Genomic DNA, 54,020 nt, shown 5'->3' with positions numbered 1-54,020 from the left:
GGTTGATAGGCCGGATATGGAAGCCCAGTAATGGGTGGAGTTGACCGGTACTAATAGGCCGAGGGCTTGTCCTCAGTTGCTCGCGTCCACTGTGTTAGTTCTGAAGTAACGAACTCCCGCTCCGGCTGGTTGTAGTTCGATATCTTCATAGTGTTTCGGTGGTCATAGCGTTAGGGAAACGCCCGGTTACATTCCGAACCCGGAAGCTAAGCCTTTCAGCGCCGATGGTACTGCAGGGGGGACCCTGTGGGAGAGTAGGACGCCGCCGAACAATTATTGTGGGGAAGCCCCGCACCGTTATGGTGCGGGGCTTTTCCGCGTTCCGGGCCCGGCTGCAAACCCGTTGCCGGGACGCGGCCGGCGCCGTCAGGATCAGGGGATGGAGCACCTGATACGTCCCCTGCGGTCCGACGAGTGGCGCAAGGCCCGCGACATCCGGCTCGCCGCCCTGCGGGACCCCATCGCACACTTGGCCTTCCTCGACACCTACGAAGCGGCTGCCGCCCGGCCCGACGAACACTGGCAGGAGCGGACCGCCGGAGCGGCGGAGGGCAACGACAGCATCCGGCAGTTCGTCGCCGAGGCCCCGGACGGGACATGGGACGGCACAGCCACCGTGCTCGTGGAACACCGCGGTGTGGAGAGCCTGTTCGGCGATGTGCCGGCGGTCCAGCAGACACAGGTGGTCGGGGTGTACGTACGGCCTGCGGCGCGGGGCGCCGGTCTGGCGGACGCGTTGTTCCGGGCGGCCCTGGAGTGGTCGTGGTCGCTGGAGGGCGAACCCGTCCAGCGCGTACGGCTCCATGTGCACGAGGAGAACACGCGGGCACGGGCCTTCTACCGGAAGCTCGGCTTCGTGCCGACGGGGGCGCACATGCCCGAGAAGGACGGCCACGGCGGGGCGCTGGAGCTGGAGTACGAGGTGCGTCGGCCCGTCACCCGGTGAGCGGGGTGAGGGGTCGGTCCGGCCAGCGGGCGCGGCCCTGCTCGGCGGAGCGGAGCAGGGCGAGCGTCGGCATGCCGGCGTCCTGACCGGACGCCAGCAGCTCGGGCAGCAGCGGCAGGGGCGCCACGGCCGCGACGTCGTCGAGGACGAGCGTCATTGGTGGGTCGAGCCGACCGTCGGATGACCGTGCGGCCATGCGGCGGCCGTGCTCGACCACGTACGAGGCGAGCGCGGTGAGCAGCGGCATCGCGCCCGGGCGGGTGCGGGGGTCCTCGATGGCTTCCCCCACTACGTAAAGCGTGCCCCCTTCATGGATGAATGATTCCAAGGTCAGCGAATCAGTTCGATTCGGTGTGCAGGCCTCGCGGATGTGGACGGACGAGAGGGACGACAGCGCCCGGACGGTCAACTCCTGGGCGATCTCCCGGCGTTCCGGGTAGGCGGTGAGTGCCGATTCCAGGAGACCGGCGTGGCTGTTGGTCGCCTTGGGGTGGGTGCGGAGGATGCGTACGGGTTCGTGGCTGCCCTGGTTCTGCGCCCAGCGGTGGACCTGTTTGAAGGGGCGCCCGTCCACGGCCGCGGCGTGCAGCCAGCACCGCATGAGCGTGTCGGCGGTGTCCGCGACCGCCGCGTCGATGCGGGCCGGGGGCCGTACGGGTGCCAGGAGCGCGGCGGCGCGGGTGGCGGCGGTGCCGGTGTCCTCGCACCCGGCGGTGGGCGACCAGTGGAGGCGCGCGGGGGTGTCGCACAGGTGGCCCGGATCGTAGACCAGAACGGGTCCCAGCTTGGCCCGGGCGTCCTTGGTGTCGGCCCACACGGTGGGGTCGGAGGTGAGGACGAGAGCCGGGCCGGCGGCGTCCAGGACGGCCTGGAGGGCGGTGGGCCGGCGGGCGGCGGGGTCGGCGCCGTAGAGGACGACGCCGGCGGTCCGGGGAGCGGGGACGCGGGCGGCCGCTCCAACGGCCGCCATGGCCTTTGCGGTCTCCACGGCTTTCGCGGTCTGCGCGGTCGCCATGGGCTCCGCGGTCTCCGCGGGCGGGGCGTCCGCGCCGGTGCCGGTGCCGTCCGCGAGGGCGGTGGCCGGGCCCTGGGCGGCCGCGGGCGCGGTGGGCGGCGTGTGGGGGCGTGAGGAGCGCGGAGGTGGACCAGCGGGCGTGCGGCGGGGCGCGTCGGTGCGACCGGAGTCGTACGCGGACGGCCGCGGCGGCACCGGTTCCTCCGCCGGACCCGTACCGCGGTCCTCGTACCCGTACGTCCTGCCGTGCCGTCGGGCCGTGCGCACGGCGCGCCAGCGGGCGAGGGTGCCGAGGACGAACACCGCGAGGACCACCAGCACCATCAGTTCGCCGATGAACAGGCCCCAGAACAGGCCGTAGCCGGAGAGCTGTGCCGGCGGGGTCGCGGGCCAGGCGGCCACGAGGTCGTGCGGCTGGGAGACGAGGCCGCGCATCGCGGACGGCGTGCCGCCGAACGTCACGCCGTCCGGCCACGCGCCGTGCGCGAGCAGGCCCGCGAGGCCGGTGGCCGTCCACACGAGGATGGTCACACCGAGCAGGAACCCCAGCAGTCCCACCAGCAGGCCGTCGGGGATGCCCCCCCGTTCCGCTCCGCGTTCCCGTTCCATGTCACGCCACCGTGGACTGCGAGGACTCGTTCATCTGCCGCTCGATGAGGGCCGCGCGCTGCTCCGCCTCCCATTCGGCGGCCTGGATGTCGTCCGGCACCGAGGATTCGGTCATCGCGCGGTCCGTGTAGACCAGGGGGCGCTCGGCCTCGGTGACGAGGTGTTTGACGACCTGCACATTGCCGTTGACGTCCCACACGGCGATGCCGGGGGTGAGGGTCGGGATGATCTCCACCGCCCAGCGGGGCAGGCCGAGGACCCGGCCGGTGGCCCGGGCCTCGTCGGCCTTCTGGGCGTAGATGGTGCGGGTGGACGCCATCTTGAGGATCGCGGCCGCCTCGCGTGCCGCCGCCCCGTCGACGACGTCGCTCAAGTGGTGCACGACGGCGACGAAGGACAGGCCGAGGCGTCGGCCGAACTTCAGCAGCCGCTGGAACAGCTGGGCCACGAACGGGCTGTTGATGATGTGCCACGCCTCCTCCACCAGGAAGATGCGCTTCTTGCGGTCCGGCCGGATCCAGGTGTGCTCCAGCCACACGCCGACGATCGCCATCAGGATGGGCATCGCGATGGAGTTGCGGTCGATGTGGGAGAGGTCGAAGACGATCAGGGGTGCGTCGAGGTCGATCCCGACGGTGGTCGGTCCGTCGAACATGCCGCGCAGGTCACCGTCGACCAGCCGGTCCAGGACGAGGGCGACGTCCAGACCCCAGGCGCGTACGTCGTCGGTGGCGACGTTCATCGCCGCTGCCGACTCGGGCTCGGGGTGACGCAGCTGCTCGACGATGTCGGACAGCACGGGCTGCCGGTCGGTGATGGTCTCGTTGACGTACGCGTGGGCGACCTTCAGCGCGAAGCCGGACCGCTCGTCCAGTCCGTGCCCCATCGCGACCTCGATGATCGTGCGGAGCAGGGCGAGCTGTCCCGTGGTGGTGATCGAGGGGTCGAGGGGGTTGAGGCGGATGCCGTCGTCCAGGGCGGCCATCGGGTCGAGCCGGATGGGGGTTATTCCCAGCTCCTGCGCGATCAGGTTCCACTCGCCGACGCCGTCCTCGCCCTGGGCGTCGAGGACGACGACCTGCCGGTCGCGGAAGCGGAGCTGGCGCAGCACGTACGTCTTCTCCAGCGCCGACTTGCCGTTGCCGGATTCGCCCAGGACGAGCCAGTGGGGGGCCGGGAGCTGCTGGCCGTACAGCTGGAAGGGGTCGTAGATGTAGCCCTTGCCGCTGTACACCTCGCGGCCGATGATCACGCCGGAGTCACCGAGGCCGGGGGCGGCGGTCGGCAGGTAGACGGCCTGGGCCTGGCCCGTCGAGGTGCGGACGGGGAGGCGGGTCGTCTCCACCTTCCCGAAGAGGAAGGAGGTGAAGGCCTCGGTGAGGGCTGACAGCGGATCACGCATCTGGATCAGGGCCCCTATCGGCGGATGCCGGTCGCGAACGGCAAGGTGTTCACAAAGGCCCGGTGGTGTTCGCGGTCGCACCACTCCAGCTTCAGATACGACTTGCCGGCCGAGGCCCTGATCGTCCGCTTGTCCCTGGCCAGGGCTTCGGGCGTACGAGACGACACAGTGATGTACCCGACGAGGTTCACCCCTGCCGCCCCGCTGGCGAGATCTTCACCCCGCTGGTCGAGCCGGCCGTGGGCGGCGATGTCGCGCGGGTCGATGGTGCGGTTCATCTTGGCGGCGCGGCTGGCCTCGGCCTCGTCGTTCGTCTTCTCCGTGAGCATGCGCTCGATGGCGACCTCGGTCGGTTCCAGGTCCATGCAGACGGCGACGGTGCGGATCACGTCGGGGGTGTGGACCAGGAGCGGGGCGAGGAAGTTCACGCCGACGGGGGTCATCGGCCACTCCTTGACCCAGGCGGTGGCGTGGCACCAGGGCGCGCGGGTGGCCGACTCGCGGGTCTTGGCCTGGAGGTACGTCGGTTCGACGGCGTCGAGCTCGGCGGGCCAGGCGTTGCGCTTCGTCATCGCCTGGATGTGGTCGATGGGGTGGTCCGGGTCGTACATGGAGTGCACGAGGGAGGCGAGGCGGGACTGGCCGAGGGGCTGGCGGACGCGGATGTCGGCCTCGGCGAGGCGGGCGCAGATGTCGGTGAGCTCGCGGGCCATGACGACGGCGAGGCCGGCGTCCTTGTCGAGCTTGCCGCGGGTGCCGGACGCCTGGCGGGCGGCGCGGGCCATGGTGTGGGCCTCGGCGGCCAGTTCGCGGGTGTAGTGCATGCAGGCGACGAGGTACGCGCGGTGCTGCTCGCTGGAGGTGGAGACCATGGACTGGAGCTGGTCGTACGAGTCCTGGAGCCAGCGGGGCGCGGTGGGGTCGCCGCGCTGGGCGACGTCCTTGGCGTGGGCGTCGGGGTCCGCGGGGAGCGTACGGGCCAGCATTTGCAGGCGGGTGACGAAGCCGTCGCCGTTGGCGACGTGCTTGAGCAGCGTGCCGAAACGGTCCACCAGTGCTTCCTGGTCCTCGCTGTCGCGCAGGCCGACGCCGGGGCCCTCGATCTCGATGGCGGCGGTGACGGTGCGGCGGTCGGCGTGGAGGAGGACGGCGATCTCGTCGGGGCCGAAGGGGGCGGAGAGCCAGTTGATGCGGCCGATGCCGGGCGGCGGGCCGACCTCGACCTCGCGTCCGTCGAGCCGCGTGCCGGCTTCCATGGCGCGGGAGCGGTACGTGGTGCCCTGGCGGAGGATGCGCTTGTAGCTGCGGTTGATCTCGAACCACTTGTAGAAGGTGCGGTTCTTGTACGGGACGTACACCGCGGCGAGCGCGAGCATCGGGAAGCCCATGAGCAGCACGATCCGCAGGGACAGGACGGGGACGAGGAGTCCGCTCATCATGCCGAGGAACGCACCGGCGATGATCAGCGCGATCTCGCCGGTCTCGCGGTTCTTGCCGATGATGGCGTTGGGCCGGGCCCTGCCGATGAGGTACGTGCGGCGGGGCGCGATCGCTGGGGACTGGGTCGTCAACGCCCTCCACCTCCTGAACTTCCTGTGCCTGTGCCTGAGGTGTTGCGGTGGCTGTGCGGGGTGTTCGTGGTCGGACTGCTGCTACCGGGGCTGCGGGGCGCGGGGGGTGGGGGCGCGGCGGTGGGGACGGCTCCGCCGCCGCCGGGCGCGGCGGACGCGGTACGGGAGCTGTGGGCGGCCATGCCCCCGCTGACGGCCGCGGGCTGGGGCTGCTCGCCGCCGCCGCGCTGGTGGCTGCGGCTGCTGTGCGTCTTGATGCCCTGGGATACGAGGGCGGCGGGGGAGGAGATGACCGCGGCGGCCTGGGCGCCGTCGGTGGCCTGCTTGCGGTTCGAACGGGCGGAGGCGATCTCGTCGCCGAAGCCGGGCACGAAGCGGTAGATCATCGCGGAGGCGAAGATGGCGAGCAGGATGATGGCGAGGCCGGAGACGACCGCGGAGAAGGCGTTGGGGCCGTCGTCGGAGGAGAGGGCGCCGGCGAGGCCGAGGACGATCACGATGACCGGCTTGACCAGGATCACGGCGATCATGATTCCGGCCCAGCGGCGTACGTGCCCCCACATGTTCTTGTCGACGAGCCCGGCGTACACGACCGTGCCGAGGAGGGCTCCGACGTACAGGAGGGCGGCGCGGAGGACGAGCTCGAGCCAGAGGATGCCGGCGGCGAGGATCGACACCAGGGACACGACGATCAGCATGATCGGGCCGCCGCCGATGTCGTCGCCCTTCTTGAGGGCCTCGGAGAAGGACCCGAAGAACACGTCGGTCTGGCCGCCGGTGCCGCCGGCGATGACCTCGGTGACGCCGTCGGTCGCGGAGACGACCGTGTAGAGGATGAGCGGCGTGAAGGCGGAGGCGAGGACCGTCAGCCAGAGGAACCCGATCGCCTCGGAGAGCGCGGTGGCGAGGGGGACGCCGCGGATGGCGCGCTTGGCGACGGCCAGCAGCCACAGGACGAGGGTGAGGACGGTGGAGGCGGCGAAGACGACGGCGTACTGCTTGAGGAAGGTGGGGTTGGTGAAGTCCACCTCGGCGGTGTTCTTCACGGCCTCGCTGAGTTTGGTGACGATCCAGGAGGCGGCGTCGGCGCAGCCGCGGGCGAGGGAGGCGAGGGGGTCGAGGGCGGAGGCGGGGTCGGTGGGCGCGGAGCGGCCACCGGCGCCCGGCTTGCCGTTGTCGCAGTACTCGCGGGCGGGGCCTCGGATGAGGTCGCACGGGTCGTTGCTGGTGCTGGGTGTCGGTGTGGGCGTCGGTGCCGCAGCGGCGCGGGCCGCCAGGAATACGGCGGTCGTTTGCAGGGCTGCGACCGCCGCAGCGATCGAGAGGGCACGACGCGGGCGCTTACCGGGCATACGTGAACCCTCCGAACTGTCGGACAGCACCGGACATCTCCTCGGCGCTGGATGCTGTCTGATCACGGCCGACGGGAACGGGGCCGTCCTTCTGCGTGAAGTCGGTGACCTTCCAGTCCTCGTTGACCCACTTGAGTTCGAAGGTGTTCGTGAACCAGCTCTCCGACACCGGGTTCTTGGACCCTTCGCCGGCCAGCCCGAAGAGCGCCGAGTACCAGACGGAGATGGTGGCGGTGTCACCGCTGAACTTCTCCACCTTCGACCCCACGGGGGTGAAGCGGGAGACGAACGTCATCCCTGCCGGAGCTGTGCCGTCCTCGTTCAGGCCGATGCCGGTGAGGAACTTCGCGTCCGAGTGCACCTTGTCGAGGTCGTCCTGGCGTTCCGCTGCCACGTCGGGTGCGAAGACGGCCTGGACGATGGCGTGACGCTGCTCGGTGCTGTACATGCCATCCGAGCCCAGGGCCACGACATAGTTCGCCGCCGCGCTCTGTGCCCCCTGTTCGTCGTGGGCGTACCCCGTCGGGACCGTGCCGTTGCGGCCCGACACCGGGCGGACGCCCGTCGCGGCCGTGGGGGCCGCGGCGCCCGGGCCCTTCGTGGTGTCCCCGGTGTCCCCGTCGCCGTCACCGCTCCGGTTCGCGAACGCGATGGCGGCGATCAGCAGCACCACCACACCCACCACGGTGATCAGCGAACGCGAGTTGCGCGCCGGGCGGCGGGCGCCGCCGTAGACGTCGCCGGTGCCGCCCTCGGGCAGGCGGGTGCGGGTCTGGCCGCCGTCGTTCTCGTCGCCGAGGCTCATGACGGGTACGCCCCCTCAACCTTTCGCTGTGCTGTGTGGTGACTTGACATCAGGTGACGCAACCTCGGGGAAGCCGGGTTCCCGGGCGGGCCCGGGCGGGCAGCTGGCGGAGGGTCAGACGGCCATTCCGTACACGATGGTGAACAGCGTGCCCAGTGATCCGATGATGAAGACCCCGGTCAGGCCCGCCACGATCAAGCCCTTGCCCTGTTCGGCGCTGAACGTGTCGCGGAGGGCCGTCGCGCCGATGCGCTGCTTCGCCGCGCCCCAGATCGCGATGCCCAGGCACAGCAGGATGGCCACGGCCATCACCACTTCGATCATCACGCGGGCCTCGTTCCCGAGGCTGCCGAAAGGCCCCCAGTTCGGGGCGATTCCGCCGATGATGGTGGTGATGTCGCCTTTTTCAGCCGCCAGGTACATGTAACTCACCGCCCCTGTTGGGTAGTTCGACGCCCCTGCCCCTCGGCACGGGTCATCGCACTATCTTCGCTGATGAAACCGTCCACGTATGCCGACTTGGCTGGTCTCTTTACCCGATCCCCGCACGTTTGACCGACCCGGCCGCCGTGACCTGCGCCGAGCGGTGGACCAGGTCCGTACGAGTACGCGTACGGTGACTCTGTGTATCACGGAGGGTGACTCCGGGCAATGACTGTCGTTGTTGCACTCTTGGGGCAGTCGTGGCGGTGCGCGGGTGCGCCGGGGGCCCGGGTGCGCGCGGAAGTGGCGGGGGCGGGGGCGGTCGTCAGCCGGCGTACGCCGCGACGAGGCGCGCCAGGTGACGGCCCGCTACCAGCAGAGGTTCGGTGTCGCGGTTGATCTGGGCGGTGACCTCGGCGCCTTCGAGGGTGTTGATGACCGTCACGGCGAGCTCCCGGGCGTCGGCGGCCGGAAGGCCGGCCGCGAGCAGCTTGTCGGCGACGATGTCCTGCCAGCCGCGCAGGACGGCGGCACAGGTCCGCTGGATTCCGGAGTCGGCGTCGCCGATGGTCTCCAGGGCGGCGGCGGTGACCGGGCAGCCGTCCACCCAGCCGGATGCGCGCAGGGCGTCGGCCAGCAGGCGGGCGCAGGCGTCGACCGCCGCGGCGGGGTCGTCCTCGGCGGCCAGGGCGTCGCGCAGCAGTGCGGCGAACTCCTCGCCGCTGTGGGTGAGGGCGGCGACGGCGACGGCTTCCTTGCCGCCGGGGAAGAAGTGGTAAACGGAGCCGAGGGTGGCCTGTGCCTCCTGGGCGATCTGTTTGATGCCGGTCCCGACGTATCCCTGGCGCTGGATGAGGCGGGCCGCTGCGACGACGATCCGTTCGCGGGTGCCGGCCGGGCCGGCGGCGGGGGTGCCGGAGCGGGGGAGGTCGGCGGGGGTCGGGGTCTGCATGGGGCGATCGTACCCAGGAAGTGAGTAGAGCGTTCGTTCCAGTGCGTGTTACGGTCCTGCCCGTGCTCTTGATAGAGCGTTCGTTCTAGCGCTTCGCGAGGGGATACCTGTGAGCAACGTGAGCAACACGAGCAGCCTGAGCAAGACCTCCGTCACCGTCATCGGACTCGGCCCGATGGGCCGGGCCATGGCCGCCGCCTTCCTCGACCACGGCCACGACGTCACCGTGTGGAACCGGACCGCCTCCCGCGCCGACGACCTCGTCGCGCGCGGGGCCGTTCGCGCCGCGTCCGTGGCCGAGGCCCTCGCCGCCAACGAGCTGGTGGTGCTGAGCCTGACCGACTACGACGCCCTGTACGCGGTCCTCGGTGCCGCCGACCCCGGTGTCCTGGCCGGCCGCGTCCTGGTCAACCTCACCTCCGACACGCCCGCCAAGGCACGGGACGCGGCCGCCTGGGCCGCCGAGCGCGGTGCCACGCAGCTCACCGGCGGCGTGCTGACGCCCCCGTCGGGGATCGGCAGCCCCGCGTCGACCACCCTCTACAGCGGCCCGCGGGAGGTCTTCGACGCCCACCGCGCCACCCTGGAGGTCCTGACCGGCGCGGACCACCGGGGCGAGGACCCCGGCCTGGCCGCGCTGCTGTACCAGCTGAACATGGTCATGTTCTGGACCGCCCTGACCGGTTACTGGCAGGCGGTCGCCATGGCCGGCGCCCACGGCCTGACGGCCGCCGACATCCTGCCGCTCGCCACCGGGGCCCTGGACCTCACCCAGTTCCTCGAGTTCTACTCGCCCCGCATCGACGCCGGTGACCACGCCGGTGACGTCGACCGGCTCGCCATGGGGGCGGCGAGCGCCGAGCACGTCCTGCACACCGCCCTGGACGCGGGCGTCGACGGGGCCCTCCCGGCCGCCGTCCTCGACATCTTCCGGCGCGGCGAGGCGGCCGGGCACGGCGCGGACAGCGCGTCGAGCCTCGTCGAGGTCCTGAAGCGGCCGGCCGCGTAGGGGTCCGGCCGGTGGTGGCGGGGCCGGCCAGGGTGCAGGGGGCGGCCGGCCGGTCCCCCGACATCCGGCCCGTCCTCGCCGTCAACCTCCTGAAGGCGTGGTCCGCCACCTACACTGGCGCACGGTGGACGGCCATGTCGTGAGGGGTGGTTGACGGTGCGTAAGGGGTGGCTCGTCGCCGGGGGAGCCGTCGGGCTGTGCATGGGCTTCATCGCGCTGCTCGTCGTCGGGACGTACTCCGCCGCGGCCGGGCTCCTCGGCGGTGCGGGGGCCGGGGTCAACGGTGCCGTCGGGCTCGCCAAGGGGGCCGTGCCGGCGGCGTACCAGGGGCTCGTGCAGAAGTGGGGCAACCTGTGCCCCGCCATCAACCCCGCGCTGCTCGCCGCGCAGCTGTACCAGGAGAGCGGCTGGAACCCGAAGGTGACCAGCCACGCCAAGGCCATGGGCATCGCGCAGTTCATCCCCGGCACCTGGGCCACGCACGGCATCGACGGGGACAAGGACGGCGACCGCGACGTGTGGGACCCGGCGGATGCCATTCCGTCAGCCGCCTCGTACGACTGCGAGTTGGCCGGTTACGTGAGGAACGTGCCGGGCGACCGGACGAACAACATGCTCGCCGCCTACAACGCGGGCGCGTACCGGGTGATAAAGGCCGGCGGCGTGCCCCGCATCAGCGAGACGCAGAACTACGTCCGGATCATCCGGTCCCTGGAGAAGAGCTTCGCCCGGCCCGTCGGGCGGGTGGAGCCGTCGCGGCAGGCGGCCGGGGCGATCTACTTCGCGCAGAAGAAGCTGGGGACGCCCTATCTGTGGGGTGGCAACGGCACGCCCGAGCAGCAGGGACGGTTCGACTGCTCCGGGCTGACCCAGGCCGCGTACCGGACGGTGGGGATCGACCTGCCGCGCGTGGCGAACGACCAGTACAACGCCGGGCCGCACCCCTCGCGGGACGAACTGCTGCCCGGTGATCTGGTGTTCTTCTCGGACGACCTGACCAACTCGCGGGCCATCCGGCACGTGGGTCTCTACGTCGGCGGCGGGTACATGATCAACGCGCCGTACACCGGGGCCGTGATCCGCTTCGACAAGATCGACACCCCTGACTACTTCGGCGCCACCCGCGTCACCGAGGATGGCGCGAAAGCGCTGCCCAACAGGGCGGCCGGAGGGGCCTGAGCTGCGGCGACGTATCTCTCTTCGGTAACGTCATCGTGATCGTTCGGTGGAGAGTGGAACGTACGCTTCCCTCGTGTCGTTCCCTGGACTGACACAGTGACAAGGCAAGGGGCCGCAGCAGATGGCTGGACTCGCATCGGACGGTTCGAACCCCGATGTCAGCCTGCTCTACGACATCAACGGGCTGGCCAAGGACGCCCCGACGTGGCTCGACCGGGTCATGGAGTTCGTGGGCGAGTACGGAATCATGCTCGCGATGGTCCTTGTCGTGCTCTGGTGCTGGTGGAGCGTCCGCCGGCGCGGCACCCTGGAGGACTCCGTCGCGGCGGTCGCCGGGCTGGTCTGGGCGCCACTCGCCGCCGGGATCGCCCTGCTCGTCAACATCCCCATCCGGGGGTTCGTGGAGAGACCCCGGCCCTTCCTCGACCACCAGGGCCTGGAGGTCCTGGTCGACGGCAAGACGGACTTCTCGTTCGTGAGCGACCACGCCACCATGGCCATGGGCATCGGCGTGGCGCTCTTCCTCGCCCACCGCTGGTTCGGTCTCGCGGCCATCGGACTCGCGCTGGCCGAGGGCTTCTGCCGTGTCTACATGGGCGTGCACTACCCCACGGACGTGGTCGGCGGGTTCGCCCTCGGCACGGCCGTCGCCCTGCTCCTCGCCCCCGTCGCCCTCGCGCTGCTGACGCCGGTCGTCTCCGCGGTGGCCCGCTCCCGGCGCGCCGGCCGGCTCGTACGGTCGCGCAGGGCGCCCGCGTGGGCCGACCGGCACGAGCCACTGGACCTGCCCGAGCAGCGCCTCGAAGGCGACGACAACGACCTCGCGGCCTAGAACCCCTTCCGGTCCTGCCGTGACCGCGGCTCCGCGGCTCCTGCCGCGCCGTCAGGTGGGCCGCGACGCACCGGGATACGCCGGGGCGCGGCGGGTCAGGAGCGGTTTCCGGCCACGCGGCGGGGCCTGAGCCCGACCTGAGAAACCCGAGCCGGACCTGGCCTGAGCAACCCGAAGCCCAGGCCTGCGCCTGCGGCCGCCCGTCTTGCGCCGGTCGAGGCCGGTGCTCAGCCGGCGCCGGGGTGCGGTGCGGTCAGGTGGGCCGCCGCGTCCGTACGGGCCCGGTCCCGTGAGCGTCTCGCGGGGCCCGACCATCCGCAGCTGCAGCGGGCCAGGCAGAAGGAACCGCGTTCGACCGTGGTGGCTTCGTGGCCGCCGGTGACGGTGGGCGGCGAGTCGGGCGCAAGCACCCCTCCACGGTACCGGCGTGACGAGGAGCCGGGGTGGTCGTTATGCGGATGGGGTACCCCCGGGCTCCCGAAACCCGGGTCGAGGGCGGGGATCTCGTGCCGGCGCAGGCGAAGAGCAGGCAAGCAGGCAACAGGTAAGCAGGCAGGCAGCAGCGTCTAGGCGTTGGGGGTTGCAGGCGATGGTGGTGCAGCAACGACAGCGGCGCCGCGGGAGCGGGAGCGGCGCGGCCGCCCTCGTCGCGGTCGGCGTGGTGGCCGCGACGGTCAGCGGGTGCTCCGGCCCCGCCGACGCGAGCCCCGGTGTGGACGCGGCCGCGGCCGCCGCCGCCGTGCGGGAGGCTCCCGACGCGCTGGCGCGGGCGGGCACGTCCAAGGCGCGTACGTCGATGGAGATGGCGACCGGCGGGACGCGCGTGACGATCCGCGGCGAGGGGGCGTACGACTTCGCCCGGTGGCAGGGCCGGCTGAAGGTGGTGCTGCCGAAGGACGCCGCCGGGACCAGCGGGCACCGTCCGATCACCGAGCTCCTCGCGCCCGGCGCGCTGTACATGAAGAACCGGGGAGCCGGTGTCCCCGCCGACAAGTGGGTGCGGGTCGACACGACGGCCCTCGCCGACGGCAACCTCGTCACGGGCGGGGCGACCGACCCGGCCGCCGCGGCCGAGCTGCTGCGGGGCGCCCGGCGGGTGAGCTACGTCGGCGAGGAGGAGCTGGCCGGGGTGCCGGTCACGCACTTCCGCGGCGTCACCGACCTGGCACGGGCGGCGCGGGAGGCGTCCCCGCAGGTCAGAGGTGCGCTCGCGGCGGCGGCGAAAGGGTTCGCCCAGGACGCTGTGCCGTTCGACGTGTACCTCGACCGCGAGGGGCGGCTGCGCAAGGTGCGGCACCAGTTCAGCTTCACCAACCAGGGGCGGACGGTCGCGGTCGCCTCGACGACGCTGCTGTACGGGTTCGGCGTGCCCGTCGTCGTACAGCTGCCGCCCCACCGGGACATCTACGCGGGCAAGGTCAGGGCGTAGGCCTCGCGGTGGGCGGCATGGTCCGGGCGGCATGGTGTGCATGGGCCGGAAGAATGGTCCGGACGTGCCATGCGCGGTGTGTGGTCCGCTCCCTACGCTAAGAGACGCCGGACGGCCGACCCCCGGCGGAACCGGCAGGACCGGCAGGAAGAGGTGATGCGCGTGGCCCCGCCCCCTTCTACGACAGTCCAGGACCACGTGGCCCTCGCCGAGATCGAGCTCTGCGGGGAGTTGATGATCGCGGCGTCCGCCACGGACGGGGAGCGGCTCAGCGCCGACCTGATCGACGAGGTGCTGAAGGTCACGCCCGCCGCGCCCCGCTCCCCCTGAGGCCCCTCAGGTGCGCATCATGCGCGCGATGGCCTTCGTGGCCTCCTCGACCTTCGCGTCGATCTCGTCGCCCCCCTTGACCGCCGCGTCGGCGACGCAGTGGCGCAGGTGCTCCTCCAGCAGCTGGAGCGCGAAGGACTGGAGGGCCTTGGTGGACGCGGAGACCTGGGTGAGTATGTCGATGCAGTAGACGTCCTCGTCGACCATGCGCTGCAGGCCACGGATCTGGCCCTCGATGCGGCGCAGCCGCTTGAGGTGCTCGTCCTTCTGCTTGTGGTAGCCGTGCACGCCGTGGCCGGCGCCGTGGACCGTGCCGTGCTGCTCGTCCTGCCCGTCCTGCTCGTACTGCTCCCCGACCGGAAGGCCGGCCGCCTCGGTGGTCGTCATCGCGTCCTCCCGTTGTCCGCAAAGGGTGCCCATACCCCACGTGGGTATAGGGTACCGATCCTCGCGCGAAGGTGGCGGGGGCCGGTTCTGTTCACTGTGCCTGATGGGCGACACTGAATGACGCCGGTTAGCCGTGGCCGGATGATGCGCCTAGCATCAGCCTGACCGAAACCCATGCACCCCGAGGACCCCACGTGCGCTTTCGTCTGACCCCCAGGGAGACGAGCTTCTACGACATGTTCTCCGCGTCCGCGGACAACATCGTCACGGGCTCCAAGCTCCTGATGGAACTGCTCGGAGCGGAATCCTCCGCCCGGGCCGAGATCGCGGAGCGGATGCGGGCAGCGGAACACGCGGGGGACGACGCGACCCACGCGATCTTCCACCAGCTCAACTCCTCCTTCATCACGCCGTTCGACCGCGAGGACATCTACTCCCTCGCCTCGTCGCTCGACGACATCATGGACTTCATGGAGGAGGCCGTCGACCTGGTCGTCCTCTACAACGTCGAGGAGCTGCCGAAGGGTGTCGAGCAGCAGATCGAGGTGCTGGCGCGGGCGGCCGAGCTGACCGCCGAGGCGATGCCGCACCTGCGCACGATGGAGAACCTCACCGAGTACTGGATCGAGGTCAACCGGCTGGAGAACCAGGCCGACCAGATCCACCGCAAGCTGCTCGCCCACCTCTTCAACGGCAAGTACGACGCCATCGAGGTGCTGAAGCTGAAGCAGATCGTGGATGTGCTGGAGGAGGCGGCCGACGCCTTCGAGCACGTGGCCAACACGGTGGAGACCATCGCGGTCAAGGAGTCCTGAGGCTTCGTGGACACCTTCGCTCTGGTCGTGACCATCGCGGTCGCGCTCGGCTTCACCTATACGAACGGCTTCCACGATTCGGCGAACGCCATCGCCACCTCCGTCTCCACCCGGGCGCTGACGCCGCGCGCGGCGCTGGCGATGGCGGCGGTGATGAACCTCGCCGGTGCCTTCCTGGGCAGCGGGGTCGCCAAGACCGTGAGTGAGGGCCTGATCGCGACGCCCGAGGGCTCGCGGGGCATGGGCATCCTCTTCGCGGCGCTGGTCGGCGCGATCGTCTGGAATTTGGTCACCTGGTACTTCGGTCTGCCCTCGTCCTCCTCCCACGCGCTGTTCGGCGGCATGGTGGGCGCGGCGCTGGCCGGCGGTACGGACGTGATCTGGTCGGGCGTCGTCGACAAGATCGTCATCCCGATGTTCGTGTCGCCGGTGGTCGGCCTGGTGGTCGGTTACCTGGTGATGTGCGGGATCATGTGGATCTTCCGCAAGGCCAATCCGCACAAGGCCAAGCGCGGCTTCCGTATCGCCCAGACCGTCTCGGCGGCGGGCATGGCGCTCGGCCACGGTCTGCAGGACGCCCAGAAGACGATGGGCATCGTCGTCATGGCGCTCGTGATCGCGGACGTCGGGCAGGCGGGCGACCCGATCCCGGTGTGGGTCAAGATCGCATGTGCCGTGATGCTGTCGCTCGGTACGTACGCGGGCGGCTGGCGCATCATGCGGACGCTGGGCCGCAAGATCATCGAGCTGGACCCGCCGCAGGGGTTCGCCGCGGAGACGACCGGCGCGTCGATCATGTTCGGGTCGGCGTTCCTGTTCCACGCGCCGATCTCGACGACGCACGTCATCACGTCGGCGATCATGGGCGTCGGCGCGACGAAGCGGGTCAACGCGGTGCGCTGGGGCGTCGCGAAGAACATCATCCTGGGCTGGTTCATCACGATGCCCGCGGCGGCGCTGGTGGCGGCGGCGAGTTTCTTCGTGGTGCAGCTGGCGTTCGGCTGAGGCGTGTGAGCCGGCGGGGCGCCGGTGTGCGGGTGCTCCCCGGGGGCGAGTGAGGCGAAGGGGCGCGTAACAGGCCACCGAAGCCAAGGCGAGCCCACGTGAAGAACGGACGGGCCCGCCCCCTGGGACAGGGGGCGGGCCCTTTGCCTTGCGGTGGCACCGCCATGCAGCACCGCAAGGTGTTCCGGGGTCACGCGGCGGTGCCGCGTGGGGGGATCAGCCGAAGCGGCCGGAGATGTAGTCCTCGGTGGCCTGGACGGACGGGTTGGAGAAGATCCGCTCCGTGTCGTCGATCTCGACCAGCTTGCCGGGCTGACCGACGGCTGCCAGGTTGAAGAAGGCGGTGCGGTCCGAGACACGGGCCGCCTGCTGCATGTTGTGGGTCACGATGACGATCGTGAACCGCTCCTTCAGCTCGCAGATCAGGTCCTCGATCGCGAGCGTGGAGATCGGGTCGAGCGCCGAGCACGGCTCGTCCATCAGCAGCACGTCCGGCTCGACCGCGATCGCGCGGGCGATGCACAAGCGCTGCTGCTGGCCGCCGGAGAGTCCGGAGCCGGGCTTGTTGAGGCGGTCCTTGACCTCGTTCCAGAGGTTCGCGCCCTTCAGCGAGCGCTCCACGATGTCGGCGAGTTCGCTCTTCTTGTACGAGCCGTTCAGCCGCAGGCCCGCGGCCACGTTGTCGAAGATCGACATCGTGGGGAAGGGGTTCGGGCGCTGGAAGACCATGCCGACCGTGCGGCGCACGGCGACCGGGTCGACGTCCTTGCCGTACAGGTTCTCGTCGTCCAGCAGCACCTTGCCCTCGACGCGGCCGCCGGGGGTGACCTCGTGCATGCGGTTCAGGGTGCGCAGGAAGGTGGACTTGCCGCATCCGGACGGGCCGATGAAGGCCGTCACGGAGCGGGGCTCGACGGTCATGGAGATGTCGTCGATCGCCTTGTGGGAGCCGTAGTAGGCGGTGAGGCCGCCGACGTCGATGCGCTTGGCCATTTCAATCACTTCCAGAGGCCTTAGCGGCCGGTCTTCGGGGCCTTCCAGCGGGCGATGCCGCGGGCCACCAGGTTGAGGATCATGACGAAGACGATCAGGACGAGGGCGGCGGCCCAGGCGCGGTCGTACGACGCCTCGCTGCCGACCTTGTACTGCTCCCAGATGTAGAAGGGGAGCGCGGACTGGGCGCCTTCGAAGGGGTTGGTGTTGATCAGCTGCGTACCGAAGACGAGCAGCATGATCGGCGCGGTCTCACCGGCGATGCGGGCGATGGCGAGCATGACACCGGTCGTGATGCCACCGATCGCGGTGGGGATGACAACCTTGAGGATGACCCGCCACTTCGGTACGCCGAGGGCGAGGGCCGCCTCCCGCAGCTCGTTCGGGACGAGCTTGAGCATCTCCTCGGTGGAGCGGACGACGACCGGGATCATCAGGATCGCCAGGGCCAGCGCGCCCATCAGGCCGGACGGCTGCAGGTCCGCCATCAGCATGATCGAGAGGATGAACAGGCCGGCGACGATGGAGGGGATGCCGGTCATGACGTCGACGAAGAACGTCACGGCCTTGGCCAGCGCGCCCTTGCCGTACTCGACGAGGTAGACGGCGGTCAGCAGGCCGATCGGCGCGGAGATCACGGTGGCGAGGCCGACCTGCTCCAGCGTGCCGAGCAGCGCGTGGTAGACGCCGCCGCCGACCTCGAAGCCGGGGATGCCGGCCATGGAGTGGGTGAGGAAGTAGCCGTCGAGGACCTTGATGCCCCGGCTGACCGTGACCCAGATGAGGGAGAGCAGCGGGATCACGGCGAGGGTGAAGCAGACCCACACCACGCTCGTGGCGAGACGGTCCTTGGCCTGGCGCCGGTTCTCCACGACGGAGGTCACGGTGTACGAGATGACCACGAAGATCAGCGCGGAGATCAGGCCCCACTGCACACGGCTCTCCAGGCCGGCGGCGGCGCCGGTGCCGACGCCCAGCGTGACGGCGGCGACGGCGAAGGCGGCCGTGGCCCAGCGCGGCAGGCTGCGGTGGCTGAGGCTGTCCTTGCGGGGGCGGCGCGCGGTGCGGACGGGCGCGTCCTGGATTGCGTTGCTCATCAGGCGTTCGCCCCCGAGTACTCCTTGCGGCGCGCGATGATCAGGCGGGCCGCGCCGTTGACCAGCAGGGTGAGGACGAAGAGGACCAGACCGGACGCGATCAGGGCGTCGCGGCCGAGCTGGTCGGCCTCGTCGAACTTCGCGGCGATGTTCTGCGCGAAGGTGCCGCCGCCCGGGTCGAGCAGGTGCAGCGAGATGACGAAGCTCGGGGAGAGGACGGTGGCCACGGCCATCGTCTCGCCGAGCGCGCGGCCGAGGCCGAGCATCGAGGCCGAGATGACGCCGGAGCGGCCGAAGGGCAGGACGGAGAGGCGGATGACCTCCCAGCGGGTGGCGCCGAGGGCCAGGGCGGCCTCCTCGTTCATGCGCGGCACCTGGAGGAAGACCTCGCGGCTGACGCTGGTCACGATCGGCAGGATCATGATCGCGAGGAGGATGCCCACGGTGAACAGCGAGCGGGCGACGCCGACCTCGGTCTTGTCGAACAGGTACGTCCAGCCGAAGAACTCGTCCAGCCAGGAGTTCAGGCCCTCCAGGTACGGGACGAGGAAGAGGGCGCCCCAGATGCCGTAGATGATCGACGGCACGGCGGCCAGGAGGTCGACGACGTACGCGAGGGGCGCGGCGAGCCTGCGGGGCGCGTAGTGCGAGATGAACAGCGCGATGCCGACGGCGATGGGGACCGCGATCACCATGGCGATGATCGAGCTCACGACCGTGCCGAAGAGGAGGACCGCGATGCCGAAGACCGGCCGGTCGCCGACCGGGTTCCAGTCGAAGGTGGTGAAGAAGTTGCCTTCGTTGTCGGCGAGCGCGAGCGAGGCCCGGTAGCTGAGGAACACGGCGATCGACGCCATGATCACCAGGAGCAGGATGCCCGAGCCGCGGGACAGGCCGAGGAAGACCTTGTCGCCCGCACGGCCGGTGGACGTCGTCTGCCTCCTGGCGTCCGGCGGAGCCGGTGCGTGGTTGTCAGTGGTTATAGCCATGATCTTTCCGGTCTGTGTGGGGGAGGCCGGGGTGCGGCTCCCCTGGCGGCGGTGCACCGGATGGGGGGTCGGTCCGGAGTCGCTCCGGACCGGGGGCCGGCCCGGAGGGGTGTCCCCGGTTGTTGCCGGGGGGTTCCCTCCGGGGCCGGCCGCGGCGCGGTGTCGCGCGTCCGTCCTGCCCGTACGGACTGCTCCGTACGGTCCTCCCCCGGGTCAGGAGAGGCCGTTGACGGTCTCGCGGACCTTGGCGTTGATCTCGGCGGGGATGGGGGCGTAACCGGCTTCGGCCAGGACCTTCTGGCCCTCGTCGGAGGCGGTGTAGGTCAGGAAGGACTTGACGGTGCCGAGGGTCTCGGCCTTGTTGCCGGTGTCGCAGACGACCTCGTACGTCACGAGGACGATCGGGTACGCGCCCTCGGCCTTGGTCTGGTAGTCCAGGTCGAGGGCCAGGTCCTTGCCGGTGCCCTTGATCTTGGCGGCGGCGATGGCCTTGGAGGCGTTCTCGGAGGTGGCCGCGACCGGGGCGGCGGCGCCCGTGTCGATCTGGACGGCCGGGATGCTCTGGGAGGCGGCGTAGCTCAGCTCGAAGTAGCCGATCGCGCCCTCGACCTGCTTGACCTGGGCGGCGACGCCGGAGGAGCCGGACGCGGCCTGGCCGCCGGGGGCGGGCCACTTCTTCTCGGCCTCGTACGGCCAGTCGGCCTTGGCGGCCTTGCCGAGGTACTTGCCGAGGTTCTGGGTGGTGCCGGAGTCCTCGGAGCGGTGGAAGGCCTGGATCGGCGTGCTCGGGAGCTTGGCCTCCGGGTTGAGCTTGGCGATCGCCGGGTCGTCCCACTTCTTGATCTTCGTGTTGAAGATCTTCGCGATGGTGGGGGCGTCCAGGACGAGGTCCTTCACGCCGGGGAGGTTGTAACCGATGGCGATCGGGCCGCCGACCATCGGGAGGTTGATGCCCTGGCCGGACTTGCAGATCTTCTTGGACTCGGCGACCTCCTCCGGCTTCAGCGCGGAGTCGGAGCCGGCGAAACCGACACGGCCCTGGTTGAAGCCGATGATGCCCTCACCGGAGGAGGAGGACTTGTAGTTGATCTCCACGCCCGGGCAGGCGGCCATGTAGTTCTTGACCCACAGGTCCATCGCGTTCTTCTGCGCGGAGGAGCCGGAGGCCAGCAGCTGGCCCTTGGCGCCGTCGCACTTGATGTTCGACGCGGCGCCGGTCTTCTTGCCACCGTCCGGGGTGCCCGTGTTGTCGTCCGAACCACACGCCGTGAGTACCAGGGCGCCGGAGACGGCGAGGGCGCCGAGCGCGGTGGCGCGAAGCCCGGTCTTGCGCTGAAGCTTCACTGTTGGGTGTTCCTTCCAGGAGCCGCCGCGAGCGTGTTCCGTACGGTTCTCGGCGGGCGGCGTGTGTCGGTTGGATAGTGGGCGCGCGGCGCGGAGCCGGTCACCGTGTACGGCCGAAATTAGGCAGGACAGGTGACGTGGCTGGCGGGGGAGAGTGAACGGCGGGTGAACCGTGACGGAAGCCGCGGTGAGGGGGTGTGGCGGTCATTGTCCGGGGGCGCTGGCCCCCGCCGTGGTGCCTCTTGTGCGGGGCGCGGGGGTGTGCTGCGGGGCCGCGGGGGCGGCGGTCCGGCCGTCCTTCCCGGGTGTGTCGTCCGCCCGGGCGGCGTGGGGGAGCCCGGGCCGCCGCCGGCGCCGGGTGGTGCGCCGGTGCGCGGGCGGGACGGGGGCGCACCCGGGCCACTCGCGCGGGTGGCGGGTGCGGGCGGGAGGCGTCGCCCGCAGGTGTGAGGCGGGGGCGCGGGCGGCGCGGCCCGCGCGGCCGTGGGGTCGCCGGGCGGGTCGGGCGAGGGGGTCTTCCGGGCCGGTCGGGGCGAGCAGGTCGGGCGGTGGTGTTTACGGGCCGGCCGGGCGAGCGGGTCTTCCGGGCCGGTCGGGTGCCTGCGTCGGGCGAGCCCGTCAGGCGAGCGGGTGGGTGGCGAGGAGCGCGCCCAGGAGGGACTGGTCCTTCTCGTACGTCAGGCGGGCCCGCGCCGCCGCCGGGGGCAGCCAGAGCAGCTCGTCGACCTCCCGGTTGCGGGTGAACGTGCCGCCGGTCGCCTCGGCCGACCAGTAGCGGACCTCCTTGGGGCGGCCGTCGACCTCGTACCGGGCGGTGGGCAGTTCGGGGCCCGGGGCGCACGTCATGCCGGTCTCCTCCAGGACCTCGCGCACCGCTGCCTCCCGGGCCTCCTCGCCGGGCTCCAGCTTCCCCTTGGGCAGCGACCAGTCCCCGTGCTTACGGCGGTGGATCACGGCCAGTTCCAGCCCGCCGCCGGCCGGGGAGCGCCGCCACAGGACGCATCCCGCCGCGCGGATCACCGGCCCGCGCGGCGTCATGTCGTCACCGTCGTCCGCTGCCAGGCCCGCTGGAAGGCGCGGCGCGCCGCCTCGACCTCGTGGCGCTGGTCCGCGTGGAGGACGCCGAGGACGTACGCGGTCGCGGGCGCGATGCGCGGCGTGCCGGCGGCGCTCGCCGCGGCGGACGCGGCCTCCGCGGCGTCGCGGTGCCGGTCGAGCGCGCGGCCCGCCTCGTACAGCGGTGCCTCGGTGCCGATGACCTCCTGGGCGTAGCGGTGCAGCCGCAGCAGCAGCCGTACGTGGTGCCAGGAGGTGTCGTGCTGCTCGCCGCCCACGACGGGGGCGGTCGGCAGCGCGGTCACCGCGTCGAAAAGGCGCCGTTCCACGGCCTCCGCGGGCGCGCCGAGCACCTCGCGGGCCGGGGAGCCCGCGGCCGGTCCCAGCGGCACCTCCGAGGCGAGGAGCGCCACGCCGTCGGCGACCGCGTGGAAGCGGGACGAGCCGAGGGCCTGCAGGGCGGCGGAGTGGGCGCGGGTCCTGGCCAGCGTCAGGCGCCGCTCCAGCAGCGCGCCGGCCCGCGCCCCGCCGACCGCGAGCGCCTCGGCGCCGCTCGTCAGGCGGGACAGCGCGTCCACCAGCCGGACGAGCCGCGAGGTGCAGGCGTGTTCCTGGGCCAGGATCCCGGAGAGCCAGGCCAGCTCCGTGCGCAGCTGGTCCGCCCACGCCGCGTCCAGCAGCGGCCGGAAGGTGTGCAGCGTGCCGCTGATGCGCCGGGCGGCGGCCCGCAGCCCCCGTGCCGCCTCCTCCGCGCCCGCCGTGTCGGCCCCGCTCTGCGTATGGAGGCGCAGGTTCCGCAGGAAGTCCCCCGCGCGGGCGTGCAGGTAGGGGGCGAGGACCTCGCCCGCGGTGAACTGGTCAGGGTTGTGCACGCCGGCGCCTCCGCGCGTCTATGAGCATCTCCTGGACGTGTCGCAGCGGCTGCCCGTCCCCGTCCGTCGCGTGCCGCGTCCACTCGCCGTCGGGGCCGAGGTGCCACGACGAGGTGGTGTCGGCCATGCCCGTCTCCATGAGACGGGTCAGTGCGGCGCGGTGGGCCGGGTCGGAGACCCGTACCAGCGCCTCTATCCGCCGGTCGAGGTTACGGTGCATCATGTCGGCGCTGCCCAGCCACACTTCCGGCTCACCGCCGTTGCCGAAGGCGAAGACGCGGGAGTGCTCCAGGAACCGTCCGAGGACGGAGCGGACCCGGATGTTCTCCGACAGGCCCGGGACGCCGGGCCGCAGGGCGCAGATGCCGCGCACCCACACGTCGACCGGGACGCCCGCCCGCGAGGCCCGGTAGCAGGCGTCGATGACGGCCTCGTCGACCATCGAGTTGGCCTTGATGCGGACGTAGGCGGGGCGCCCGGCGCGGTGGTGGACGATCTCCTTGTTGATGCGGGAGACCAGGCCGTCGCGCAGCGACTTGGGGGCGACCAGCAGCCGCCGGTAGGTCTCGCGGCGCGAGTAGCCGGAGAGCCGGTTGAACAGGTCGGACAGGTCCGCGCCGACCTGCGGGTCGGCGGTCAGCAGGCCGAGGTCCTCGTACAGCCGGGCCGTCTTGGGGTGGTAGTTGCCGGTGCCGACGTGCGAGTACCGGCGCAGCGTGTCGCCCTCCTGGCGGACGACGAGCGACAGCTTGCAGTGGGTCTTCAGGCCGACGAGGCCGTAGACGACGTGGCAGCCGGCCTCCTCCAGCTTGCGCGCCCACTTGATGTTGGCCTGTTCGTCGAACCGGGCCTTGATCTCCACGAGGACGAGGACCTGCTTGCCGGACTCGGCGGCGTCGATGAGGGCGTCGACTATGGGGGAGTCGCCGGAGGTCCGGTACAGCGTCTGCTTGATGGCGAGGACGTCGGGGTCGGCGGCGGCCTGCTCCAGGAACGCCTGCACGGAGGTGGAGAACGAGTCGTACGGGTGGTGCAGCAGGACGTCGCGCTCGCGCAGGGCGGCGAAGATGTCGGGCGCGGACGCCGACTCGACCTCGGCGAGGTCGCGGTGGGTGCCGGCGACGAACTTGGGGTACTTCAGCTCGGGCCGGTCCAGGGCGGCGATGCCGAACAGGCCGGTCAGGTCCAGCGGCCCGGGGAGCGGGTACACCTCGGCGTCGGAGACCTTCAGCTCGCGTACGAGCAGGTCGAGGACGTACGGGTTTATCGACTCCTCGACCTCCAGGCGCACCGGCGGCCCGAAGCGGCGGCGCATGAGCTCCTTCTCCAGGGCCTTGAGCAGGTTCTCCGCGTCGTCCTCCTCGACCTCGAGGTCTTCGTTGCGGGTGACGCGGAACATGTGGTGCGCGAGCACCTCCATGCCCGGGAACAGCTCCTCCAGGTGCGCGGCGATGACGTCCTCGATCGGTACGTAGCGCTGCGGGGACGCTTCGAGGAAGCGGGAGAGCAGCGGCGGCACCTTGACTCGGGCGAAGTGGCGGTGGCCGCTGACGGGGTTGCGCACGACGACGGCCAGGTTGAGGGAGAGGCCGGAGATGTACGGGAAGGGGTGCGCGGGGTCGACCGCCAGCGGGGTCAGCACGGGGAAGATCTGCTGGCGGAAGAGGGTGAAGAGACGGGCCTGTTCCTTCTCGGTCAGGTCGGGCCAGCGGATGAGGTGGACGCCCTCGTCGGCCAGCGCCGGGGAGATGTCCTGCTGGAAGCAGGCGGCGTGCCGGGCCATGAGCTCGCGCGACCGGGTCCAGATCAGGTCGAGGACCTCGCGGGGCTGGAGGCCGGACGCGGAGCGGGTGGCCACGCCGGTGGCGATGCGGCGCTTGAGGCCGGCCACCCGGACCATGAAGAACTCGTCCAGGTTCGAGGCGAAGATCGCGAGGAAGTTCGCTCGTTCGAGGAGGGGGGTGGCGGGATCCTCGGCGAGTTCCAGCACCCGTTCGTTGAACGCCAGCCAGCTGCGCTCGCGGTCCAGGAAGCGGCCCGCGGGCAGCTCGGCGGTGCCGCTGCCGTCCTCGTACGCGTCGAGGTCGCTGTCGATGTCCGGATCCAGGTCGGGGACCGGGGCGCCCGCGACGGTGTGGGGCCGGTGGGCGGCTATGGAACCGACGGACGGCTGGACGTGCTGCACGGGCGGGACCGACGGGACCTGGACATCGGCGGGCTGCTGGCTCATGGCTCCATTCTTCCGCGCGGAGGGGTGGTCAAGCGCGTCGGAGCGGGCCGCTGACACGGCGGGCTTCATTCGGTGAGCTTCGCAAGCATGTCTGAATCACCGGTAACGGTTACGTGACGTGCCGGGGGCGGACGGCCAGACCCCCGTCCGGGCCGTCCGCCCCGTCCCCTCCCCGCCCGGTTACGGGCAGTGGCGGCGCAGCACGCGGAACGCGGCGTACGCGGCCAGGCCCGCGAGGGCGAGGACGATTCCGGTCTCCAGGAGCTGGACGGGCCAGAAGTGCGTGGCGGGGTGGTATTCGGCGTACCAGCCGGTGACGTCCGGGGGGCACGGGGTCGTGGTGTCGGGCTGCAGGCACGCGTCGTAGGGGAGGCGGCGCCCGTCGGTGGTGGTGAAGCCCGAGCCGACCAGGTAGGCGTCGAAGGGCAGGCCCGCCAGGCCGTGCGACAGGTCCGTGCCGGGACCGCTCACGTGCACCGGCGGCCTGAGCTCCCAGCGCAGGGTCCCGATGCCCAGGAGCAGGGTGCCGGTGACGCCCGCCGCCGTGGTCATGGCGGCGACGGTACGGCGGACCAGCAGTCCGGCGAGGGCGCCGACGGCGACCCCGAGCAGGCAGTAGGCGCCCAGGGCCGGGCCCATCGCCTCGTACGCGCCCCGGTCCGCCCAGCCGAGGTGCTCGTGGGAGAAGACCGGCTTCCGGCCCAGGCGGAACACGGCGGTGAGGACGGCGGCCGTGCCGGCCGCCAGGGCGGCGGCGAGGAGGAGCTTGGCGGCGAGCCAGCGGGCGGGGGTGACCGACTGCGTCCAGGCGACCTGGTGGGTGCCGCTCTCCAGCTCCCGCGCCAGCATCGGGCCCGCGACGAAGGCGCCGATCAGGGGCGGCACCGCCATCAGCGCGAACAGGGACCACTGGAGTGCCAGCGCCAGGAAGCCCTGCGGGGTGACCCAGTCGCCGAAGAGCTGTGCGCCGCACGCCTCGGGTTCGCCCGCGAAGCAGCGGGCCTCGTCCATGGAACCGGCCACCCACAGGCGCAGGCCGGCCGTGGCCGCCGCGGCCAGGGCGAGGAGGGCCAGGGTGACCCGCAGGGCCCGCCGGTGCTGGCGGACCACCACGCGGCCGGCGCGGGCCGTCGTCGGCGCGCTCATGCCGCGCTCCCGTCCGCGCCGGGGGCGAGCAGGGGCGGGGCTTCGGGGGAGCGGAGGTGGCCGAGGAGCAGTTCCTCCAGCGTGGGTTCCATGGTCCGCCAGGAGGGGGTCTCGACCGGGCCCTCGCGGCGTATGAGCGCGGTGAGCTGGCGGCCGGTGGTGCGGGCCTCGATGACCGTGTGCGGGGAGAGGTCGGCGACGGGGCCGGTGACCAGGGTGTGGGCGCCCAGGATGTCGTCGATGCCGCCGCCGAGGCGGATCCGGCCGCCGTCGAGGAGGAACAGGTAGTCGCAGGCACCCTCCAGTTCGCCGAGGATGTGGGACGACATCACGACGGTCGTGCCACGCTCGGCGGCGTCCGCCATGAGCGTGCCCATCAGCTGGTGGCGGGCGTGGGGGTCGAGGTCGGCCATCGGCTCGTCGAGCAGGAGGAGTTCGGCGCGCTTGCCGAGCGCGAGGGCGAGTGCGACGCGGGTGCGCTGGCCGCCCGAGAGGCCGCGGACGCGGGCCGCCGGGTCGAGCTTCCCGGCCGCGACGACGCGCTCGGCCGCGCCGGCGTCCCAGCGGCCCGGGTTGAGCTCCCCGCCCATGCGGAGGGTGTCGGCCACCGTGAGCTGCGGGTACAGCGGCTTGTTCTGGGCGACGTACGCCACCCGGTGGCGGGCGGAGGCGGGATCGGTGCCGAGGACGCGCAGGGTGCCTTCGTCGGGGTGCAGCAGCCCGGCCGCCAGGGCGAGCAGCGTCGACTTCCCGGCACCGTTCGGGCCCGTGAGCGCGCAGACGCGGCCGGCGGGTAAGCGGAAGGTGCAGTCGGCCAGGGCGGGCGGGCGCCGCCGTCCGTACCGTTTGCCGAGACCGCGGGCCTCCAGTGCGGCGCTGGTCATGAGTCGTCCCCCTCGTAGGTCCGGTCCAGTACGGAGGTGAAGAGCGCCGTCACGTCGTCCCGTTCGAGTCCGGCCGCGCGGGCGCGAGCGGCCCAGGCGGCCAGTTCGCCGCGCAGCGGGGAGTCGGCGGGGGCGCTGCCGAGCGTCCTCCGTACGAAGGTGCCGAGGCCGCGGCGGGCCTCGACCAGGCCCTCGCGCTCCAGTTCGCGGTAGGCCTTGAGCACCGTGTTCGGGTTGATGGCGGTGGCCTCGACGACCTCGCGCGCCGTGGGCAGCCTGTCTCCGGGCTCCAGCAGGCCCAGGCGCAGGGCCTGTTTGGTCTGCTGGACGATCTGGAGGTAGGTGGCGACGCCGCTGCGCCGGTCGATGCGGTACTCGACCACGTCCTTCCACCACCCTTTCACTAATCAAGTAGTGAAAGGGTGTGGGCAGAGAGGGCGAGGTGTCAACACCCCGCCCTCTCCCCGGTGGCCGGCTGCGCCCGCCTCACGTCTCCGAGCGGTACATCAGGTCCACCTCGTGGGTGGTGAAGCCCATCCGCTCGTACACCCGGACCGCCGCCGTGTTGTCGGCGTCCACGTACAGCATCGCCGTCGGCAGGCCCTGGGCCGCCAGGTGCCGCAGGCCGATCGCGGTCAGCGCCTTGCCGAGGCCGCCGCCCTGGGCCTGCGGGCTGATGCCGAGCACGTACACCTCACCGAGCTGCTCCTCGGCGTGCACCTTCGTCCAGTGGAAGCCCACGACCTCGCCGTCCGCCTCCCGTACGGCGAGGAAGAAGCCCTTCGGGTCGAACCACGGCTCCTCCTTGCGGTCGTCCAGGTCGCGCTGGGTCATCGAGCCCTGCTCGGGGTGGTGCGCGAACGCGGCGGCGTTCACCGCGAGCCAGGCCGCGTCGTCCTGCCCCGGCACGAAGGCGCGCACCGAGATGCCGGGCGGCAGCTCCGGCTCCGGGATGTCCAGCGGTACGAGCGGCCGGCGCATCTGGCGCAGTTCGCGGAAGAGGGTGAGCCCGAGGACCTGGGAGAGGTGGCGGGCGGCCGACTTGCCGCCGTGCGCCCACACGCGCAGCCGCTTGCCGGACGCGGCCAGCAGCGCGCTGCCCAGGGCCCGTCCGTGACCGCGGCCGCGGTGCGCGGGGTGGACGACCAGCTCGGCGGCCGGGGCCTCGACCGGGTCGGTGTCCTCCAGCTGGGCGTAGCCGACGAGCTCGCCGCGCACGGTGAGCAGCAGGTGCGACACGCCCGCGCGCCGCCCGTGGCGCAGCTGGAGCCGTCCCTGTTCGGAGACGGCCTGCATCCCGTCGGTGCGGGCGGCTTCGTCGAGGAGGGCGAGGACGTCCCGGGCCTGCTCGGGGGAGAGCTCGTCGAGGGTGTCGATGCGTCGGCCGGGCTCGATGCCGGATACGGGGGCGTCAGTCGTCATGCGTACGAGCCTACGGCCGCCTGCGGCCGGGTGAAGGCAACCACCTCGTAACCTGCTACCCCCTGTTGCGCTACGCGCGTTGACCCTAGGCTGCGCTGGGCCACCCGCAACTTGGACCAACGAGGGGACAGATGTCAGCGACACCGAAGAAGAACCGTGCGGCACGGCGGATACTCGCCACCGCCGCCGGACTCGCCACCGCCGGCGCGATGGTGGCGGCCCTGCCGGCCGGCGCCGACGACCGGGGGCGGCCCGCCGGGAACCACGGGCGCACCGTCGACGTGCAGCTGCTCTCCTTCAACGACCTGCACGGCAACCTGGAGCCGCCGGCCGGTTCCTCCGGGCAGGTCACCCGCACCCACCCGGACGGCACCACCACCAAGATCGACGCGGGTGGCGTCGAGTACCTGGCCACGCACCTGCGCGAGGCGCGCAAGGGAAACCGCTACTCGGTGACCGCGGCCGCGGGTGACATGATCGGCGGCTCTCCGCTGCTGTCGGGCCTTTTCCACGACGAGCCGACCATCGAGGCGCTCAACAAGCTGAAGCTGGACGTCTCCTCCGTCGGCAACCACGAGTTCGACGAGGGCGCCAAGGAGCTGGCGCGCATGCAGGACGGCGGCTGCCACCCCACCGCGGGCTGCTTCGAGGAGGGCAAGACCTTCCGGGGCGCGAAGTTCCCGTACCTGGCGGCCAACGTCACGCACGAGAAGACCGGCAAGCCGATCCTCGACCCGTACTTCATCTGGGAGCGGGACGGCGTCAAGATCGGTTTCATCGGGGTGACCCTGGAGGGCACCGCGAACATCGTCACCGCCGAGGGCGTCAAGGGCCTGAAGTTCGGTGACGAGGTCGAGACGATCAACAAGTACACGAAGGTCCTGGAGCGCAAGGGCGTCAAGTCCGTCGTCGCCCTGATCCACGAGGGCGGCGCGCCGGCCTCCTCGTCGTACAACTACGACTGCGACAGCCCGGGTGCGGGCGACGGGATCTCCGGCCCGATCGTCGACATCGCGAAGAACCTCAGCCCGCAGGTCGACGCGCTGGTCACCGGCCACACCCACCAGGCGTACGTGTGCACCATCCCCGACCCGGCCGGCAAGCCGCGCATGGTCACCTCGGCGGCGTCCTTCGGCAAGCTGTACACGGACACCACGCTGACCTACGACCGCCGCACCAAGGACATCGTGCGGACGTCGGTCGAGTCGGCGAACTACGTCGTCAGCCGTGACGTGCCCAAGGCCGCGGACATGACCTCGCTGATCGGGCGCTGGAACACGCTCGCCGCGCCGATCGCGAACAAGCCGCAGGGCTTCATCTCGGCCGACATCAACGGCCGCGGCTCCACCGCGTACGAGAAGCCGCTCGGCGACCTGATCGCGGACGCGCAGCTCGCCGGTCTGGCCCCCGCCGACAAGGGCGGCGCCCGGATCGCGCTGATGAACCCGGGCGGCATCCGCGCCGACCTGGTGTACAAGGCCTCCGGCAGCGAGGGCGACGGTGTGGTGACGTACGGCGAGGCCTTCACGGTGCAGCCGTTCACCAACATGATGAACGTGGTCGACCTGACCGGTGCTCAGCTGATCGCGGCCCTGCAGCAGCAGGTCAGCGGCTCCAACGAGGCCTCCCCGAAGATCCTGCAGGTCTCCAGGGGCTTCACGTACACCCTCGACATGACGAAGACGGGCGCGGCCCGGATCGACGTGGCGTCGGTGAAGCTGGACGGCGAGCCGCTGGACCCGGCCAAGACCTACCGGGTCGCGATGAACGAGTTCCTGGCCGGTGGCGGTGACGGCTTCCCGGCCCTCGCCCAGGGCAAGAACAAGCTGGTGGGCGCGTCCGACCTGGACCTGTTCAACGCCTACCTGGCGGCCAACTCCTCGGCTAGCGCGCCGATCGCGCCGCCGGCGGCGGACCGGATCACGGTCATCAAGTAGGGCACGGCACCGGGAGCGGGGCAGCGGCTGCGCTGTCCCGCTCCTGTGTCTGGTGGAGTTGACGTGAACCCGTCATACTCCGCGCCATGGACCTGGACCGACGGAGCTTTCTCGCGGGTGCCGCCGCACTGTCCGCCACCGCGCTGCTGGGCGCGGCCCCGCCCCGGCCGCGGGTGCTCGGCACCCAGGACTGGATGGCCGCCTTCAGCGGCGACACACCGCTGCGGACGCTGACCATCCCCGGCACGCACGACTCCGGAGCGCGGTACGGCGGCCCCTGGGTGGCCTGCCAGAACACCACCGTCGCCCAGCAGCTGGACAGCGGCATCCGCTTCCTGGACGTGCGGTGCCGGGTCACCGGCGACGCCTTCGCCATCCACCACGGGGCCTACTACCAGAACCTGATGTTCGGCGACATCCTCATCGCCTGCCGCGACTTCCTCGCGGCCCACCCCTCCGAGACCGTCCTGATGCGCGTCAAGCAGGAGTACTCCGAGGACTCCGACGCCACCTTCCGGCGGATCTTCGACCTCTACCTGGACGCCAAGGGCTGGCGGCCCCTGTTCCGCATCGGCGACGGGCTGCCCTCGCTCGGTGAGGCGCGCGGCAGGGTCGTCCTCCTCGCCGACAACGGCGGCCTGCCGGGCGTCCGGTACGGCGACGGCGCCCTCTTCGACATCCAGGACGACTACATGGCCGAGCCCGGCGCCAAGTACCCGAAGATCGAGGCGCATTTCCGCAAGGCGGCCGCGCAACCGGGCAAGCTGTACGTCAACTACGTCTCCACCTCCGCGCTGCTGCCGCCCCGCTGGAACGCCGACCGGCTCAACCCCCGGGTCCACGGCTTCGTGGACGGCGCCGAGGCACGCGGCTGGAAGGGCCTCGGCATCGTCCCCCTGGACTTCCCCCACACCCGCGCCGGGCTCGTCGAGTCACTGATCCGGCACAACTGACGCGGCTCCGGGCGGCGGTGCCGGGGCGCCCGGCAGCCGCACCACCGCGCGGGTGCCGCCCCCCTCGGCCGCCGTCAGCTCCACCTCTCCGCCGGCCCGCCGGACCGTACGCGCCACGATCGACAGGCCGAGGCCCGAGCCGGGCAGGCTGCGCGCCGACGGCGAGCGCCAGAACCGCTCGAAGACGTGCGGCAGCTCGTCGGGCGCGATGCCCGGCCCGTGGTCCCGCACCACCAGCTCGCCGCCGGCCAGGGACACCTCGACCGTCCCGCCCGGCGGCGAGAACTTCACCGCGTTGTCCAGGACGTTGACCAGCGCCCGCTCCAGCGCCGCCGGCTCGGCCCGTACGTACCAGGGCCGCACGTCCACCGGTGTGATCGTCAGCTCCGGTCCGCGCAGCCGCGCCCGCCGCAGCGCGGTGTCCAGGACGTCGTGCAGCGCCACCACCTCCAGCCGGCCGGAGGCCGCCGCGTCCGGCCGCGCCAGCTCCTGCAGGTCACCGATGAGCGACGCCAGCTCCGTCATCTGCGCCGTGACCGACGCCATCAGGGCCCGCCGGTCCGCGGGCGGGATCGCCCGGCCCGTCTCCTCGCTGCGCGCCAGCAGCTCGACGTTCGTCCGCAGGGACGTCAGCGGGGTGCGCAGCTCGTGCCCGGCGTCGGCGATCAGCTGCGCCTGCCGGTCGCGGGACGAGGCCAGGGCCGCCGTCATGGCGTTGAAGGACCGCGACAGCCGGGCGATCTCGTCCTCGCCCTCCACCGGGATCCGCACGGTCAGGTCCTCCGTACGGGCCACGTGCTCGACCGCCCCGGTGAGCCGGTCGACCGGCCTGAGCCCGGTGCGCGCCACCCACAGCCCGGCCGCGCCCGCGCCCACGACACCGACGCCGGAGACGAGGAGCAGCAGCAGGGCCAGATCGCCCAGGGTCCGCTCGGTCTCCCGGAGCGGGAAGCCGTACATCACGGCGGTGTCCGCCACGACCCCGCCGCCCGGGCCCTGCGTGACGGCGGCGACCGTCAGGACGCGTACCGCGTTGCCGGTGCTGTCCACGCCGTCGCGGTACGCCTCGGCGTCCGGGTCGGCCTGCCGCGCCACCTCCCGGTCGGAGCCCTGGACCCGCACGGTTCCGGCGGAGCCGGCGAAGACGCAGGGCTGCGCGGCGGAGGCCCGGACGAGCTGGAAGTAGTACACCGGCTTCGGGCCGCCGAAACCGGTGGGCGCCGCGGGACCCGCCGGGCAGCTGCGCAGCGCGTCGACGACGTCGAGGGTCTGCAGGCCGGCGCCGGCGCTGACGGACCGCAGCTTCGCGTCGACCTCGTCGTACAGCTTGCCGCGCACCACGAACCAGCAGGCCACCGACACCGCGGCGACGGCGACCGCGACCGCCGTCGCCGTCAGCAGGGCGAGGCGGGAACGCAGCGGCAGGGCGCGGAAGCGCGCGACCGGTCCGGTCACTCGGTGCCTCCGGCGCGCAGCACGTAGCCGACGCCCCGCACGGTGTGCACCAGCCGCGGCTCGCCCGCCGCCTCCGTCTTGCGCCGCAGGTACATCACGTACACGTCCAGGGAGTTGGAGCTCGGCTCGAAGTCGAAGCCCCACACCGACTTGAGGATCTGCTCCCGGGTCAGGACCTGCCGCGGGTGCGACAGGAACATCTCCAGCAGCGTGAACTCGGTACGGGTCAGCTCCACGCGCCGCCCGCCCCGCGTCACCTCGCGTGTCGCCAGGTCCATCCGCAGGTCCGCGAAGCTCAAGCCCTCGGCGTCGGGCTGCTCGCCGGCGGTCCTGGCGTACGAGCTGCGCCGCAGCAGCGCGCGGATCCGGGCGAACAGCTCGTCCAGCTCGAACGGCTTCACCAGGTAGTCGTCCGCGCCGGCGTCCAGGCCCGTCACGCGGTCGCCGACGGTGTCGCGGGCGGTGAGCATCAGGATCGGGACGGTGGAACCGGCGGCGCGGATGCGGCGCGCGGCGGTCAGACCGTCCATGCGGGGCATCTGGATGTCGAGGACGACGAGGTCGGGCGCGTACGCGTCCAGCCTGGCGAGGGCGTCGGCGCCGTCGACGGCGACCTCGGTGCCGTACCCCTCGAAGGCGAGGCTGCGCTGCAGGGCCTCTCGGACGGCGGGCTCGTCGTCCACGACGAGGATGCGGTCGGCGTCACCGGTGGGATGCATGGGGCCAGCCTCGCACGCGGTCAGCCGGCGGAGCCGGCGCGGAGCTCGTCCAGGTCCGCCTTGACCGTGTCGATCGGGATGGCGAAGCCCAGCCCCACGCTGCCGGCGGTGGAACCGGTGGCCGCGCTCGGCGCGTACATGGCGGAGTTGATACCGATGATCCGGCCGTCCATGCCGATCAGCGCGCCGCCGGAGTTGCCCGGGTTGAGCGAGGCGTCGGTCTGGATGGCCTTGTACGTGGTCTTCGACGCGCCGGTGTCGCCGTTGAACCGCTGCCCGCCGAACTCGAACGGCCAGCCCTGCCCCGGGTCCTGCGGCCGCTGCCCGCCCTCGTCCTTCGCCACGGTCACGTCCCGGTCGAGCGCGGAGACGATACCGCTGGTGACCGTGCCGGTCAGGCCCTCGGGGGAGCCGATGGCCACGACCTGGTCGCCGACGCGGACCTCGGAGGAGTCGCCGAGGGCGGCCGCCTTCAGCCCGGAGGCCCCCTCCAGCTTGATCAGGGCCAGGTCCTTGCCGGGGTCGGTGCCCACGACCTCCGCGGTACGGGTCCTGCCGTCGCCGAGCCGGACGGTGATCTCCGAGGCACCGGAGATCACGTGGTGGTTGGTGATGATCTCGCCGTCGGCGGTGATGACCACGCCGGATCCGGTGGACCGGCCCGAGGCGGAAGCCGCCCGGATCTCCACGATGCTGGGGGCCACGGCCCGGGCGACCCCGGCGACGGTGCCCGTGCTGCTCCGGGACACGTTCGTGCCGTTCACCGCGGTGCCGCCGCCCGCGCCGCCGTCCGTCCCGGTCAGCTGCTGGACCAGGACCGAGGCGCCGCCGCCGATCGCGGCCGCGGCGATCGCGACGGCGGCGATCAGGGCGACGGGACGCCGGGCGCGCCGGTGACCGGCGGCGGGGAGAGGCGGCGCGTACGCCGGGGGCGGCGGATACGCGGGATACGCGTGCGGCTGCTGCTGTTCACCCTGGTGGTCCGTCATGGGGACGACTCTCGGGGCCGCGCATGAGAAGAGGCTGAGGACGCCCTGAGAGTCCGGACAGAGTCCTGTATGCCCGGTGTAAAGGGCGGTCGCGGCTCCCCCGGGGAGGGGGGCCGGCCGGAGGCTACTCGCCGTCGCAGCCGCAGGAGCGGCGGACGATCAGGGCCGAGGGGAACTGCTTGACCCGCTCCCGGCGCGAGCCGGCGACCCGCAGGCCGTCGTCCAGGACGAGGTCGACCGCCGCACGGGCCATCGCCGGGCGGTCGGAGGAGACCGTCGTGAGCGGCGGGTCCGTCAGCGCGGCCTCCTTCACGTCGTCGAAGCCCGCCACCGCCAGGTCGCCCGGCACGTCCAGGCGCAGCTCGCGGGCGGCGCGCAGGACGCCGATCGCCTGGTCGTCCGTGGAGCAGAAGATCGCCGGCGGCCGGTCGGGGCCGGACAGGATCTTCAGCGCGACCTGGTAGGCGTCGTAGCGGTTGTACGGGGCCTGGAACAGCCGGCCCTCCACCGAGCGGCCGGACTCCAGCATCGCGCGGCGCCAGCCCTCCTCGTGGTCGGCCACCGGGTCGCCGACCGCGGGGGTGCTCTCCACGCCACCGAGGCAGGCGACGTACGCGTGCCCGTGCTCCAGGAGGTGGCGGGTGGCGAGCTGCGCACCGCCGATGTCGTCCGTGACGACGGCGACGTCGTCGAGGGCTTCGGGCCGCTCGTGGAGCAGCACCACGCGCGCGTCCCACGCCTCGATCTCCTGGGCGGCGCGGGCGCTCATGCCCTGGCTGACCAGGATGAGTCCGGCGACGCGCATCCCGAGGAAGGCCCGCAGGTAGTGGATCTCGCGCTCGTCGCGGTAGTCGGAGTTCCCGACCAGGACCATCTTGCCGCGGTCGGCGGCGGCCCGTTCGACCGCGTGCGCCATCTCGGCGAAGAAGGGCTGCCGGGCGTCCGGGACGATCATGCCTATGAGGTCCGTGCGGCGCGAGGCCATCGCTTGCGCCACCCGGTCGGGCCGGTAGCCCAGCTCCTTGATCGCTGCGAGTACCCGCTCGCGCGTGGCCGGGGCGACCGGCCGGGGTCCGTTGTTGATGACGTAGCTCACGACCGCGGTCGAAGTACCCGCAAGTCGTGCCACGTCGTCCCGCGTCACCTTGGCCACGCGCCGCAGTCTACGCGGGGTGACCTACCTCTGGGCAGGTCGTACGGAGGCTTCCTCGACCTCTCCGGCGTCCTGCGAACGGGTGACGGCGGCGGCCTTCGCCTTCTTCGCCTCTTTCGTGCGGGCCTCTTCCGCGGCGCGCTCGACCTTCTCGGGCGTCACGAAGCGGTAGCCCACGTTGCGCACGGTGCCGATGAGGGACTCGTGCTCGGGGCCGAGCTTGGCGCGCAGCCGCCGCACGTGCACGTCGACCGTCCGCGTACCGCCGAAGTAGTCGTACCCCCACACCTCCTGCAGCAGCTGGGCGCGGGTGAAGACCCGGCCCGGGTGCTGGGCCAGGTACTTCAGCAGTTCGAACTCCTTGAAGGTCAGGTCGAGGACCCGTCCCTTCAGCTTGGCGCTGTACGTCGCCTCGTCGACCGACAGGTCGCCGTTGCGGATCTCCATCGGGGAGTCGTCGGCGGTGATCTGCTGGCGGCCCATCGCCAGGCGCAGCCGCGCCTCGACCTCCGCCGGGCCGGCGGTGTCGAGCAGGACGTCGTCGATGCCCCAGTCGGCGGTGACGGCGGCGAGGCCGCCCTCCGTGACCACCAGCAGCAGCGGGCAGCCGGGGCCGGTGGAGCGCAGCAGCTGGCACAGCGACCGCACCTGCGGCAGGTCCCGGCGGCCGTCGACGAGGATCACGTCGGCACCGGGGGTGTCGACGAGGGCGGGGCCTTCGGCGGGGGCCACCCGCACGTTGTGCAGCAGCAGTCCGAGGGCGGGGAGCACCTCCGTGGACGGCTGGAGGGCATTGGTCAGGAGCAGCAGAGAGCTCATCGCGCCCCACCTGCCCGGGTCGTCGTTCCACGGTCGTGCACGGTTCGCTCGCCCATAACGTCGGTTCCTCCTCGGTCCCTGCCTGCGAGGACGTTGCGGCACTGCTTCCTACGGTCCGTACCGGTCGTACGGCCGGCTCCCGCGCCCTGAGAGCCTTTGTTCACCTGCCTGTAACAACGGCGGGAAAACACAAAAGGACCCGGGGGCTGCTCTGCCCGGATCCTCTGCCCAGCACAATAGCCCACATGAGCTCCGAGCCAGAGGGCGCATTTCACATCGCGGATGTCTCCTCGATCACGCGCGGCCTCCTGCGCGCAACCCTGCGCGCCTCCGACGGGGTGCCCATCGAAGCGGTCCATGAGCCGCATATGCGGCATGCGGTGCATACGGACAGTGTTGCGGACACCGTCATCGTTGTCGCGCACGGCTTCACGGGATCGGTGGACCGGCCGGCCGTCCGGCGCGCGGCGCGGGCCTTCCGGCGGTACGCGGGGGTGGTGACCTTCTCCTTCCGCGGGCACGGCGGCTCCGGCGGGCGTTCCACGGTCGGCGACCGCGAGGTGCTGGACCTGGCGGCGGCCGTGGCGTGGGCGCGTGAGCTGGGGTACGCGCGCGTGGCGACGGTCGGTTTCTCCATGGGCGGCTCGGTGGTGCTGCGGCACGCGGCCCTGCACAAGGACAGCGCGCGCACCCGCACGGACGCGGTGGTCGCCGTGAGCGCGCCCGCGCGCTGGTACTACCGGGGCACGGCCCCGATGCGCCGGCTGCACTGGGTGGTCACCCGGCCCGCCGGGCGCCTGGTCGGCCGCTACGGGCTGCGCACCCGCATCCACGACCGCGCCTGGGACCCGGTGCCGATGTCGCCGGTCGAGGCGGTGCCGCTGATCGCCCCGGTGCCGCTGCTGATCGTGCACGGCGACCGCGACCCGTACTTCCCGGTGGACCACCCGCGGATGCTGGCCGGGGCCGGGCCGTCGGAGCTGTGGCTGGAGCGGGGCATGGGGCACGCGGAGAACGCCGCGGACGACGCCCTGCTCGCCCGCATCGGCGACTGGCTGCGGACGGGCTCCCGGCGCGATGGCCCATGATGGATGCCGACGAGGCCGACGAAAGGAGTGCCGCTATGGCAGCGGGGACCATCCGCTACTGGGCCGCGGCCAAGGCCGCCGCCGGGACCGCCGAGGAGCCGTACGCCGCGGAGACCCTGGCCGAGGCGCTGGAAGCCGCGCGCGAGCGGCACCCCGGTGAGCTCGTCCGCGTGCTGCAGCGGTGCTCGTTCCTGGTCGACGGCGACCCCGTGGGGACCCGCGGGCATGAGACCGTACGGCTGGCCGAGGGCGGCACGGTCGAGGTGCTCCCGCCGTTCGCAGGAGGGTGAACCGCACAGCATGAGCAGCAGCGATCAGCAGTACCCGCCGTACGGGGACCCCTCGTACCCCGCGGACCCCTCTTACGGGGACCCCTCCTACGGAGACGCTCCGTACAAGGACCCGGCGTACGGCGGCGCCTCGTCCGGAGACGCTGCGTACGGGTACCAGGAATCCGGCGTCGCGCAGACGTGGGAGGGCCAGACCTGGGACACCTCCTACCAGCCGGCCGTCCCGCCCGGGCCGCGGACGCCGCCCGCGCCGCAGCAGCCGGACGCGGCCGCGACCGCCTACCTGCCGGTCCAGAACGCCGCGCCCGCGCAGGGGGCCTTCCCGCTGCCGCCCGAGGTCCCGTACGACACCCCGACCACGACCCTGCGGGCGGTGCCGCCCGAGCCCACCCCGGCGGCGGCCGGCGAGCCGGCGTACAGCGCGCCGGTCACCGTCGGGAACGCCCGGATCACCGATGCCCAGCGCGCCCGCGCCGAGGGGCGCTCGCCGATCATCGAGCCGGGTATGCAGCCCGCCGCGCTGACCGCGCTGCTGGGCGTCCTGATGGCGGCGGGCGCCGCCGTCGGCACGTACGGGCTGCTGGTCCCGCTGGTCCTGCTCCAGGCCGTGACCGCCGCCGGCTGGTTCCGGCTCAACGGCATGTGGCCGGCCCGCCAGGGCATCGCGCTCGCCTTCGCGGGCGGCCTCGCCGCGGACGTCGCGCTGCTCGCCGCCGGCCGGGAGCACGCGCCGGCCGCGATCCTCGGCACCCTCGGCGTGTGGCTCCTGCTCGTGGTCGTCCTCCAGCTGCGCAGCCACGCGGGCGCCGAGGAACGCATGTACGGGCTGATGGCCACCGTCGCGTCGGCGGCGCTCACGATCGTCGCGGCCGGGCACCTGGCCGCCGCCCCGGACGCCGTGATCGTCGGCGGGCTCGCGGTCGCGGTCGCGGTCCTCGCCCGCGCGCTGCCCCTGCCGGGCGCCGCGTCCCTGGCCGTCGCCCTGCTCGCCGCGGCGGGCGCCGGGGTCGCGGCCGGCGGGATGACCGGCATCGGCGCCCCGGGCGCGCTGCTGGGGCTCGGCGCCGGGGTGTGCGCCCTGGCCGGGCACCGGGCGGCGAGCTACGACTACCCGTCGCGCTTCGTCCACATGACGGCCGGTGTGGCGCTGCCGCTCGCCCTGGCCGCGCCCGCGGTGTACGTCCTGGGGCGTGCCCTCGCCTGACCGGGGAACCAAAGGAACAGCCCCGTACGTCGATCATGACGTGACGGGGGACCGGGCGCGAACAGGGTGGGGGAACACCGAGTCATGCGTGCACTGCGAATACTGCTGATCACCGCCGTCATCCTCGGTGGCCTCTTCGCCATCGCGGACCGGCTGGCGGTGAACTACGCCGAGTCCGAGGTGGCCGACCGGATCCAGGCGCGCCAGGGCACCCCGTCCGGCTCCACCGACGTCTCCATCCACGGCTTCCCCTTCCTCACCCAGGCCATGGGCAAGGAGCTCGACGAGGTCGGCGTCACCCTCACCGGGATCGAGGCGACGGCCGGCGACCGGAAGGTCCGCATCGCCGAGCTGACCGCCGACCTCCACGACGTGCGGCTGGAGGACAACTTCTCCAAGGCGACCGCCGCCACCGCCACCGGCACCGCACGCATCTCGTACGCCGACCTCGGCGCGGCGTCCGGCGAGGACGTCACCGTCGGCCACGGCGGCAAGGGCAAGGTCAAGGTGACCGGCTCCATCGAGGTCCCCGTCCTCGGCAGCATCACGCGCAGCGTGCTGTCCACGGTGAGCGTCGTCGACGGTGACACCCTCCGCGTCCGCGCGGACACGGTGCCGGGCGAGGACATCCCGGGCGTGGAGGAGCGCGTCCGGGCGCGCACCGACTTCGACCGGAAGATCGGCGGCCTGCCGGCCGGTCTGAAGCTCCAGAAGGCGGAGGCGACGGCCGACGGCCTCGTCATCACGCTGACCGGCACGAACGTCGTCCTGGCGGGCTGACCTCCGGGGCCTGCACCGGGCGGCGCACCACATGGTGAGACGGCGGCGTCCGCTCCGTAAGCCACCTGCGGCGATGCGCCCGGCCCGGCCCGGGCGGCGGACCTGCGCAACCCATGCCCATCCCACATGCCGGACGATCGTGTCTCAGAATACGACACACCGGTGACACGGCCGCCGGTCCGTCCCTACGATCGGCGTCATGAAGCGACACGCGGACCTCACGAAGCGGCGGGCAGTAGACCTGTGCCGCGTCGCCGCCATGCTCTGTCGCTCCATCTGAGCGGGAGCCCGCCTCCCGCGTTCCCCGGGCCCTTCCGAGACCTCGGGCCCACCCCTCGTGCCGACGCAGCCACGCACGTGCTCGCAGCGCCGTACCCCCGTACGCGACGAGCGACCGGCACCACCCTGCCACACCCCGCCGCACACTGCCCCGGAGGAGAAACAGCATGAGCCGCAGCGACGTCCTGGTAGACGCCGACTGGGTCGAGGCCCACCTCGACGACCCGAAGGTCGTGATCGTGGAGGTCGACGAGGACACGTCCGCGTACGACAAGAACCACATCAGGAACGCCGTCCGGATCGACTGGAAGCAGGACCTCCAGGACCCGGTCCGCCGCGACTTCGTCGACCAGGAGGGCTTCGAGAAGCTCCTCTCCGCGAAGGGCATCGCCAACGACGACACCGTCGTCCTCTACGGCGGCAACAACAACTGGTTCGCCTCGTACGCCTACTGGTACTTCAAGCTGTACGGCCACGAGAGCGTCAAGCTCCTCGACGGCGGCCGCAAGAAGTGGGAGCTCGACTCCCGCGACCTGGTCGACGGCTCCGAGGTCCCGAACCGCCCGGCCACCACGTACAAGGCCAAGGCCCAGGACACCTCGATCCGCGCCTTCCGCGACGACGTCGTGGCCGCCATCGGCAACCTGAACCTGGTCGACGTGCGCTCCCCCGACGAGTTCAGCGGCAAGCTGCTCGCCCCGGCGCACCTGCCGCAGGAGCAGTCGCAGCGTCCCGGCCACGTGCCGACCGCCCGCAACATCCCGTGGTCGAAGAACGCCAACGACGACGGCACGTTCAAGTCGGACGAGGAGCTCAAGGAGCTCTACGCCCAGGAGCAGGTCGACCTGGCGAAGGACACCATCGCCTACTGCCGCATCGGTGAGCGCTCGGCCCTGACCTGGTTCGTCCTGCACGAGCTGCTCGGCCAGGAGAACGTCAAGAACTACGACGGCTCGTGGACCGAGTACGGCTCCCTCGTCGGCGTGCCGATCGAGGTCGGCTCCAACAAGTAGTCCCGGACCTCCCGTCCATCCCTCACACCCCTCAGGAGCACCCATGTGTGGAGCACAGGCCGGCGGCCCGGACGCTTCGACGATCAAGCCCGGTGAGACCACCATCCAGGGCCAGGTGACCCGCGACGGCGAGCCGGTCACCGGCTACGTCCGCCTGCTGGACTCGACCGGCGAGTTCACCGCCGAGGTCCCGACCTCCGCGACGGGCCAGTTCCGGTTCTACGCGGCCGAGGGCACGTGGACCGTCCGGGCCCTGGTTCCCGGCGGCACGGCAGACCGCACGGTCGTCGCCCAGAAGGGCGGCCTGGCCGAGGTGGCCATCGCCGTCTGACGGCAACGTCACGCATACCGGCCGAAGGGCCGCGCCTCCTGGGGGTTGGACGCTTACCGGGATACGAGGTGCGGCCCTTCGGTCGTTCCCGTCCTACGCTGGACGTATGTACGCCCGGCGTCGGCACGTCTACTTCGGGATGATGACGGCCTGCCTGGTGCTCTTCGTGAGCGCCTGGGCCGTCGTACGGCTGTGGTCGGTGCCCGCCGCCGTCGCCCTGTGCTGCGTCGCCATGGTCATCCCGCCGGTCGCCGCGGTGATCGCCAACCGGCGCGGACCGGACGACCGCTGGTGGGACGACCCCAGCGGCGACCCGACGTCCGACGAGTGGTGGGACGAGCTCGACGGCAAGAAGAAGCGTCAGTAGACGAGCGCCTGCGTGCCGTCGGCCATCGCCTCGCTCACGAACACCTGCGCCCCCGCGATCCGCACACCGTCCAGCAGATCCTTCTCGGTGATCCCGCGCCGGGCCGCGCACTGGGTGCACAGCGTGATCCGCCCGCCCGCCAGGACGGAGTCGACCAGGTCCGGCAGCGGCGCCGCGTGCGGCAGCTCGAACTCGGCGGCACGGCCGGGCAGCGCGAACCACGAGGACTCACCGGTCAGCCAGAGCGAGACCTCCACCCCGCTGGCCACGGCGACCGCCGCCACCGTGAAGGCCTGCGAACACCGCTCGGGCGCGTCGGCCCCTGCGGTCACCTTGATCACGAGCTTCTTCGCCATACGCCGAACTGTAATGCGCGCGGCCCGGCGAACCTCACAGCGAGGGGCCGGGGCCCACCCATTACGCTGGGACTCGGCCCCTTCTTCACCCACATCGCTCACCGAGGAGCACCCGTGCTTGAGGCTTTCTTCTCCGCCCTGCTGGTCCTGGTCTGCATCGGCGTCATCGGCTTCGCCGCCCTGACCGTGAAGAAGCTGTACCAGGGCCAGCGCTGACCACTCCTACAGATCGACAGAGCTGCTCATGATCGAGATCCCGTCCGACCTGAACCCCGACCTCGTCCCGCTCGCGTTCCTCCTCGGTACGTGGGAGGGCGCGGGTGTGTCCGACTTCCCCGGCGCCGAGAAGTGCAACTTCGGCCAGTCCGTGACCTTCAGCCACGACGGCCGGGACTTCATCGAGTACACCTCCCGCACCTGGGTCCTGGACGCCGAGGGCAACAAGGTGCGGCCGCTGGAGAGCGAGAGCGGCTACTGGCGCATCGACAAGGACCGCAAGGTCGAGATCGTGATGGTGCGCGACCAGGGAATCGTCGAGGTCTGGTACGGCGAGCTCGCCGACCAGAAGCCGCAGATCGACCTGGCGACGGACGCCGTCGCGCGCACCGCGGCCTCCGGCCCGTACAGCGGTGGCAAGCGGCTGTACGGCTACGTGAAGGGCGACCTGATGTGGGTCGGCGAGAAGTCGACGCCCGAGGTCCCGCTGCGGCCGTACATGTCGGCCCACCTGAAGAAGGTCGTCACGCCCGAGCAGGTGGAGGCGTGGGCCAAGGACCTCGGCGACCTGCCGGACGACGGCATCGCCTTCTTCAAGTAGGCCGGGGGCTTTCCGGGTCGGTGCTCCTACACTGGACGGCGTGGTGAGCACCGACTGGAAGAGCGACCTACGGCAGCGCGGTTACCGGCTGACCCCCCAGCGCCAGCTCGTCCTGGAGGCGGTGGACGCGCTGGAGCACGCGACGCCCGACGCCATCCTGAGCGAGGTGCGCAAGACGGCGTCCGGTGTGAACATCTCCACCGTCTACCGCACGCTGGAGCTCCTGGAGGAGCTCGGGCTGGTCAGCCACGCCCACCTCGGGCACGGTGCGCCGACGTACCACCTCGCCGACCGCCACCACCACCTGCACCTGGTGTGCCGGGACTGCACGGAGGTCATCGAGGCGGACGTGGAGGTGGCCGCGGAGTTCACCGGCAAGCTGCGCGAGACCTTCGGGTTCGACACCGACCTCAAGCACTTCGCGATCTTCGGACGCTGCCGGGACTGCACAGCGAAAGGTACGACGAGCGGGTCGTAGGCTTAAGGCCATGAAGAGCCCTCTCCTGTCCCGGCCCGGCGCGGTGCCCGCCGAGGGACGTGACGAAGGTGTCGCCGCGCACTACGGCGACCTGTTCCGCGAGCAGCGCGCGCTCGCCGACGGCAAGGGGCTGGTCGACCTCGGCCACCGCGGTGTGGTGACCGTCAGCGGCGAGGACCGGCTGAGCTGGCTGCACCTGCTGCTCACCCAGCACGTCAGCGAGCTGCCCGCCGGGCACGCCACCGAGGCGCTGGTCCTCTCCGCGAACGGCCACATCGAGCACGCCCTGTACCTGGTCGACGACGGCGCGACCGTCTGGGCGCACGTCGAGCCGGGCACGCAGGAGGCGCTGATCGGCTACCTGGAGTCGATGAAGTTCTTCTACCGGGTCGAGGTCGCCGACCGTACGGACGACATCGCCGTCGTCCACCTCCCGGCGGGCTCCATCGCCGAGGTGCCCGAAGGCGTCGCCGTACGGGAGACGCCGCACGGCCGCGACCTGTTCCTGCCGCGCGCCGACCTGGAGGCGTACGCGGAGGCGCACGGCCCGCTCGCGGGCATCTGGGCTTACGAGGCGCTGCGGGTCGAGGCGCACCGCCCCCGGCTCGGCTTCGAGACCGACCACCGGACCATCCCGCACGAGATCGGGCTGATCGGCACCGCGGTCCACCTCCAGAAGGGCTGCTACCGCGGCCAGGAGACCGTGGCGCGCGTCCACAACCTGGGGAAGCCGCCGCGCCGGCTGGTCTTCCTGCACCTGGACGGGAGCGAGGTGCACCTCCCGGCGCCCGGCACGCCGGTGCGGCTCAAGGAGGACGGCGAGGAGGGGCGGCAGCTCGGCTTCGTCACCACCGCGGTGCGCCACCACGAGCTGGGGCCCATCGCGCTCGCGCTGGTCAAGCGCAACGTGCCGGTGGACGCCGAACTCCTCGCGGGCGGCACGGCCGCCGCCCAGGAGGTCGTCGTAGAGCCCTGAGGGTCGCGAGCCCGCTTCACACGTCGATGACGAGGGTGAACGGGCCGTGGTTCGTGAGCGAGACGCGCATGTCCGCTCCGAAGCGGCCCGTCTCCACTCGCGCCCCCAGCTCCCGCAGCCGCGCCACCACCTCGTCCACCAGCGGCTCCGCCACCTCGCCGGGCGCCGCCGCGTTCCAGGTGGGGCGGCGGCCCTTGCGGGCGTCCCCGTAGAGGGTGAACTGCGAGATCACCAGCAAGGGTGCCTGCACGTCTGAGCAGGACTTCTCGCCCTCCAGGATCCGCACCGACCACAGTTTGCGGGCCAGCTGCGCCGCCTTCTCCGGGGTGTCCTCGTGGGTGACGCCCACCAGCACACACAGTCCTTCGCCGACGATCTCGCCGACGGTCTCGCCCGCGACGACGACCCTCGCGCCGTCCACTCTCTGCACCACTGCACGCATGCGTACAAACGTAACGGGGCCGAACGGGTGCAGAGCACCTGCACATCGCATGCGGGAGTGGCACCATGCCTGTCAGGCGGTGCGGCTGCGCACCGGTCGAGGGGACGGATCCACCATGAGCACACCTGGCGCCGGGCAGACGCCGTCGCATGCCGTACATCATGCGCACCTCAAGCCGCCCGGGCAGCGGACGTCGGCCGAAACCGTCGTGCCGGAGGTGTGGCCGCCCGATCTGAAGGCCCTGCGGCTTCCGGAGCTGCGCGCCCTGCGCCGGGACGCGCACGGTGACGAGGCCGACCTGAGCTACGTGCGTCGGCTGCTCCAGGGCCGTATCGACATCCTGCGGGCCGAGCTGGGCCGCCGCGGCGGCGCGCAGGTCCCGGTGGTGGACCGGCTCTCCGAGATCCTCGCCGACACGCCCTCCCGCCACCGCTCGTCCGCCCGGCACGTCACCGTGTCGACACCGCGGGGGGAGGCGTTCCGGAGGCTGGCCGCCGAGATGCTCGGCGAGGTCGAGCTGTCGGACCTGACCGCCCGAACGGACGAAGAGCTGCGCGCCGCGATGGGCCGCCTGGCACGCTATGAACAACAGGTCTCCAGGCGCCGTCAGCAGCTCCAGCGGACGGCCGACGATTGCAGTGCCGAGATCGCCCGCAGGTACCGTGAAGGCGAAGCACAAGTAGACGACCTGCTCACCTGAGTGCTGGACGCGGGTCTCGTCCCGGAAGGCCACCATCATGACCTCCACCTCCGCCACCGCATCCATACCTCCGGTCCTCGCCGAAGTCGTCCGTTCCGGCTTCGTCGAGGGCCACCACCGGGGATCGCTGGTCGTGCTGGCCGAGGACGGCACGATCGAGTTCACCGCGGGGAAGGTGACGGCGCCGGTCTTCCCGCGCTCGTCGAACAAGCCCATGCAGGCGGCCGCGCTGCTGCGCGCCGGGCTCGACCTGTCGGGGGAGCGGCTGGCCCTCGCCGCCGCGAGCCACTCCGGCGAACCGTTCCACCTGGATCTCGTCCGCAAGATGCTCGCCGAGTACGGGCTGTCCGAGTCCCAGCTGCTCACCCCGCCCGACCTGCCGCTGGACCCGGTGGAGGCGGAGGCGTACCTGGCCGGCGGGCAGGTACGGGACCGCGTCACCATGAACTGCTCCGGCAAGCACACCGCGATGCTCGCCGCCTGCGCCCTGAACGGCTGGGACACCGCCGGCTACCTGGACCCCGGGCACCCGCTGCAGCAGCTGGTCCTCTCGGAGGTCGAGGCGGCCTCCGGCGAGCAGGTCGCCACCGTCGGGACGGACGGGTGCGGCGCGCCGCTGATGGCGATCAGCCTGGTGGGCCTCGCCCGCGCCTTCCGCTCGTACGTGCTGGCCGAGCCGGGCACCCCGCAGCGCAAGGTCGCCGACGCGATGCGGGCGTACCCCGAGTACGTGGCGGGGACACGGCGCCCGGACACGTGGCTGATGCGCGAGGTGCCGGGGGCGCTGTCGAAGATGGGCGCGGAGGCCGTGCAGGCGGTGGCCCTGGAGGACGGGCGCGCTCTCGCCTTCAAGATCGACGACGGCTCGGCGCGGGCGGCGGGCCCGGTCCTGGCGCGCGGCCTGGAGCTGCTGGGCGTGGACGCCGGGGCGCCGGTGGTGGCGCGCATCTCGGAGGCCCCCCTGCTCGGTGGCGGGGAGCGGGTCGGCGAGGTCCGCGCCGCGTTCTGAGCAGCCCCCGGCCGCTTCCGGAGGGCCGCGCCGAAAACTGGGTGCGCCCGGGGCGAGCGCCCGCTTAGCGTGGCGGCCATGACCGTCGACGTCCGCACCCTGACCGAGTCCGAACTGCCCGACTGGCTGCGCGCCCGGCGCACCGGCTTCCTGACGACACCCGTGGTGACGGACGCCGAGGTCGCGAAGGTGCGGCCGCACACGGACCTGTCGCGGGTCCAGGGGGCGTTCGACGGCGGGCGCTGCGTGGCCACGTTCCGGTCGTTCGCCCAGGAGCTCACCGCCGTGGGCGGCGCCGCGCTGCCCGCGAGCGCCGTGACCGCCGTGACCGTCTCGCCCACGCACCGGCGCCGCGGTCTGCTCAGCCGGATGATGCGCACCGACCTGGCGGCGGCCAAGGAGCGGGGCGACGTCGTCTCCACGCTGATCGCGGCCGAGTACCCGATCTACGGGCGGTACGGCTTCGGGCCGGCCACCTGGACCACCGAGTGGACCGTCGACGTGCGGCGCGCCGCCCTCGACCCCCGCTGGTCGGGCCCGGACGACGGCGGCCGCATCGACCTCGTCGACGCGCCCGAGCTGCGCACCACGGCCCGGCGGGTGCACGACCGGCTGCGCGCGGTCCGGCCCGGTGTGGTCAGCCGCACCGAGCTGGGCTGGCAGTTGCGCACGGGCGTGGACCCGCTCCCCGAGGAGCAGTGGCGGGAGCCGTTCTACGCGCTGTACCGCTCGGCCGCCGGGGAGGTGGAGGGGTACGTCGCGTACACCGCGGACGACCGGTGGGACGACGGCAAGCAGCCGATGAACACCGCGACCGTGCGCGAACTGATCGCCCTCACCCCGGCCGCCGAGCGCGCGCTGTGGCGGTTTCTCTGCTCCATCGACTGGATCACCAAGGTCAAGAGCGGGTACCGCGCCCCGGACGAGCTGCTGCCGCTGCTGCTGCCGGACCCGCGGGCGGCGCGCGTCACGACGCACGCGGACTGGCTGTGGGTTCGGATCCTCGATGTCGTACGGGTCCTGGAGTCCCGGACGTACGGCACGTCCGGGGCGCTGGTGCTGGAGCTGCGGGACGCGGCGGGCCTGGCGGGCGGCCGGTTCCTGCTGGACGCCTCGCCCGAGGGGGCGAGCTGCGCCCCGACGCGCCGGGCGGCCGACCTGGTGATGGACATCGGGGAGCTGGCGGTGCTCTTCCTGGGCGACGAGTCGGCGGTGCGGCTGGCCGCGCTCGGGCGGGTGGAGGAGTCCGTACCGGGTGCGGCGGCGCGGGCCGACCTGCTGCTGCGGACGTCGCGGCGGCCGTGGTGCCCGGACGTCTTCTGACGTGGGCCCGGGCCTGGCGCGGCGGGCTCCCGGCGCGTCAGCGCGTACGGACGCGGAACAGCGTGCCGGAGACGGCGATGCCCAGCGCCAGAAGCCCGGCGCACCAGGCGAGCGCGATCCAGGGGGCGTCGCCCGCCGGCCGGCCGAGCAGCAGGGCGCGCAGCGACTCGATGACCGGGGTGACGGGCTGGTGGCCGGCGAAGCCGTGCAGCCAGCCCGGCATGGTGTCGATGGGGACGAACGCGCTGCTCGGGTAGGGCAGGAACATCATGAAGAAGGTGAAGCCGCCGGCGGCCTCGGGGGTGCGGGCCACCAGTCCGATGGCCGCGGACAGCCAGGAGATGGCGAGGATGAAGGCGAACAGCAGGCCGAGCGCGGCGAGCCAGCCGGCGGCGGAGGCCGCGGGGCGGAAGCCGATGAGGAAGGCGACGCCGAGGACGAGGCCCGTCGACATCAGGTTGCGGGCGAGGCTCGCGCCCACGTGCCCCGCCAAAATCGGGACGGCGCCCACGTCCAGGGAGCGCAACCGGTCGATGATGCCGCCCTTCATGTCGTCGCTGACGCGCACGGCGGTGCCGGCGGCGCCGAAGCCGGCGCAGAGCAGCAGCACGCCGGGGACGACGTACGTGACGTAGCGCGTGCCGGTCTCGATGGCGCCGCCGAAGAAGTACACGAAGATCAGCATCAGCATGATCGGCAGCGCGAGCGCGGTGATCAGGGCGTCGGTGTTGCGGCGGCTGAGGCGGATGCCGCGGCCGATCAGGGTGAGCGCGTCAGACACGGGCCGGCTCCTTGCCGTCGGTGCCGGTGAGGGCGAGGAAGACGTCGTCGAGGGTGGCGGTGCGCAGGGCGAAGCGGGTGATGCCGGTGCCCGTGGGGTCCAGTTCGTCGAGCAGGGCGCGGACGTGCGGAGCGCTGCCGTCCGTCGGGATGCCGAGGGTGAGCGCCTCGGGGTCGTGGTGGACCGCGCGGGGCGCCAGGCGAAGATAGGTCTCCCGGTCGGCGAGGACCAGGTCGAGGCGGTGGTCCGAGAGGCGGCCCTTGAGTTCGGGGACGGTGCCCTCGGCGACGATGCGGCCGCGGTCCATGACGGCGACGCGGTCCGCGAGCCGGTCGGCCTCCTCCAGGTACTGGGTGGTGAGGAAGACCGTCGTGCCGCGGTCCGCCACCTCCCGCACCACCTCCCACAGCTGCCGGCGGCTGCGGGGGTCGAGGCCGGTCGTCGGCTCGTCCAGGAAGAGCACCTCGGGCTCGCCGAGCAGGCCCGCGGCCAGGTCCAGGCGCCGGCGCATGCCGCCGGAGTACGTGGCGGCGAGGCGGTGGCGCGCGTCGGTGAGGCCGAAGCGCTCCAGGAGTTCGCCGGCGCGGCGGGCGGCCGCGGCGCGGGGCAGCCCGGTGAGCCGGGCCATCACGCGCAGGTTCTCCTCGCCCGTCTGGTCGTCGTCGACCGCGGCGAACTGCCCGGTCAGGCTGATCGCACGGCGTACGCGGGCGCGGTCGGCGACCACGTCGTGTCCGGCGACGCGGGCCCGGCCGCCGTCCGGGGCGGTCAGGGTGGCCAGGACGCGGACGGTGGTGGTCTTGCCGGCGCCGTTGGGGCCGAGCAGGGCGAAGACGGTGCCGCGCTCGACGCGCAGGTCGATGCCGTCGAGCACCGGAACGTGGCGGTAGGTCTTGCGCAGACCCGTGGCCTCGACGGCCGGCGGTGCGTGCATGGGTGACTCCCCCTTCTGCGTATGCCATACGCGTTACTGCGTAAGGGTTACGCATTACTAGGATGGGCGTCAAGCAGAAGGAGGCGCCGGCTCATGACGACCGACGACGGCACGGGACTGCCGGCGAGCATCGAGGCCGCCTGGGGCCTGCGCGAACGCGCCGCCAAGGGGCCGCGGCCCGGCCTGAGTCTCCGGGGCATCGTGGACGCGGCGGTGTCCGTCGCCGCCGCCGAAGGGCTCGCGGCCGTCTCCATGGGCCGCGTCGCCAAGGAGCTCGGGGCATCGACGATGTCCCTGTACCGGTACGTCGCCGCCAAGGACGAGCTGTACCTGCTGATGTTCGACACGGCCATCGGTGCCCCGCCGCCCCCGCCCGCGCCGGGCACCGGCTGGCGTGAGGCGCTCGCCGGGTGGGCCCGGGCGCAGCGGGAGGCGTTCCAGCACCACCTGTGGGCGCTGCACGTACCGATCTCGGGGCCGCCCGCCACCCCGAACTCGGTGGCCTGGTGGGACCGGGGCCTGGCCGCCCTCGCCGGCACGGGGCTCGACGAGGGCAGCAAGACCTCGGTGGTCCTGCTGGTCAGCAGCTTCGTGCGCAGCGAGGCCGGGCTGCGGGCCGACCTCGACGCGGCGATGCGGGCGACCGGCGAGGCCCCCGGCGCCCTCATGGGCCGCTACGCCCGCACGCTGCGGCGGCTCGCCGACCCCGAGCGCTTCCCGGCGCTCGCGAAGACGCTGGACGCGGGGGTGATCGACCGCGTGGACGGCCCCGACGACGAGTTCCGCTTCGGGCTGGAGCGGCTGCTGGACGGGATCGAGGTCCTGGTGGACCGCACGGCGCGGTGAACCCGCGGGGGGCGTGAACCGGGGCGGGTCCGCGCGCCCGCGGGCCGGACCGCCCCGCCGCGCCGCGCAGGCGCCGCGTGTCCACGAGCACGACCGCTCCGAGCGCGCCGTTCAGCAGGTCGTCCCACATGAACCAGAAGCGCGCGGCGTACGACCCGCCGCCGAACTTGCCGCCGGCGAGCCCGCCCGCCGGACCGCGAGCCCGCCCGCCGGACCGCGAGCCCGCCCGGCGCGCCGCGAGCCGGGCCGCCGGACCGTGGACCGGGCCGTCGCGTCGCATGCCCCGCCCCTCCGCGCGGCCGCCGCACCGTGCGGTGGGGCCGTCCGCCGCTGCCGGGGTCAGACCGTGAGCACCACCTTGCCGACCAGGTTCCGCGACTCGATCGCCGCGTGGGCGTCCGCGGCCCGCTCCAGCGGGAAGGCCGCGCCGATCACCGGGCGCAGGCGCCCGGCCGCCGCCTCCGCCAGCGCCCGCTCCGCCAGCCGGACGTGGGCGTCGTCCGCCAGCTGGACGTCGCCGATGCCCAGCAGCCGCACCCCGCGCCCCTCCGCCGCGGCCGGGTCGACCGGGGCGAAGCCGCCGGTGGGCGCGCCGTGCGCGGAGAACCGCCCGCCGTCCGCCACGAGCGGATACGCCGCCGCGCCGACCCGGCCGCCCACGCCGTCCAGGACGACGTCCGCGCCGCCCGGGCCGATCGCCTCCCGGACGCGCGCGGGCCAGTCGGGGGCGCTCGCGTCCACCACCGCGTCGGCCCCCAGCTCCCGTACGAGCGCGGCCTTGCCCTCCCCGCGGGCGGTGCCGACGACCCGGGCGCCCAGGGCCTTGGCCAGCTGCACCAGCACGGTGCCCATCCCGCCGGACGCGCCGACGACCAGCACCGTCTCGCCGGGCTTCAGCTCCGTGGCGTCCAGCAGCGCCATCGCCGTGACGCCGTCGTGGACGAGGGCCGCGGCCTCGTCGAGGGCGAGGCCGTCCGGTACCGGCGTCAGAGCCGAGGCGGGAGCGACGGCGCGCTCGGCGTACCCGCCGGTGAAGCCGAGGGAGGCGATCACCCGCCGCCCGGCCCACGCCGCCTCGTCGACGCCCGCGCCGGCGGCCCGGACCGTACCGGCCACGCCGCCGCCCGGGACGTACGGCGGCTCGACCGGGAAGTACTCCCCGCCCCACCCGGACCGCACCTGGGTCTCCACGAAGAGCGTGTCCACCGCGGCGACGTCCAGGACCACCTGCCCGGGACCCGCCACCGGCTCCGGGGCCTCGCCCGGGACCAGGACCTCCGGACCGCCGAACCTCATCGCCCGCGTCACGCGCATCACGTTCACACCCCTCCGTGCGCGGGCGTGTTCCGGTCCCTCCGGCGCCCGCGGGTCCGAGTCTGGAACGTCAAGCGGACTTGAGGTCAACGGGTGCGTAGGCTCGGCGGCATGAGCGGGTTGCGCGAACGCAAGAAGCGGCAGACGTACGAGGCGATCTCGGAGGCCGCGATCGCCCTCTTCCTGGACAAGGGCTTCGACCGGGTGTCGGTGGCGGAGGTCGCGGCGGCGGCCGACGTCTCCAAGCCGACGCTGTTCCGGTACTTCCCCGCCAAGGAGGACCTCGTCCTGCACCGGTTCGCCGACCACCGGGACGAGGCGGCGCGCGTCGTCCGGAGCCGGCCCGCGGGCACCGCCCCGCTCGACGCGCTGCACGGCCACTTCCGCGACGGGCTCGCGCGCCGCGACCCGGTGACCGGGCTCTGCGACGAGCCGCCGGTGCTCGCCTTCCACCGGCTGCTGTACGGGACGCCGAGCCTGGTGGCGCGGTTGTACGCGTACCAGGGCGCGTCCGAGGGCGCGTTGGGCCGGGCGCTCGGGGGCGGAGTGGCGGCGCGGCTCGCGGCGGGCCAGATCGTCGCCGTCCAGCGGATCCTGGCGGAGGACAACTGGCGGCGGATCGAGGCGGGCGAGGCGGCGGACGCGGTCGAGCCGGACGCGGTGGCCGCCGCGGATCTGGCGTTCCGGCAGCTCGCGGAGGGGCTGTCCGGGGCCCTGACGTGACCCGACCGCCGCCCCGGACGGAGGGCGGCGGACAGGTGGCCTTGCCGGACGCGCCTGCACCGGAGCCCGGCGCGCTTTCACCGGGGCCGGGTGCGGTCCACCGGGACCGGCGTGCCTTCACCGGGCCCGGATGGGCCTTCACCGGGCCCGGGTAGGTCTTCACCGGGACCGGATGGGCGCCACCGGGTCCCGGTGGGCCTCGTCCCGTTCCCGGAGCGGCTACCAGAGCACGGGCAGCCGCTCCGGGATGCGCTTCATGAACCCGGTCCGCCAGACCAGTTGGGCGACGGGCACGGCCAGGTCCAGGCCGGGCATCCGGTCGAGCAGCGTCTCCAGGGCGATCTCCGCGTGCTTCTTGCCCAGCGCGGTCGCCGGGCAGTAGTGCTGCCCGCCGCCGAAGGACAGGTGCGCGGTGTTGTTCTCCCGCGCCAGGTCCACGGTGTGCGGGTCGCGGAAGGCCTCGGGGTCGAAGTTGGCGCCTTCGACCAGCACCAGCACGAGCTCGCCCTTCTTCACCTCCACGTCCCCGAGGGTGACGTCCTCCAGCGCGAGGCGCGGCAGGCCGTCGCCGATGGAGAGGTTGATGCGCAGGAGTTCGTCGACGGCCGCGGGGATCTTCCCGCGGTCGGCGAGGAGTTCGGCCTTCAGCTCCGGGTGCTGGATGAGCGACACCAGGGCCATGGTGAGGAAGCCGGCGGTGGAGATGACGCCCGCGCCGAACATGGTCACGCCGACGGTCGCCAGCATCTCGTCGGTGAGGTGGTCGTACTCCGGGTCCCCGCGCAGTGCCGCGAGTTCGGCCATCAGACCGGTGGTGGACGGATCGTCCAGGCGGTCGACCATGTACGCGATGTCCCGGTCCCAGTTGAGCTTCGCGCCGGTGACGGGGCATGCGGAGTTCATGAACGCGATGTCCAGGCTCCTCATCAGGCGGGGTGCGTCCGCCTGCGGGATGCCGAGGATGTGGCAGTGCATGGCTGCCGAGTACGGGTCGGTGAACTGCCCGCGCAGGTCCGCCGGGGCGCCGTCGGCGAGGATGCGGTCGACCAGGTCGGCGGCGGCCGACCGCATCCACTCCACCAGTCCGGGCGCCTTCGGGTTCAGCGCCTTCAGCACCGCCTTGCGCAGGCCGGCGCCGGTGATGTTGCCCATGTTGTTGACGACCTCCGGCGGGATCGTCAGGGCGTACTGCCGGGGCACACCGGGTGCCGAGGTGTCCTTCAGGCTGAACCTGCGGTCCTCCAGGACCTGCTTGCACAGGGCGTGGGAGGACACCAGCCACGCGGGGTCGCCGGCGATGGTGCGCACCCGCTTGACCGGCTCCTTGCGCAAGTCCTCGATCTCGGCGGGAAGTCGGTCGCCGCGCCAGGAGAAGGGGAAGTCCGGCAGCTCGCCGGGCGGCGTTCCGGGCGCCTGCGGGGTCCGAAGCGTCGGAAGCGTCTCAGCGGACATCGGTCTCTCCTTCGGCGCGTACCGCGCCCGGTGCGTGTTCCGCGCGCTCGGCGCGTGCTGCGGGGGTCACGATGGCGTGGCCCTGGTTGCGGGAGGCGCGCAGGCCGGAGCCGCGCGAGTAGAGCAGCTCGGCCATCGGCAGCAGCTGGTGGTAGCAGTTGACGGACGACGGCACGCCGAGGATGGCGGGGGTGTCCAGGAACAGCGGGGCCTCGGCGCAGACGTACTCCACGCACACCTCGCGCTGCCGGGCCGTGGGGGCCTTCCCGTCCAGGCCCTTGGAGGAGAGGAAGGTGTCCACGAGCGCGTTGCAGGTCGCACGGAAGTCCGCGTCCGTCTCCAGCCGGTCCTGCAGGTGCCGGTGGATGTCCCGGTACGCCGGGTTGTCCAGGAACGCC

General features: G+C 72.4%; 58 protein-coding genes and 2 rRNA genes (1 of these 60 only partly in view). 28 read left to right on the top strand and 32 right to left on the bottom strand.

What is annotated here, in order from left to right:
• The 3 genes from ACIA79_RS07075 to ACIA79_RS07065 form a co-directional block, all read left to right on the top strand.
• A 23S ribosomal RNA gene (locus tag ACIA79_RS07075) occupies positions 1 to 74 on the top strand; the annotation flags it as partial.
• A gap of 80 nt (positions 75 to 154) precedes the next feature.
• A 5S ribosomal RNA gene (rrf, locus tag ACIA79_RS07070) occupies positions 155 to 271 on the top strand.
• Between the two features lie 108 nt (positions 272 to 379).
• Complete coding sequence (locus ACIA79_RS07065; protein WP_399427118.1) at positions 380 to 946, top strand: GNAT family N-acetyltransferase; 567 nt, start codon at positions 380 to 382, stop codon at positions 944 to 946.
• On the opposite strand, the gene ACIA79_RS07060 is transcribed toward ACIA79_RS07065, so the two are convergent.
• The 7 genes from ACIA79_RS07060 to ACIA79_RS07030 all read right to left on the bottom strand — a co-directional run bounded on the left by ACIA79_RS07060 (position 936) and on the right by ACIA79_RS07030 (position 9,075).
• A complete protein-coding gene (locus ACIA79_RS07060) occupies positions 936 to 2,570 on the bottom strand; it encodes a type VI secretion protein (protein ID WP_399427117.1) in 1,635 nt (544 codons plus the stop codon). The genes ACIA79_RS07065 and ACIA79_RS07060 overlap by 11 nt on opposite strands.
• 1 nt (position 2,571) lies before the next feature.
• On the bottom strand, positions 2,572 to 3,972 hold the full coding sequence (locus ACIA79_RS07055) for an ATP-binding protein (RefSeq protein WP_031073446.1): 1,401 nt from the start codon (positions 3,970 to 3,972) through the stop codon (positions 2,572 to 2,574).
• Positions 3,973 to 3,986: 14 nt separating this feature from the next.
• Positions 3,987 to 5,543 (bottom strand): SCO6880 family protein, encoded by a 1,557-nt coding sequence (locus ACIA79_RS07050; RefSeq protein ID WP_399427116.1) that lies wholly within the window; start codon positions 5,541 to 5,543, stop codon positions 3,987 to 3,989.
• Positions 5,540 to 6,895 carry a hypothetical protein gene (locus ACIA79_RS07045; protein WP_399427115.1) on the bottom strand — a complete coding sequence of 452 codons (1,356 nt, stop codon included), beginning with the start codon at positions 6,893 to 6,895 and terminating at the stop codon, positions 5,540 to 5,542. The genes ACIA79_RS07050 and ACIA79_RS07045 overlap by 4 nt, the downstream gene beginning before the upstream one ends.
• Positions 6,885 to 7,700: a hypothetical protein gene (locus ACIA79_RS07040; protein ID WP_399427114.1), complete on the bottom strand. Its 816-nt coding sequence runs from the start codon at positions 7,698 to 7,700 to the stop codon at positions 6,885 to 6,887. The genes ACIA79_RS07045 and ACIA79_RS07040 overlap by 11 nt, the downstream gene beginning before the upstream one ends.
• 114 nt (positions 7,701 to 7,814) lie before the next feature.
• Positions 7,815 to 8,123, bottom strand: coding sequence for a hypothetical protein (locus ACIA79_RS07035; protein WP_017945892.1), 309 nt, complete (start codon positions 8,121 to 8,123; stop codon positions 7,815 to 7,817).
• 325 nt (positions 8,124 to 8,448) lie between these two features.
• Complete coding sequence (locus tag ACIA79_RS07030; RefSeq protein ID WP_399427113.1) at positions 8,449 to 9,075, bottom strand: TetR/AcrR family transcriptional regulator; 627 nt, start codon at positions 9,073 to 9,075, stop codon at positions 8,449 to 8,451.
• 109 nt (positions 9,076 to 9,184) lie between these two features.
• Here ACIA79_RS07030 and ACIA79_RS07025 point away from each other — a divergent pair, with 109 nt between their 5' ends.
• From ACIA79_RS07025 to ACIA79_RS07015, 3 genes are all read left to right on the top strand, one after another.
• Positions 9,185 to 10,084 carry an NAD(P)-dependent oxidoreductase gene (locus ACIA79_RS07025; protein ID WP_399427112.1) on the top strand — a complete coding sequence of 300 codons (900 nt, stop codon included), beginning with the start codon at positions 9,185 to 9,187 and terminating at the stop codon, positions 10,082 to 10,084.
• A gap of 201 nt (positions 10,085 to 10,285) precedes the next feature.
• Positions 10,286 to 11,263, top strand: coding sequence for an NlpC/P60 family protein (locus ACIA79_RS07020; RefSeq protein ID WP_399427139.1), 978 nt, complete (start codon positions 10,286 to 10,288; stop codon positions 11,261 to 11,263).
• 121 nt (positions 11,264 to 11,384) lie between these two features.
• The gene (locus ACIA79_RS07015) at positions 11,385 to 12,095 is read left to right on the top strand and encodes a phosphatase PAP2 family protein (RefSeq protein ID WP_399427111.1); all 711 of its coding nucleotides are present in this window, start codon (positions 11,385 to 11,387) and stop codon (positions 12,093 to 12,095) included.
• 227 nt (positions 12,096 to 12,322) lie between these two features.
• Here ACIA79_RS07015 and ACIA79_RS07010 read toward each other — a convergent pair whose 3' ends face one another.
• A complete protein-coding gene (locus tag ACIA79_RS07010; protein WP_399427110.1) occupies positions 12,323 to 12,505 on the bottom strand; it encodes a hypothetical protein in 183 nt (60 codons plus the stop codon).
• Between the two features lie 179 nt (positions 12,506 to 12,684).
• On the opposite strand from ACIA79_RS07010, the gene ACIA79_RS07005 reads away from it, so the two are divergent.
• Together ACIA79_RS07005 and ACIA79_RS07000 are read left to right on the top strand one after the other, a co-directional pair.
• The gene (locus tag ACIA79_RS07005) at positions 12,685 to 13,524 is read left to right on the top strand and encodes a hypothetical protein (RefSeq protein WP_399427109.1); all 840 of its coding nucleotides are present in this window, start codon (positions 12,685 to 12,687) and stop codon (positions 13,522 to 13,524) included.
• Positions 13,525 to 13,680: 156 nt separating this feature from the next.
• Positions 13,681 to 13,854, top strand: coding sequence for a hypothetical protein (locus tag ACIA79_RS07000; protein WP_199819752.1), 174 nt, complete (start codon positions 13,681 to 13,683; stop codon positions 13,852 to 13,854).
• 6 nt (positions 13,855 to 13,860) lie between these two features.
• Here ACIA79_RS07000 and ACIA79_RS06995 read toward each other — a convergent pair whose 3' ends face one another.
• A complete protein-coding gene (locus ACIA79_RS06995) occupies positions 13,861 to 14,241 on the bottom strand; it encodes a metal-sensitive transcriptional regulator (RefSeq protein WP_399427108.1) in 381 nt (126 codons plus the stop codon).
• A gap of 194 nt (positions 14,242 to 14,435) precedes the next feature.
• On the opposite strand from ACIA79_RS06995, the gene ACIA79_RS06990 reads away from it, so the two are divergent.
• Positions 14,436 to 15,056: a DUF47 domain-containing protein gene (locus tag ACIA79_RS06990; protein ID WP_031073426.1), complete on the top strand. Its 621-nt coding sequence runs from the start codon at positions 14,436 to 14,438 to the stop codon at positions 15,054 to 15,056.
• Positions 15,057 to 15,062: 6 nt separating this feature from the next.
• Entirely contained in the window at positions 15,063 to 16,061 is a 999-nt protein-coding gene (locus tag ACIA79_RS06985) for an anion permease (RefSeq protein ID WP_399427107.1), read from the top strand.
• A gap of 216 nt (positions 16,062 to 16,277) precedes the next feature.
• Here ACIA79_RS06985 and pstB read toward each other — a convergent pair whose 3' ends face one another.
• The 11 genes from pstB to mshD form a co-directional block, all read right to left on the bottom strand.
• Positions 16,278 to 17,054 carry a phosphate ABC transporter ATP-binding protein PstB gene (gene pstB / locus ACIA79_RS06980; RefSeq protein WP_399427106.1) on the bottom strand — a complete coding sequence of 259 codons (777 nt, stop codon included), beginning with the start codon at positions 17,052 to 17,054 and terminating at the stop codon, positions 16,278 to 16,280.
• A 20-nt stretch (positions 17,055 to 17,074) separates the two neighbouring features.
• Entirely contained in the window at positions 17,075 to 18,151 is a 1,077-nt protein-coding gene (gene pstA / locus ACIA79_RS06975; RefSeq protein WP_399427105.1) for a phosphate ABC transporter permease PstA, read from the bottom strand.
• A complete protein-coding gene (pstC, locus tag ACIA79_RS06970) occupies positions 18,151 to 19,140 on the bottom strand; it encodes a phosphate ABC transporter permease subunit PstC (protein WP_399427104.1) in 990 nt (329 codons plus the stop codon). The genes pstA and pstC overlap by 1 nt, the downstream gene beginning before the upstream one ends.
• Before the next feature lie 213 nt (positions 19,141 to 19,353).
• Complete coding sequence (pstS, locus tag ACIA79_RS06965) at positions 19,354 to 20,484, bottom strand: phosphate ABC transporter substrate-binding protein PstS (RefSeq protein WP_399427103.1); 1,131 nt, start codon at positions 20,482 to 20,484, stop codon at positions 19,354 to 19,356.
• Between the two features lie 618 nt (positions 20,485 to 21,102).
• The gene (locus ACIA79_RS06960) at positions 21,103 to 21,522 is read right to left on the bottom strand and encodes an NUDIX hydrolase (protein ID WP_399427102.1); all 420 of its coding nucleotides are present in this window, start codon (positions 21,520 to 21,522) and stop codon (positions 21,103 to 21,105) included.
• Positions 21,519 to 22,412 (bottom strand): CHAD domain-containing protein, encoded by an 894-nt coding sequence (locus tag ACIA79_RS06955; protein WP_399427101.1) that lies wholly within the window; start codon positions 22,410 to 22,412, stop codon positions 21,519 to 21,521. Before ACIA79_RS06955 ends, ACIA79_RS06960 begins: the two co-directional genes overlap by 4 nt.
• Complete coding sequence (locus tag ACIA79_RS06950; RefSeq protein ID WP_399427100.1) at positions 22,399 to 24,642, bottom strand: RNA degradosome polyphosphate kinase; 2,244 nt, start codon at positions 24,640 to 24,642, stop codon at positions 22,399 to 22,401. The genes ACIA79_RS06955 and ACIA79_RS06950 overlap by 14 nt, the downstream gene beginning before the upstream one ends.
• A 180-nt stretch (positions 24,643 to 24,822) precedes the next feature.
• Positions 24,823 to 25,788, bottom strand: coding sequence for an ABC transporter permease (locus ACIA79_RS06945; protein WP_399427099.1), 966 nt, complete (start codon positions 25,786 to 25,788; stop codon positions 24,823 to 24,825).
• The gene (locus tag ACIA79_RS06940; RefSeq protein ID WP_399427098.1) at positions 25,785 to 26,672 is read right to left on the bottom strand and encodes an ABC transporter ATP-binding protein; all 888 of its coding nucleotides are present in this window, start codon (positions 26,670 to 26,672) and stop codon (positions 25,785 to 25,787) included. Before ACIA79_RS06940 ends, ACIA79_RS06945 begins: the two co-directional genes overlap by 4 nt.
• Entirely contained in the window at positions 26,669 to 27,055 is a 387-nt protein-coding gene (locus ACIA79_RS06935; protein WP_399427097.1) for a GntR family transcriptional regulator, read from the bottom strand. The genes ACIA79_RS06940 and ACIA79_RS06935 overlap by 4 nt, the downstream gene beginning before the upstream one ends.
• Before the next feature lie 103 nt (positions 27,056 to 27,158).
• Positions 27,159 to 28,094 carry a mycothiol synthase gene (gene mshD, locus ACIA79_RS06930; protein ID WP_399427096.1) on the bottom strand — a complete coding sequence of 312 codons (936 nt, stop codon included), beginning with the start codon at positions 28,092 to 28,094 and terminating at the stop codon, positions 27,159 to 27,161.
• A gap of 131 nt (positions 28,095 to 28,225) precedes the next feature.
• On the opposite strand from mshD, the gene ACIA79_RS06925 reads away from it, so the two are divergent.
• A complete protein-coding gene (locus ACIA79_RS06925; RefSeq protein ID WP_399427095.1) occupies positions 28,226 to 30,031 on the top strand; it encodes a bifunctional metallophosphatase/5'-nucleotidase in 1,806 nt (601 codons plus the stop codon).
• An 86-nt stretch (positions 30,032 to 30,117) separates the two neighbouring features.
• Entirely contained in the window at positions 30,118 to 30,984 is an 867-nt protein-coding gene (locus ACIA79_RS06920) for a phosphatidylinositol-specific phospholipase C (protein ID WP_399427094.1), read from the top strand.
• Here the strand turns inward: ACIA79_RS06920 and ACIA79_RS06915 are convergent.
• From ACIA79_RS06915 to ACIA79_RS06895, 5 genes are all read right to left on the bottom strand, one after another.
• Positions 30,964 to 32,439, bottom strand: coding sequence for an ATP-binding protein (locus ACIA79_RS06915; protein WP_399427093.1), 1,476 nt, complete (start codon positions 32,437 to 32,439; stop codon positions 30,964 to 30,966). The genes ACIA79_RS06920 and ACIA79_RS06915 overlap by 21 nt on opposite strands.
• Entirely contained in the window at positions 32,436 to 33,158 is a 723-nt protein-coding gene (locus tag ACIA79_RS06910) for a response regulator transcription factor (RefSeq protein ID WP_399427092.1), read from the bottom strand. The genes ACIA79_RS06915 and ACIA79_RS06910 overlap by 4 nt, the downstream gene beginning before the upstream one ends.
• A gap of 20 nt (positions 33,159 to 33,178) precedes the next feature.
• Positions 33,179 to 34,147, bottom strand: coding sequence for a S1C family serine protease (locus ACIA79_RS06905; protein ID WP_399427091.1), 969 nt, complete (start codon positions 34,145 to 34,147; stop codon positions 33,179 to 33,181).
• 124 nt (positions 34,148 to 34,271) lie between these two features.
• Positions 34,272 to 35,300: a LacI family DNA-binding transcriptional regulator gene (locus ACIA79_RS06900; RefSeq protein WP_399427090.1), complete on the bottom strand. Its 1,029-nt coding sequence runs from the start codon at positions 35,298 to 35,300 to the stop codon at positions 34,272 to 34,274.
• A 24-nt stretch (positions 35,301 to 35,324) separates the two neighbouring features.
• Complete coding sequence (locus tag ACIA79_RS06895) at positions 35,325 to 36,119, bottom strand: response regulator transcription factor (protein WP_399427089.1); 795 nt, start codon at positions 36,117 to 36,119, stop codon at positions 35,325 to 35,327.
• 245 nt (positions 36,120 to 36,364) lie between these two features.
• On the opposite strand from ACIA79_RS06895, the gene ACIA79_RS06890 reads away from it, so the two are divergent.
• From ACIA79_RS06890 to ACIA79_RS06855, 8 genes are all read left to right on the top strand, one after another.
• On the top strand, positions 36,365 to 37,207 hold the full coding sequence (locus ACIA79_RS06890; protein ID WP_399427088.1) for an alpha/beta hydrolase family protein: 843 nt from the start codon (positions 36,365 to 36,367) through the stop codon (positions 37,205 to 37,207).
• Between the two features lie 35 nt (positions 37,208 to 37,242).
• Positions 37,243 to 37,497: a MoaD/ThiS family protein gene (locus ACIA79_RS06885; RefSeq protein ID WP_399427087.1), complete on the top strand. Its 255-nt coding sequence runs from the start codon at positions 37,243 to 37,245 to the stop codon at positions 37,495 to 37,497.
• Between the two features lie 10 nt (positions 37,498 to 37,507).
• Entirely contained in the window at positions 37,508 to 38,701 is a 1,194-nt protein-coding gene (locus ACIA79_RS06880) for a hypothetical protein (protein WP_399427086.1), read from the top strand.
• Between the two features lie 84 nt (positions 38,702 to 38,785).
• Positions 38,786 to 39,481, top strand: a complete 696-nt coding sequence (locus ACIA79_RS06875; RefSeq protein ID WP_399427085.1) for a DUF2993 domain-containing protein — start codon at positions 38,786 to 38,788, stop codon at positions 39,479 to 39,481.
• Between the two features lie 199 nt (positions 39,482 to 39,680).
• Positions 39,681 to 39,761 (top strand): putative leader peptide, encoded by an 81-nt coding sequence (locus ACIA79_RS06870; protein WP_391812463.1) that lies wholly within the window; start codon positions 39,681 to 39,683, stop codon positions 39,759 to 39,761.
• A gap of 166 nt (positions 39,762 to 39,927) precedes the next feature.
• Complete coding sequence (locus tag ACIA79_RS06865) at positions 39,928 to 40,773, top strand: sulfurtransferase (protein ID WP_399427084.1); 846 nt, start codon at positions 39,928 to 39,930, stop codon at positions 40,771 to 40,773.
• A gap of 43 nt (positions 40,774 to 40,816) precedes the next feature.
• Positions 40,817 to 41,104 carry a DUF1416 domain-containing protein gene (locus tag ACIA79_RS06860; protein ID WP_031073384.1) on the top strand — a complete coding sequence of 96 codons (288 nt, stop codon included), beginning with the start codon at positions 40,817 to 40,819 and terminating at the stop codon, positions 41,102 to 41,104.
• 106 nt (positions 41,105 to 41,210) lie between these two features.
• Positions 41,211 to 41,471, top strand: coding sequence for a DUF3099 domain-containing protein (locus tag ACIA79_RS06855; protein ID WP_399427083.1), 261 nt, complete (start codon positions 41,211 to 41,213; stop codon positions 41,469 to 41,471).
• Here ACIA79_RS06855 and ACIA79_RS06850 read toward each other — a convergent pair.
• Positions 41,465 to 41,827, bottom strand: a complete 363-nt coding sequence (locus ACIA79_RS06850) for a DsrE family protein (protein WP_399427082.1) — start codon at positions 41,825 to 41,827, stop codon at positions 41,465 to 41,467. The two genes, ACIA79_RS06855 and ACIA79_RS06850, sit on opposite strands and share 7 nt — an antisense overlap.
• Positions 41,828 to 42,071: 244 nt before the next feature.
• Here ACIA79_RS06850 and ACIA79_RS06845 point away from each other — a divergent pair, with 244 nt between their 5' ends.
• From ACIA79_RS06845 to ACIA79_RS06835, 3 genes are read left to right on the top strand one after another with little or no spacing between them, the layout of a single operon-like run.
• The gene (locus tag ACIA79_RS06845) at positions 42,072 to 42,644 is read left to right on the top strand and encodes an FABP family protein (protein ID WP_031073377.1); all 573 of its coding nucleotides are present in this window, start codon (positions 42,072 to 42,074) and stop codon (positions 42,642 to 42,644) included.
• A gap of 40 nt (positions 42,645 to 42,684) precedes the next feature.
• Positions 42,685 to 43,122 (top strand): Fur family transcriptional regulator, encoded by a 438-nt coding sequence (locus tag ACIA79_RS06840; protein ID WP_399427081.1) that lies wholly within the window; start codon positions 42,685 to 42,687, stop codon positions 43,120 to 43,122.
• Between the two features lie 10 nt (positions 43,123 to 43,132).
• A complete protein-coding gene (locus tag ACIA79_RS06835; protein ID WP_399427080.1) occupies positions 43,133 to 44,098 on the top strand; it encodes a YgfZ/GcvT domain-containing protein in 966 nt (321 codons plus the stop codon).
• Positions 44,099 to 44,114: 16 nt separating this feature from the next.
• On the opposite strand, the gene dtd is transcribed toward ACIA79_RS06835, so the two are convergent.
• Positions 44,115 to 44,540, bottom strand: coding sequence for a D-aminoacyl-tRNA deacylase (gene dtd, locus ACIA79_RS06830; protein WP_399427079.1), 426 nt, complete (start codon positions 44,538 to 44,540; stop codon positions 44,115 to 44,117).
• A gap of 115 nt (positions 44,541 to 44,655) precedes the next feature.
• Here dtd and ACIA79_RS06825 point away from each other — a divergent pair, with 115 nt between their 5' ends.
• The 3 genes from ACIA79_RS06825 to ACIA79_RS06815 all read left to right on the top strand — a co-directional run bounded on the left by ACIA79_RS06825 (position 44,656) and on the right by ACIA79_RS06815 (position 47,572).
• On the top strand, positions 44,656 to 45,240 hold the full coding sequence (locus tag ACIA79_RS06825) for an ABC transporter substrate-binding protein (RefSeq protein ID WP_399427078.1): 585 nt from the start codon (positions 44,656 to 44,658) through the stop codon (positions 45,238 to 45,240).
• Between the two features lie 37 nt (positions 45,241 to 45,277).
• A complete protein-coding gene (locus ACIA79_RS06820; RefSeq protein ID WP_399427077.1) occupies positions 45,278 to 46,249 on the top strand; it encodes an asparaginase in 972 nt (323 codons plus the stop codon).
• 78 nt (positions 46,250 to 46,327) lie between these two features.
• Complete coding sequence (locus tag ACIA79_RS06815) at positions 46,328 to 47,572, top strand: GNAT family N-acetyltransferase (protein WP_399427076.1); 1,245 nt, start codon at positions 46,328 to 46,330, stop codon at positions 47,570 to 47,572.
• 37 nt (positions 47,573 to 47,609) lie between these two features.
• On the opposite strand, the gene ACIA79_RS06810 is transcribed toward ACIA79_RS06815, so the two are convergent.
• Both ACIA79_RS06810 and ACIA79_RS06805 read right to left on the bottom strand, forming a co-directional pair.
• Complete coding sequence (locus ACIA79_RS06810; RefSeq protein WP_399427075.1) at positions 47,610 to 48,353, bottom strand: ABC transporter permease; 744 nt, start codon at positions 48,351 to 48,353, stop codon at positions 47,610 to 47,612.
• Entirely contained in the window at positions 48,346 to 49,287 is a 942-nt protein-coding gene (locus tag ACIA79_RS06805; RefSeq protein ID WP_399427074.1) for an ATP-binding cassette domain-containing protein, read from the bottom strand. Before ACIA79_RS06805 ends, ACIA79_RS06810 begins: the two co-directional genes overlap by 8 nt.
• Positions 49,288 to 49,380: 93 nt before the next feature.
• Between ACIA79_RS06805 and ACIA79_RS06800 the strand changes: the two genes are divergently transcribed.
• A complete protein-coding gene (locus tag ACIA79_RS06800; RefSeq protein ID WP_399427073.1) occupies positions 49,381 to 50,133 on the top strand; it encodes a TetR/AcrR family transcriptional regulator in 753 nt (250 codons plus the stop codon).
• Between the two features lie 339 nt (positions 50,134 to 50,472).
• Here ACIA79_RS06800 and ACIA79_RS06795 read toward each other — a convergent pair whose 3' ends face one another.
• Complete coding sequence (locus ACIA79_RS06795) at positions 50,473 to 51,447, bottom strand: zinc-binding dehydrogenase (RefSeq protein ID WP_399427138.1); 975 nt, start codon at positions 51,445 to 51,447, stop codon at positions 50,473 to 50,475.
• A gap of 111 nt (positions 51,448 to 51,558) precedes the next feature.
• Here ACIA79_RS06795 and ACIA79_RS06790 point away from each other — a divergent pair, with 111 nt between their 5' ends.
• Complete coding sequence (locus ACIA79_RS06790; protein WP_399427072.1) at positions 51,559 to 52,170, top strand: TetR/AcrR family transcriptional regulator; 612 nt, start codon at positions 51,559 to 51,561, stop codon at positions 52,168 to 52,170.
• A 219-nt stretch (positions 52,171 to 52,389) separates the two neighbouring features.
• On the opposite strand, the gene ACIA79_RS06785 is transcribed toward ACIA79_RS06790, so the two are convergent.
• Entirely contained in the window at positions 52,390 to 53,622 is a 1,233-nt protein-coding gene (locus ACIA79_RS06785) for a cytochrome P450 (RefSeq protein WP_399427071.1), read from the bottom strand.
• On the bottom strand, positions 53,612 to 54,020 hold the 3' portion of the coding sequence (locus tag ACIA79_RS06780) for a tRNA-dependent cyclodipeptide synthase (protein WP_399427070.1). The gene runs 404 nt beyond the window's last position; only the last 409 of its 813 coding nucleotides appear in the window; its start codon lies beyond the right edge, outside the window — the gene reads right to left on this strand; it ends in the stop codon at positions 53,612 to 53,614. Before ACIA79_RS06780 ends, ACIA79_RS06785 begins: the two co-directional genes overlap by 11 nt.

This window comes from Streptomyces sp. NPDC051310, from assembly GCF_044455245.1.
Classification (GTDB): Bacteria; Actinomycetota; Actinomycetes; order Streptomycetales; family Streptomycetaceae; genus Streptomyces.
Note: the sequence above shows the minus strand (reverse complement) of the source record. Positions and strands in the feature narration are given on the sequence as shown.

Bases quoted from the DNA above. Each gene is read 5' to 3' on its own strand.
- ACIA79_RS07065 (WP_399427118.1), top strand. From the start codon at position 380: ATGGAGCACCTGATACGTCCCCTGCGGTCCGACGAGTGGCGCAAGGCC.
- ACIA79_RS07060 (WP_399427117.1), bottom strand. From the start codon at position 2,570: ATGGAACGGGAACGCGGAGCGGAACGGGGGGGCATCCCCGACGGCCTG.
- ACIA79_RS07055 (WP_031073446.1), bottom strand. From the start codon at position 3,972: ATGCGTGATCCGCTGTCAGCCCTCACCGAGGCCTTCACCTCCTTCCTC.
- ACIA79_RS07045 (WP_399427115.1), bottom strand. From the start codon at position 6,895: ATGCCCGGTAAGCGCCCGCGTCGTGCCCTCTCGATCGCTGCGGCGGTC.
- ACIA79_RS07040 (WP_399427114.1), bottom strand. From the start codon at position 7,700: ATGAGCCTCGGCGACGAGAACGACGGCGGCCAGACCCGCACCCGCCTG.
- ACIA79_RS07035 (WP_017945892.1), bottom strand. From the start codon at position 8,123: ATGTACCTGGCGGCTGAAAAAGGCGACATCACCACCATCATCGGCGGA.
- ACIA79_RS07030 (WP_399427113.1), bottom strand. From the start codon at position 9,075: ATGCAGACCCCGACCCCCGCCGACCTCCCCCGCTCCGGCACCCCCGCC.
- ACIA79_RS07020 (WP_399427139.1), top strand. From the start codon at position 10,286: ATGGGCTTCATCGCGCTGCTCGTCGTCGGGACGTACTCCGCCGCGGCC.
- ACIA79_RS07015 (WP_399427111.1), top strand. From the start codon at position 11,385: ATGGCTGGACTCGCATCGGACGGTTCGAACCCCGATGTCAGCCTGCTC.
- ACIA79_RS07005 (WP_399427109.1), top strand. From the start codon at position 12,685: ATGGTGGTGCAGCAACGACAGCGGCGCCGCGGGAGCGGGAGCGGCGCG.
- ACIA79_RS07000 (WP_199819752.1), top strand. From the start codon at position 13,681: ATGCGCGTGGCCCCGCCCCCTTCTACGACAGTCCAGGACCACGTGGCC.
- ACIA79_RS06995 (WP_399427108.1), bottom strand. From the start codon at position 14,241: ATGACGACCACCGAGGCGGCCGGCCTTCCGGTCGGGGAGCAGTACGAG.
- pstB (WP_399427106.1), bottom strand. From the start codon at position 17,054: ATGGCCAAGCGCATCGACGTCGGCGGCCTCACCGCCTACTACGGCTCC.
- pstA (WP_399427105.1), bottom strand. From the start codon at position 18,151: ATGAGCAACGCAATCCAGGACGCGCCCGTCCGCACCGCGCGCCGCCCC.
- pstC (WP_399427104.1), bottom strand. From the start codon at position 19,140: ATGGCTATAACCACTGACAACCACGCACCGGCTCCGCCGGACGCCAGG.
- ACIA79_RS06960 (WP_399427102.1), bottom strand. From the start codon at position 21,522: ATGACGCCGCGCGGGCCGGTGATCCGCGCGGCGGGATGCGTCCTGTGG.
- ACIA79_RS06950 (WP_399427100.1), bottom strand. From the start codon at position 24,642: ATGAGCCAGCAGCCCGCCGATGTCCAGGTCCCGTCGGTCCCGCCCGTG.
- ACIA79_RS06945 (WP_399427099.1), bottom strand. From the start codon at position 25,788: ATGAGCGCGCCGACGACGGCCCGCGCCGGCCGCGTGGTGGTCCGCCAG.
- ACIA79_RS06940 (WP_399427098.1), bottom strand. From the start codon at position 26,672: ATGACCAGCGCCGCACTGGAGGCCCGCGGTCTCGGCAAACGGTACGGA.
- mshD (WP_399427096.1), bottom strand. From the start codon at position 28,094: ATGACGACTGACGCCCCCGTATCCGGCATCGAGCCCGGCCGACGCATC.
- ACIA79_RS06925 (WP_399427095.1), top strand. From the start codon at position 28,226: ATGTCAGCGACACCGAAGAAGAACCGTGCGGCACGGCGGATACTCGCC.
- ACIA79_RS06920 (WP_399427094.1), top strand. From the start codon at position 30,118: ATGGACCTGGACCGACGGAGCTTTCTCGCGGGTGCCGCCGCACTGTCC.
- ACIA79_RS06910 (WP_399427092.1), bottom strand. From the start codon at position 33,158: ATGCATCCCACCGGTGACGCCGACCGCATCCTCGTCGTGGACGACGAG.
- ACIA79_RS06905 (WP_399427091.1), bottom strand. From the start codon at position 34,147: ATGACGGACCACCAGGGTGAACAGCAGCAGCCGCACGCGTATCCCGCG.
- ACIA79_RS06895 (WP_399427089.1), bottom strand. From the start codon at position 36,119: ATGAGCTCTCTGCTGCTCCTGACCAATGCCCTCCAGCCGTCCACGGAG.
- ACIA79_RS06890 (WP_399427088.1), top strand. From the start codon at position 36,365: ATGAGCTCCGAGCCAGAGGGCGCATTTCACATCGCGGATGTCTCCTCG.
- ACIA79_RS06885 (WP_399427087.1), top strand. From the start codon at position 37,243: ATGGCAGCGGGGACCATCCGCTACTGGGCCGCGGCCAAGGCCGCCGCC.
- ACIA79_RS06880 (WP_399427086.1), top strand. From the start codon at position 37,508: ATGAGCAGCAGCGATCAGCAGTACCCGCCGTACGGGGACCCCTCGTAC.
- ACIA79_RS06875 (WP_399427085.1), top strand. From the start codon at position 38,786: ATGCGTGCACTGCGAATACTGCTGATCACCGCCGTCATCCTCGGTGGC.
- ACIA79_RS06870 (WP_391812463.1), top strand. From the start codon at position 39,681: ATGAAGCGACACGCGGACCTCACGAAGCGGCGGGCAGTAGACCTGTGC.
- ACIA79_RS06865 (WP_399427084.1), top strand. From the start codon at position 39,928: ATGAGCCGCAGCGACGTCCTGGTAGACGCCGACTGGGTCGAGGCCCAC.
- ACIA79_RS06860 (WP_031073384.1), top strand. From the start codon at position 40,817: ATGTGTGGAGCACAGGCCGGCGGCCCGGACGCTTCGACGATCAAGCCC.
- ACIA79_RS06855 (WP_399427083.1), top strand. From the start codon at position 41,211: ATGTACGCCCGGCGTCGGCACGTCTACTTCGGGATGATGACGGCCTGC.
- ACIA79_RS06850 (WP_399427082.1), bottom strand. From the start codon at position 41,827: ATGGCGAAGAAGCTCGTGATCAAGGTGACCGCAGGGGCCGACGCGCCC.
- ACIA79_RS06845 (WP_031073377.1), top strand. From the start codon at position 42,072: ATGATCGAGATCCCGTCCGACCTGAACCCCGACCTCGTCCCGCTCGCG.
- ACIA79_RS06835 (WP_399427080.1), top strand. From the start codon at position 43,133: ATGAAGAGCCCTCTCCTGTCCCGGCCCGGCGCGGTGCCCGCCGAGGGA.
- dtd (WP_399427079.1), bottom strand. From the start codon at position 44,540: ATGCGTGCAGTGGTGCAGAGAGTGGACGGCGCGAGGGTCGTCGTCGCG.
- ACIA79_RS06825 (WP_399427078.1), top strand. From the start codon at position 44,656: ATGAGCACACCTGGCGCCGGGCAGACGCCGTCGCATGCCGTACATCAT.
- ACIA79_RS06820 (WP_399427077.1), top strand. From the start codon at position 45,278: ATGACCTCCACCTCCGCCACCGCATCCATACCTCCGGTCCTCGCCGAA.
- ACIA79_RS06815 (WP_399427076.1), top strand. From the start codon at position 46,328: ATGACCGTCGACGTCCGCACCCTGACCGAGTCCGAACTGCCCGACTGG.
- ACIA79_RS06805 (WP_399427074.1), bottom strand. From the start codon at position 49,287: ATGCACGCACCGCCGGCCGTCGAGGCCACGGGTCTGCGCAAGACCTAC.
- ACIA79_RS06800 (WP_399427073.1), top strand. From the start codon at position 49,381: ATGACGACCGACGACGGCACGGGACTGCCGGCGAGCATCGAGGCCGCC.
- ACIA79_RS06795 (WP_399427138.1), bottom strand. From the start codon at position 51,447: ATGCGCGTGACGCGGGCGATGAGGTTCGGCGGTCCGGAGGTCCTGGTC.
- ACIA79_RS06790 (WP_399427072.1), top strand. From the start codon at position 51,559: ATGAGCGGGTTGCGCGAACGCAAGAAGCGGCAGACGTACGAGGCGATC.
- ACIA79_RS06785 (WP_399427071.1), bottom strand. From the start codon at position 53,622: ATGTCCGCTGAGACGCTTCCGACGCTTCGGACCCCGCAGGCGCCCGGA.